Here is a 55068-nt window from a genome sequence, read left to right on the forward strand (position 1 = left end):
CAGACGCCACCAGGCAACAGCCCGACGCAGCCACTACCAACGACGGTCCACCGACGAACCCGCTGGATAGATCACGAAACCGCACTGGAGTACTAGGCTCGGGGGCTACTGCACGAAACGATCAGGAGGTACCGAGGTGACCGAGCTCAAGCGGCGTCCGCTCCCCCACGACTTCCATCCGCCCGTCGCGTCGTTCACGGTGACGAGCGAGGACGTCGAGGAGGGCGCGACGCTCAAGGACGCTCAGGTCCACGCGGCCGGCAACACCTCGCCGCAGCTGCGGTGGGAGGGCTTTCCGCCCGAGACCAAGAGCTTCGCCGTGACCTGCTACGACCCCGACGCTCCGACGGGCAGCGGCTTCTGGCACTGGGTGCTGTTCGACATCCCGGCGTCGGTGACCGAGCTGCCGGTGGGTGCCGGCGGCGGCAAGTTCGAAGGCCTGCCGGAGGGCGCGGTCCACGCTCGTAACGACTACGGCGGCAAGGAGTTCGGTGGGGCCGCGCCGCCTCCCGGGGACGGGCCGCACCGGTACGTGTTCACGGTGTACGCCGTGGACCAGGAGAAGCTCGGTCCGGACTCGGACGCGTCGCCTGCGGCCGTGGGCTTCAACCTGCGGTTCCACACGATCGGGCGGGCCCAGCTGATCGGCGAGTACGAGGTGCCCGCCGAAGGCTGAGCGGGTCGCCCGCAATCCCGGTGTTCATGGAACGTTTGCCCGCTCCTGGTCTTGGAATTGATCAGGAGCGGGCACTTTTGTTGCCGGGGGTCGCGGGGGTCGCCCCCCGTGGGAGCAGCAGATATTGCGTTGTCCATCTCGGCGTGCCCGGCCAGAGTTGATCCCAGCCCGCCAGGGGGTGGGCCGGTGCACACGGGAGGTGGGCTGGTATGCGGGACACGCTGGTACTGAACGCGAGCTTCGAGCCGCTGTCGACGGTGACGTTGAACCGAGCCGTCGTTCTGGTGCTTCAGGACAAGGCCGTCGTCGAGCAGGCCCACCCCGAGCTGCGGATGCGGGGAGCCGCGGTCGACATACCGGCGCCTCGGGTGATCAGACTCTGCCAGTACGTACGGGTGCCGTTCCGAAGACAAGCGCCGTGGTCGAGGCGGGGTGTGCTGGTCAGGGACCGGCACCGGTGCGCGTACTGCGGGAGGCGGGCGACGACCGTGGACCACGTGGTGCCGCGGTCGCAGGGTGGGCAGGACACGTGGCTGAACACGGTGGCCTCGTGCGCGCAGGACAATCACCGCAAGGCGAACCGGACTCCGGAGGAGGCGGGGATGCCGCTGCTGCGGCGACCGTTCGAGCCGACTCCGGCTGATGCGATGTTGCTGACGCTGGCGCAGGAGGACTTTGCGGCGCTGCCGGATTGGCTGGTGCTGGACGCGGCGTGAGCAGGCGCCGTGGGCCTTGGGTGGTTCTTCGGCCGCGGGTTCGTCGTGGTTGATCACGCAGTTCCCCGCACCCCTGAAGGACGGTGGGTGCGGGGAACTTGCGTTGCAGGTGCCGTCTAGTCGATGGACGGCTTCTCGCGGCGTTCCTGGGCCGGGACGGTGCCGCCGTTGCCGCCTGAACCGCCGCCGATGCCGCCGAAGTTGCCCATGGCGCCGGAGAGGCCCTTGAGGGCGTCGCCGATCTCGCTGGGGACGATCCAGAGCTTGTTGGCGTCGCCCTCGGCGATCTTGGGGAGCATCTGGAGGTACTGGTAGGAAAGCAGCTTCTGGTCCGGGTCGCCGGCGTGGATGGCCTCGAAGACCGTGCGGACGGCCTGGGCCTCGCCCTCGGCGCGCAGGGCTGCCGCCTTGGCCTCACCTTCGGCGCGCAGGATCTGGGACTGCTTCTCACCCTCGGCGCGCAGGATCTCGGACTGCCGGACACCTTCGGCCTGGAGGATCGCGGCGCGCTTGTCGCGGTCGGCGCGCATCTGCTTCTCCATCGAGTCCTGGATGGAGGTGGGCGGCTCGATCGCCTTGAGCTCGACGCGGTTGACGCGGATGCCCCACTTGCCGGTCGCCTCGTCGAGGACGCCGCGCAGGGCCGCGTTGATCTCCTCGCGGGAGGTCAGGGTCCGCTCCAGGTCCATGCCACCGATGATGTTGCGGAGCGTGGTGACGGTGAGCTGCTCGATCGCCTGGATGTAGCTGGCGACCTCGTACGTCGCTGCCCGCGCGTCGGTCACCTGGTAGTAGATGACGGTGTCGATGTTGACCACCAGGTTGTCCTGGGTGATCACCGGCTGCGGCGGGAAGGGGACGACCTGCTCGCGCAGGTCGATGCGGTTGCGGATGGTGTCGATGAACGGGACGACGATGTTGAGGCCCGCGTTGAGTGTCCGTGTGTAGCGCCCGAAGCGCTCGACGATGGCCGCGCTGGCCTGTGGGATGACTTGGATCGTCTTGATCAGGGCGATGAAGACCAACACCACCAGAATGATCAGGACGATGATGACCGGTTCCATCGTCGTTCCCCGTGTCCCTTCTCCGCTTCGGCGACTTCGGCAGATCTTATGGTTGTCGAAGATCTTGCTGGTCGAGTCTGACAGACCGTCGTGCGGCTGGCGAGGAGTTCACTCCAGTTACGTCTCGCGAGGTCACATGACGATCGCGGTGGCTCCCTCGATGTCCACGACATCCACTTCCTGGCCCACTTCGTAGGCGTGACCGGTGTCGAGGGCACGGGCCGACCAGACCTCGCCGGCCAGCTTGATCCGGCCGCCGGAGGCGTCGACGCGCTCCAGCACGACGGCTTGTCTGCCTTTCAACGCGTCCACGCCGGAGGCGAATTGGGGTCGCTGGGCGCGATGGCGGTTGGCGATGGGCCGTACGACGGCGATGCCCGCGGTCGAGATGACGGCGAAGACCGCGACCTGTGCGACGGCTCCGCCGCCGAAGACGCCGGTGACCACCGCCGCGGCGATGGCTCCCACCGCCAGCATGCCGAGTTCGGGCATCGCGGTGACCACGAGCGCGATGCCGAGCGCCGCCGCGCCGATCAGCCACCACAGCCATGCGTCGATTTCCACATGGTCATGGTAGGTCCGCGGGCCTGTCGCCGACAGGGCGCCCGTGGTGTGAAATCCCTTTCTCGCTCCGGGATTTGTGGGGCGGCTGTCCGGTTCAGGAGAGCGGGAGGCCCTGCGCGGTCCAGCGCTCGCCCGACTGTTCGACGACGAGCGGGAGGCCGAAGCAGAGGGAGAGGTTGCGGGAGGTGAGCTCCAGCTCCAGCGGTCCGGCGGCGAGGACCTTGCCCTGGCGGATCATGAGGACGTGGGTGAAGCCCGGGGGGATCTCCTCGACGTGGTGGGTGACCATGAGCATCGAGGGGGCGATCGGGTCGAGGGCGAGACGGCCGAGGCGGCGGACGAGGTCCTCGCGGCCGCCGAGGTCGAGACCGGCGGCGGGCTCGTCGAGGAGGAGCAGCTCGGGGTCGGTCATCAGGGCGCGGGCGATCAGGGTCCGCTTGCGCTCGCCCTCGGAGAGCGTGCCGAACCGGCGCTCCAGGTAGTCGCTCATGCCGAGGCGGTCGAGGAAGGCGCGGGCGCGCTGCTCGTCGATGTCCTCGTAGTCCTCGTGCCACGTGGCGGTCATGCCGTACGCGGCGGTCAGGACCGTCTCCAGGACCGTCTGGCGCTTGGGGAGCTTCTCGCTCATGGCGATGCCGGCCATGCCGATGCGGGGGCGCAGCTCGAAGACGTCGGTACCGGGCCGGCCGAGAGTTTCGCCGAGGATGGCGGCCGTGCCCGAGCTGGGGAAGAGGTAGGTGGAAGCGAGGTTGAGGAGGGTGGTCTTGCCGGCGCCGTTGGGGCCGAGGATGACCCAGCGCTCGCCCTCCTTGACCGACCAGGAGACCTGGTCCACCAGAGCCCGGCCCTCACGGACCACGGATACGTCCTGAAGCTCCAGAACATCGCTCATGAGCGCGTTGTCTCCCCTTGCAGTGTGGCCGGTCTCGGCTGTCGCGTAAGCCTGTGGCTCGGTCCGCCGCGCCGGTGGGCGCAGCCCTCCATGAAATCTACGCCACCGGTCGGCCCGGGCATTCCCTCGGTCCGGTCCTTTGAGGGTCCGTAGGGTGGAGGCATGCTCTCGGAACCACGTGCTGGACGTCTCGCAGCTTGGGGAAATGCCCTTTTGGCCGGACATGTCTCGCCGGACGACGCTGTGCTCGCGGTCGTCGGTGAGGACTCGGTGCACCGGGTGGAGGGACTGCCCGGGGAGTCGGCGCCCGTGGGGCTCACTCTCGCCCTCGGGCGGCTGCGGACGCTCGGGGTGAGCGGACTGCGGGTCGCGCTGCCCGCGCCGGGGCATCCACTGGGGCTGAGCGGGCCGCCGGAGTTCAACGCGCGGGCGCTGGACGCCGAGCAGGCGGTGCTCTGTCACGGCGCCGCGCTCGGGTTGGTGCCGGAGGTCCGCGAGGCCGGACCCCGGGGTGATGTGCACGTCGAGGTCATGTGGCAGGTGCTGCCCGTGCGGGAGGCGCCGCCGGCGGATGTGCCGTCGCTGGGTGAGGCGGAGCGGGAGCTGGCGGAGGCCCTGCGGGAGGCCACCGAGCTGCTGACGCGGCTGGACGTGGCCGGGTCGGGGCCGGTGGCGGAGGCGGCGATCGATGCGTACCGGGCGCGGGCCGAGCGGGGGCGGGAGGTGCTGGCGCCGGGGTATCCGCAGCGAGCGGTGCGGGTGCTGGAGCTGGCGCAGCGGGTGGGGACGCTGATCGCCGTGGCGACGGAGAGTGGGCACGGGGGTGCGGTGAGTTCGTCGGAGATCTCTGCGCGGCGGGAGGCGTTGCGGCCGGTGGAGCGGACGGCTCGGCGGGCGCAGGTCGCGGCGTACAACTCCGTTGTGGAGGAGCGGGAGCGGGGGGTGCGGTGACGGTTCTTCGTGTGGTGCTCGGCGTTTGCGCTGGGGCCGGGTGGGTCCGCAGCCCGGCGTAGCGGGGTGCTCGGCGTTTGTGCTGGGGCCAGGGGGTTCTCAGCCCGGCGTAGCGGGGTGCTCGGCGTTTGTGCTGGGGCCGGGTGGGTCCGCAGCCCGGCGTAGCGGGGTGCTCGGCGTTTGCGCTGGGGCCGGGTGGGTCCGCAGCCCGGCGTAGCGGGGTGCTCGGCGTTTGCGCTGGGGCCGGGTGGGTCCGCAGCCCGGCGCAGCGGGGTGCCGCTGCGCCCACGCGTGCCGCCCTCGCGGCACGCATGCCCGCAGCGGGGTATGCCGAACGGCCTCCCGGGCAGGACCGGGAGGCCGGGGTACCTCCGGCTCGGAGACGGAGGTGGGTGTCAGTGGTTGACGGCGAGGTTGCCGAAGGCCGGGTTCAGGATGCCCACGACGTTCACGCTGTTGCCGGACACGTTGACCGGGACGTGCACCGGGGCCTGGACGACGTTGCCCGAGCCGACGCCCGGGGAGCCCACGGCCTGGCCGTCGGCGTGGGCGCTGGTGGCGGAGGCCATGCCCGCGCCGGCGGCCAGGAGGCCACCCGTCACCATCGTCACGGCCGCTGCCTTCTTCAGGTTCTTCACTTCTGAGCCCTCCTTGCGATCGCCGCGGCAGGCGCCGCAGCACGCATGGAGAACGGTGGAGAGCCATCGAGGTTGCGCCATATGAGGGACGTTCCCACGACAGTATGAATCTCGGTCCGGAACGCAACCTTCCGTGTTGCCGTGGGGTGAGCGGGTCAGCCGGTCACGCCATGGCGAACGGCCCACAGGGCGGCCTGTGTCCGGTCGGCCAGGTCGAGTTTCATCAGGATGTTCGAGACGTGGGTCTTGACGGTCTTCTCGGAGAGGACGAGCGCGCGGGCGATCTCCCGGTTGGAGCGGCCGTCCGCGATGAGGCCGAGCACCTCGCGCTCGCGCTCGGTGAGCGAACCTGCCCTTCCCGTACCCGAGTTGGACTCCTCCTGGGCCAGCAGGGCGCCGGCGACCTCCGGCTGGAGGAGGATGTGCCCCGCGTGGACCGAGCGGATCGCCCCGGCGAGGGCGTCGGGGTCGACGTCCTTGTAGACGTACCCGGCGGCGCCGGCGCGCAGGGCGGGGACCACCGTCCGCTGCTCGGTGAAGCTGGTGACGACGAGCACGCGCGCTGGGTTGTCCAGCTCGCGCAGTCGGCGCAGGGCGTCGACTCCGTCCATGCCCGGCATCTTGACGTCCATGAGGATGACGTCGGGCCTCAACTCCTCGGCGCGGTCGACTCCTTCGGCGCCGTCCGCCGCCTCCCCGACGACCTCGATGTCGTCCTGCACTTCGAGGAAGGTGCGCAGGCCCCGGCGGACGACCTGGTGGTCGTCGACGAGCAGCACCTTGATCGCGTCAGCCACCGGGGACCTCCATCTCGATCACGGTGCCCTTGCCGGGCACCGATTCCACGGTCAGCGAGCCGCCGGCGCCGCTCGCCCGGTCCCGCATCGAGACCAGTCCGAGGTGGCGTCCCGCGTGCCGGACCGCCCTCGTGTCGAAACCGCTGCCGTCGTCCGTGACCCTGAGGACGGCTCCGCCGCCGCGGCGGTCCAGGGTCACGTCGACGTGGTCGGCGCCGGAGTGGCGCAGGGCGTTGTGCAGGGCCTCCTGGGCGACCCGCAGGAGGGCCTCCTCCTGGGAGGCGGGCAGGGCCTTCACGCCGTGACCGGCGAAGGTGACGCGGGCGCTGTGGGCCCGGTCGAGGACCTGGATCTGCGTCCGGAGGGTCGCGACGAGGCCGTCCTCGTCGAGCGCGGCGGGACGCAACTCGACGACCGCCGCGCGCAGTTCGTCGGCGGCCTCGGCGGCGAGGACGGCCACCTGCTGCAGTTCGCCCTTCGCGCGTGAGGGGTCGCGGTCCACCAGACGGGCCGCGGCCTGGGCGGTCAGGCGCAGGGAGAACAGCTTCTGGCTGACCGCATCGTGCAGTTCGTGGGCGAGGCGGGAGCGCTCCTCGGCGATGGTCAGTTCGCGGCTGCGCTCGTAGAGGCGGGCGTTGGTGAGGGCGATCGCGGCGTGCTGGGCGAGGATGCCGAGCAGTTCCTCGTCGTCCTGCGTGAAGCCGCAGCCGCCGTCCGGCTCGGGGCAGGGGGCGTGTCCCGCCTCGGGACGCGACTTGTTGGCGAGGAACAGGGCCCCGATGACCTCGTCGCCGTCGCGGATCGGCAGGCCGAGGAAGTCGACCAGGTCGGGGTGCGCCTTCGGCCAGCCCTCGAAGCGGGGGTCCTTGCGGACGTCCGCGAGGCGCTCGGCCCTGGCCTCGTGCAGCATCGCGGCGAGGATGCCGTGCTGGCGCGGGAGGGGGCCGATGGCCTTCCACTGCTCCTCGCTCACGCCGTCGACCACGAACTGGGCGAAGCCGCCGTGGTCGTCCGGGACGCCGAGCGCGGCGTACTCGGCGTCGAGCAGCTCGCGGGCCGAGGCGACGATCGTCTTGAGGACGTCGCGCACCTCGAGATGCCTGCTCATGGCCAGCAACGCGGAGCTCACCGCGGCGAGGCCGGACCGGGGACCGTGACTCATGTCCTCACGGTACCGGCGGGCTGTGACAGGGCGGATCGGACCGCCGGCGGCCGGGTGCCCGGTCGGTGGGCCTAGGTCCCGGGGCCGAGGCGGCCGGGCGGCGGGTCCTACGGCCGGGGCCGCCGGGCCCATGGCGTAGGGCGAAGGGACCCGGTGGATCGCGGCCCGCGCCCGAGGCGGCCCGGGTGGCCCCGTTCCTAGGTTGAGGGCACGCGATCACGACGAGGGAGCTGATCATGCCGGTTGCGATCATCACCGGGGCATCGAAGGGGCTGGGGCGGGCGCTTGCCCTGGCCCTGGCCGGGCGGGGCTGGGACCTGGTGCTCGACGCCAGGGGCGCAAAGGCGCTGGCGGAGACGGCGGAGGGCGTGTCCGCGCAGGGCACGCGGGTGTCAGCCCTGCCCGGGGACGTCACGGACGCCGGGCACCGGGCGGAGCTGGTGGCGGCGGCCTGGCGGCTGGGCGGCGTCGACCTGCTGGTGCACAGCGCGAGTGCACTGGGTGCCGAGCCGCTGGTCAGGCTGGAGGAGCTGCCTCTGGACGGGCTGCGCAGGGCGCTGGAGGTGAACCTGGTGGCGGGGCTGGGTCTGGTCCAGGAGGCGCTTCCGCTGCTGCGGGCCTCGCGGGCGGGCGCCGTCGTCGCGGTGAGCTCGGACGCGGCCGCCGAGGCGTACGAGACCTGGGGCGGATACGGGGCGTCCAAGGCGGCCCTGGACCATCTGGTGGCCGTGCTCGCCGTGGAGGAGCCGGGGCTGCGGGTCTGGGCGGTCGATCCCGGGGACATGGCCACGGATTTGTACGCGGCGGCCGTACCGGAGGACCGGGAGCCGCGGCCGGAGCCGGCGGCTGTCGTGCCGGGGTTCCTGCGGCTGCTGGACGAGCGTCCGGCGAGCGGGCGGTACGGGGCACCGGCGCTGCTGGACGGAGCCCGATGACACTGGCCGTGCGGGTGCCGGAGGAGCTGTCGGCCCGGGTACCCGTCGAGCAGCGGGGGCCGGGGCTGGAGCGGGACGCCGTACGGATGCTGGTGTCGCGGGGTGCCGAGGTGGCGCACCACACGTTCCGGGAGCTGCCGCTGCTGCTGCGGGCCGGGGACCTGCTCGTGGTCAACACCTCGGCCACGCTGGCGGCGGCCGTGGACGGACGGACCGGGCACGCGCGCGTGGTGGTGCACTTCTCGACGCGCGGGGACGACGGCCGCTGGGCGGTGGAGCTGCGGGAGCCCGACGGGCGGGGCACCACGCGCACGCGAGCGGGTGGGCCCGCGGGGAGGGAGGTGTGCCTGCCGGGAGGCGTGGGGCTGGTTCTGGAGGAGCCGCTGAGCGGGCGGGGCGAGCGGCTGTGGTGGGCGCGGGTGTCCGGGGCGGGCGTGCCGGGGCTGCTGCGGGAGTACGGGCGGCCCATTCGCTACGCCTATACGGAGCGGGACCAGCCGCTGTCCGCCTATCAGACGGTGTTCGCGCTGCCGTCGGCGGACGGGACGGGCAGTGCGGAGATGCCGAGCGCGGCGCGGCCCTTCACGGCGCGGCTGGTGGCGGAGCTGGTGAGCCGGGGGGTGCTGTTCGCGCCGGTCACGCTGCACACGGGGGTGGCCTCGGCGGAGGCGCACGAGCCGCCGTATCCGGAGCGTTTCGCGGTGCCGGAGGCGTCGGCGCGGCTGATCGAGGCCGCGAGGGCCGGTGGGGGCAGGGTGGTGGCGGTGGGGACGACGGCGGTGCGGGCCGTGGAGTCGGCGGTGGCTGCCGACGGGGCCGTACGCGCGCGTGCGGGGTGGACGGACCTCGTCGTCACGCCGGAGCGCGGGGTGCGGGTGGTGGACGGGCTGCTGACCGGGCTGCACGAGCCGGAGGCCTCGCATCTGCTGATGCTGGAGGCGGTCGCGGGGCGGGTGGCGGTCGAGCGGGGGTACGAGGCCGCGCTGCAAGGGCGCTATCTGTGGCACGAGTTCGGGGACGTGCACCTCGTCCTGCGCTGAGTACGCCCCTGGAAGGGCCTCACACAGAGCATCGCTTGTGCAACTGCACGTGAGACTGATCTAGGGGCGGTGTGAGCCCCCGCATAGGACCCACGTCACGTACGAAGGGACGTAGGAGACAAAGCCGCCCCTATTGAGCGGCGCGGATAGTCCAATCTGCCCCGATTTACCCAACCCTGATCCACTATCTCCCTTCGTACGTCACACCTTTGCCACGCCATTTTGCGGCCGCTAAGAATTGGCGACGTCGCTCAGCGCCGTGGGTTCACCTCCGCGGCGTTTGTGTCGGAAACACACCGAGTCCAACGCCGGACGCCGAGCGACTCCCGCGCTATTCGAAGAGGTCCACGCAGCATGCCCAAGAACATCTTCAGCCGTGTTCAGAGTCGAAGCCTGACCCGTCACCACAAGATCGCCATGGCCGGTGTCGCCACCCTCGGCGCCGTCGCCATCGGAGTCTCCGCGGTGCCGAGCGGCGCCTCGACCAAGACCACGACCGAGGCCGCTCAGCCGGCTGCGGTGGCGTACAGCAACCAGCAGATCAAGGACGTCAAGGCGAGCGTCACCGACCAGATGGCCGGCGCCAGCCTGAAGGCCGAGCAGATCGCGGCGAAGAAGAAGGCCGAAGCCGCGGCCGCCGCCAAGAAGGACGCCGCGGCCGCCGCCAAGAAGGACGCCGCGGCCGCCGCCAAGAAGAAGGCCGCCGCCGAGGCGGCGAAGAAGAAGGCCGAGGCCGCGCGCCAGGCCAAGGAGGCCGCGAGCCGCGCCGCCAAGCGCGCCGAGGCCAAGAAGGTCGTCAGCTACCCCAACAACCTCGACGGCTGGATCCGCGAGTCGCTCGCCATCCTGAAGAAGCACGACATCCCGGCATCCTACGACGGCATCCACCGCAACATCATGCGAGAGTCCTCGGGTAACCCGAAGGCGATCAACAACTGGGACATCAACGCCATCAACGGCATCCCGTCGAAGGGCCTGCTCCAGGTCATCCCGCCGACCTTCAAGCACTGGCACGTCCCCGGTACCTCCTGGGACATCTACGACCCGGTGGCCAACATCACCGCCGCCTGCAACTACGCGGCCGACAAGTACGGCTCCATGGACAACGTCGACAGCGCGTACTGAGGTCGGCGCGGACCTCTGAGACAGCTGTAGGTACGCCGAAGGGCGGCACCCTCTGACGGGTGCCGCCCTTCGGGCGTCGTGTCGCGGCGCGGTGACTACTTCCGCATGACCTCGGGCTCGTGGCGACGCAGGAAGCGGGCCACGAAGAAGCCGCAGATCACGCCGAGGACGAGGAGCGCGCCCATGTCCATCGCCCAGGCCCCGACCGTGTGCTCCCACAGCGGGTCGGTGTCGCCGGCGGTCTCCGGCGGGGCGATCTTGTTGAAGTCCAGCGTGGCGCCGGAGGCGGCGACCGCCCAGCGCGACGGCATCAGGAACGAGAACTGGTTGACGCCGATCGAACCGTGCAGCGTGAACAGGCAGCCGGTGAAGACGACCTGGATGATGGCGAACATCACCAGCAGCGGCATGGTCTTCTCGGCGGTCTTCACCAGCGAGGAGATGATCAGGCCGAACATCATCGAGGTGAAGCCCAGGGCCATGATCGGCACGGACAGCTCGACGAGCGTGGCGCCGCCGAAGACCAGGCCCTCCTCGGGGATCTCCCGGCTGGAGAAGCCGATGACGCCGACCAGCAGGCCCTGGAGCACGGTGATCATGCCGAGCACGAACACCTTGGACATCAGGTACGCCGAGCGCGAGAGGCCGGTGGCACGCTCCCGCTCGTAGATGACGCGTTCCTTGATCAGCTCTCGGACCGAGTTGGCCGCGCCCGCGAAACAGGCGCCGACCGCGAGGATCAGCAGGACCGTGGTGGCTGTGCCGTTCGGGATGATGCGGCCGGTCTGCGGGTTCGCCGGGTTGGGCAACAGGCCCTTGTCGGCGTCGATGAGCAGGCTGACCGCGCCGAGCACCGCCGGCAGGATCACCATCAGGGCCAGGAAGCCCTTGTCCGAGGCGATCACCGAGACGTATCGCCGGACAAGGGTGACGAACTGGGACATCCAGCCTTGCGGCTTCGGCGGCTTCATCGCCTGCATCTGCGGGACCTGTACGGACTGCGGCGCAACGGCGTCGATGTCCGCGGCGTACATCTGGTAGTGCTGCGAGCCCTTCCAGCGGCCCGCCCAGTCGTAGTCGCGGTAGTTCTCGAAGGCGGAGAAGACATCGGCCCAGGTGTCGTAGCCGAAGAAGTTCAGCGCCTCCTCGGGCGGGCCGAAGTAGGCGACCGAGCCGCCCGGCGCCATCACCAGCAGCTTGTCGCAGATCGCCAGTTCGGCCACCGAGTGGGTGACGACCAGGACCGTACGGCCGTCGTCGGCCAGGCCCCGCAGCAGCTGCATGACGTCGCGGTCCATGCCCGGGTCGAGGCCGGAGGTCGGCTCGTCCAGGAAGATCAGCGACGGCTTGGTGAGCAGCTCCAGGGCCACCGAGACGCGCTTGCGCTGGCCGCCGGACAGGGACGTGACCTTCTTGTCCTTGTGGATGTCGAGCTTGAGCTCGCGCAGCACCTCGTCGATGCGGGCCTCGCGCTCGGCGCCGGTGGTGTCGGCGGGGAAGCGCAGCTTGGCCGCGTACTTGAGGGCCTTCTTGACGGTCAGCTCCTTGTGCAGGATGTCGTCCTGCGGGACCAGACCGATGCGCTGGCGCAGCTCGGCGAACTGCTTGTAGAGGTTCCGGTTGTCGTAGAGCACCTCGCCCTGGTTGGCGGGGCGGTAACCCGTGAGCGCCTTGAGCAGGGTCGACTTGCCGGAGCCGGACGGACCGATGACCGCGATCAGCGACTTCTCCGGGACGCCGAAGGAGACATCCTTGAGGATCTGCTTGCCGCCGTCGACCGTGACGGTCAGATGGCGGGCGGAGAAGGACACCTCACCGGTGTCGACGAACTCCTCGAGCCGGTCGCCGACGATGCGGAACGTCGAGTGGCCGACGCCGACGACGTCGGTCGGCCCGAGCATCTGCGTGCCGCCCTTGGTGATGGGCTGGCCGTTGACGTATGTGCCGTTGTGCGAGCCGAGGTCGCGGATCTCCATGCGGCCGTCGGGCGTGGCGTGGAACTCGGCGTGGTGCCGGGAGACCTGGAGGTCCGAGACGACCAGGTCGTTCTCCAGGGCACGGCCGATGCGCATCACACGGCCGAGGGAGAACTGGTGGAACGTGGTCGGGCTGCGGTCGCCGTGGACCGGCGGCGCCCCCGCGACACCGCCGGGGCCCTGCTGCTGCGGGATGTGCGCCGCGGCCTGCCGCGGCTGCTGCCGGCCGGCCTGAGGGGCCTGCTGCTGCGGCTGCTGGTGCGGCGGCGGCTGGGCCGGAGCCTGCTGGCCCCAGCCGGGGTTCGCGCCCTGCGCGGCGTACGGCTGCTGCTGGGGCTGGGCCTGCGGCGTGGCGACGGAGGCCGCGGCGCCGGACAGGTTCAGGCGCGGGCCGTCGGTCGCGTTGCCCAGGTTGACGGCCGAACCGGGGCCGAGCTCCATCTGATGGATGCGTTGCCCCTGCACGAACGTGCCGTTGGTGCTGCCGTGGTCCTCGATGACCCAACTGCGGCCGTTGAAGCTGACCGTGGCGTGACGCCAGGAGACCCTGGCGTCGTCGAAGACGACGTCCCCCTGCGGATCACGTCCGAGGGTGTAAGCCCTGGACGGATCGAGCGTCCAGGTACGTCCGTTTGATTCCAGTACGAGTTCCGGCACTCCATGCCCCACTGAGTTGTCCCCCGAGTTACCCCCGACATGGGGAGTCTAGGGATGTCGAACATCGGGGGGAACTATTTCAGGAGCGGCCCCCTGACCGAAAGTCGGGCCTTGTGAAGACGGCGTTCGGACGCATCGGCCGTTTCCGTTGACGGGGTTGAAACCGGGCCGGAGAGTGGTATTTCGACGCGAGGGGGACATGCGTGGTGTTCCCGTCGCGCAGCGGATCGGGGGGTCTGCCATGAGTGCTGCCGCAGGGGTCGAGACGGCGAGGGACGACGCGCGCGTGCCGTGGGGGGACGTGCTGATGTCCGCCGTGGCCGCCGTGAGCTGGGCGTTGATCGGGATGGCGGGGACGGCGGCGCTGGGCCTGCGGCTGCTGGAGGCGGACACGGCGGGCTCGTTGGGGCCGATGACCGCGGCGGTGGTGGCTCTCGGGGCGGGTGGTTCGGTCACGCCGTCCGGTGATGTGTCGGCGTTCGGCCTCACGGGCGCGGAGGCGGACACGGCCATCGAGATCACGCCACTGGGGGTGAGCCTGGTCGGGGCGGTGCTGCTGGCGTGGTTCTTCCTGCGGTCCCTGCGGGCGGCGGGAGTTGTGATCTCACCGGCCGAACTGCTCGCGCGGGCGGGGTCGGTGGTGGTGTTGTTCGTGGCGATGCTGGGCGGACTGGCCTGGGCGGGGCACGACGTCATCACGATCGACGGGGGCTCGCTGGGGCTCGACGACGTCACCGGCGGGAGCGGGGGCGCCGGCATCCCGGGGCTCGGGGACATCGGGGGGCTGCTGCCGGACCGGCTCGGCGACCTGGTCGACGCGCAGGCCGCGGTCGGCTTCACGGTCGACACGGCACCGACGCTGCTCGGCGGGCTCGGCTGGTCGATCGGCATCCTCGTCATCGCCCTGCTGGCCTCGCGCCGTACGCCGCTGCCGCGGGGCTGGGAGGCCGTGCACCGGGTCGTGCGGCCGGCCGTGTCGGCGGTGGTCACCGTGCTGCTGGTGGCGGTGGTGGCGGGGTGCGCGGCGGCGGCGTACGCGGCGGTCGGCGACGACCATCCCCGGCGCATCGCCGGCGCGGCGCTGCTCGGGGCGCCGAACGGAGTGTGGCTGGGTGCGCCGCTCGGCCTGCTGGTGCCCTGGGACGGGCGGGCGACGGGCGAACTGACCCGTTTCCTGCCGGGCCCGCTGGACGACCTGCTCGGCTCCGGGACCGACCGGCCGGTGACGCTGGGCCGGCTGGCCGAGCTGGACGGGCGGGTGTGGCTGCTGGGGGTGGCGGCGGCGGCGATGATGCTGCTGGCGGGCGTGCTGGCGGGGGTCCGGACGCCGGTCGGGGAGGGTCCCGGCGCCCTGCGCTTCGCGGGCCGGTGTGCGCTGCGGCTGGGGGTGGCGACCGCGCTCACCCTGCCCCTGCTGGCCTGGCTGACGGACGTCTCCGTGACCGCGTCCCTGTCGGTGCTCGGCTTCGACGCCTTCGGCGCGGGCATCGACCTGCACGGCCACCTCGGCATGGCCCTGCTGCTGGGCGCGGCGTGGGGCGCGGGGGCCGGGGCACTGGGAGCGCTGCTCGCGTGGGGGTGCGGGGCGGCGGGTCTCCGGGCTACGGCGTTGGCGCGGGGGGCTGGGTCGTCGGCGGGGGCGGGAGGGCCGTCGGCGGGGGCTGGTGGGACGGGGGGTCTGGTGGGTGCCGGGGGGTCCGGTTTCGGAGGTGGGGGCGGTGGGGCAGGGGGGCTGCCGGGGACTGGGGCGGCGGGGTACGGGATCGGGACTGGTGGGGCAGGGGACCTGCCGGGCGCCGGGTCGGCGGGGTACGGGGCCGGCGCCGGGCAGGCGGGGTACGGCGGGGGCAGCGGGCAGGGGGCTGGGCCTTGGCCGGAGGCCGGTGCGGGGCGGGCCGGGGGCGGTGCCGAGGCCGGCGCCGGGCAGGCGGAGCCTTGGGGCGGCCGGGGGCCGGGGCAGGCGGGGTACGGCGGGGGCAGCGGGCAGAGGGCTGAGGGCTGGCCGGAGGCCGGTGCGGGGCGGGCCGGGGGCGGTGCCGAGGCCGGCGCCGGGCAGGCGGAGCCTTGGGGCGGCCGGGGGCCGGGGCGGGCGGGGTACGGCGGGGGCAGCGGGCAGGGGGCTGGGCCTTGGCCGGAGGCCGGTGCGGGGCGGGCCGGGGGCGGTGCCGAGGCCGGGCAAGCCGTGACCTGGGGCGGCCCGGGCCCGGTGGGTCGCAGTCAGGACGGCGGGCGCGCCGGGGCAAGGCCCGGGGACGGCATCGCCCGGTCAGGAGCGGGCACCGGCCCCGCGGGTGACGCGGGGGCCGGGACGCCCCGGGCCCGAGACGAGGGACAAAACGGCTGGGCGTCACCGGGCGAGGAGGCCGGGCCCTACGCGCCGGGTACGCCGTACCGGCCGCCCGACCCGGGTACCAACCCCTACCTCCGGGTGCCGGACGAGCCGCGAGAGCCGGAGGACGCACGGCCTGCACGGGCCGAACCGCCCTCCGATGCCGCACCCGAACCGCCCTCCGATGCCGCACCCGAACGGCCCTCCGGACCCGCGCCCGGGCCCGACACCGGCACCGGCACCGGCACACCGGCGGACGACGACCAGCCTCCCGCCCCCGGCGACGTCTACGGCGCCCCCACCGTCGTACGCCCGGTCGGGCCGCCGCCGCGTGGCCCCCGGCAGGCGCCCGGGCCGAGGAACGGGCACGGGCCGCCGCCTCCACCGCCTCCTCCCCCGCCGCCACCACGGAAGCCGCCCGGGGGGAAATGATCAGCGAGGGCGCAAGACGGCCGGAGGTACGTGACGGGGTACCCGTGCGTAAGGTTCGCGCCATCGGCGCGACATGCAGTGTTCGCTGTCCGCCAGACGGACCTCGGGGGCGGTATGCCCCGCCCGCCGGATACGGTGGAACCACCATGAGCGCTTCGCAGACCTCGTCTTCCGACATTCCTGCCGACGTCCCCACCCTCCTTGTGAAGATCTTCGGCAAGGACAGGCCGGGCATCACCGCCGGGCTCTTCGACACCCTCGCCGCCTACTCCGTCGACGTCGTCGACATCGAGCAGGTCGTCACCCGTGGCCGGATGGTGCTGTGCGCGCTCGTGACCGAGCCGCCTCCCGGGCTGGAGGGGGATCTGCGGGCGACGGTCCACAGCTGGGCCGAGTCGATGAAGATGCAGGCGGAGATCATCTCCGGCCTCGGCGACAACCGCCCGCGCGGGCTGGGCCGCTCCCTGGTCACCGTGCTCGGGCACCCGCTCACCGCCGAGGCGACGGCCGCGATCGCCGCCCGGATCACGAAGACCGGCGGCAACATCGACCGTATCTTCCGGCTCGCCAAGTACCCGGTGACCGCCGTGGAGTTCGCCGTCTCCGGCGTGGAGACCGAACCGCTGCGCACCGCCCTGGTGACGGACGCGGCGCGGCTCGGCATCGACGTGGCGGTCGTCGCCGCCGGCCTCTACCGGCGCGCGCAGCGCCTGGTCGTCATGGACGTCGACTCGACGCTGATCCAGGACGAGGTCATCGAGCTGTTCGCAGCTCACGCCGGCTGCGAGGACAAGGTCGCCGAGGTGACGGCGGCCGCGATGCGCGGGGAGCTGGACTTCGAGCAGTCCCTGCACGCCCGCGTGGCACTGCTGGAGGGGCTGGACGCCTCGGTCGTGGACAAGGTGCGCAGCGAGGTGCGGCTGACGCCGGGCGCCCGCACCCTGATCCGTACGCTGAAGCGGCTCGGTTACCAGGTCGGTGTCGTCTCGGGCGGGTTCACCCAGGTGACGGACGATCTGAAGGAGCGGCTGGGGCTGGACTTCGCCCATGCCAACACCCTGGAGATCGTCGACGGCAGGCTGACCGGCAAGGTCACCGGCGAGATCGTCGACCGTGCGGGCAAGGCCCGGCTGCTGCGCCGGTTCGCCGCGGAGGCGGGTGTGCCGCTGTCGCAGACCGTGGCGATCGGTGACGGTGCCAACGATCTGGACATGCTGAACGCCGCCGGTCTCGGTGTCGCCTTCAACGCCAAGCCGGTGGTGCGCGAGGCCGCACACGCCGCGGTGAACTTCCCCTTCCTCGACACGGTCCTGTACCTGCTGGGCGTCACGCGCGAAGAGGTCGAGGCGGCGGACACCCTCGGCATCGACTGAACCGGGATCGGTCGGGAAGGGCCCGGCGCCGCACCGGCGCCGGGCCCTGTTCACGCGGAGACCGTCACTCGGCCGGGGCCCAGTAGTCCCGCAGCGCGGCGGCACCCGGCTCCAGACTCTTCCACGTGCTGCCGAACGACAGCACGGCGAAGGCGGCGGCCGGGAAGCCGCGGCGGGTCATCCGCTCGCGGGCCTCGTCCTCGCCCGAGCCCGCCAGTACCTCGGCGAGGCCCTGGATGCCCGGGTTGTGCCCGACCATGAGGACGTTCCGCACGTCGTCGGGGGTCTCGTTGAGCAGGGCGATCAGCTCGCCCGGCGAGGCCTCGTAGACCCGCTCCTCATAGACGGTTTTCGGCCGCTGCGGGAACTCCTGGACGGCGAGCTTCCAGGTCTCCCGGGTCCGGACCGCGGTGGAGCACAGGGCCAGGTCGAAGGCGATGCCGGTGTCGGCCAGCCTGCGCCCGGCCTCCGCCGCTTCCGTTCGCCCCCGGTCGGCGAGCGGACGCTCGTGATCCGTGACCTGTGGCCAGTCGGCTTTCGCATGGCGGAAGAGGACAATCGTGCGGGATTCTGCGACGCTCATGAGATCCAGCTTCGCATGAAACACGCCACGGGGCGCAGGGAGTTGACCACGGTGTTCGGCCGTGATCAGCGGGCCATCAGCTGTTGCACGTGCTCGAAGAGCCGGGTGATCGCCGGGTCGCCGGTGGCCGCGTGGGCGTCGGACGGGTTGAGGATCAGGGCGAGCAGTGCGGTGAAGGCCAGCACGGGCAGGGCGAGAGCCCACCAGGGCAGCCGGCCGGCGGCACCGGCCCGGCTCGCCGGGTGGGGCCTCGTGTGCGTTGGGGCCGGCATGGGTGCCTCCGCTCTTCGAGTGGTCGGTGACCGTCTCGCGGTCACACACTTGAAGCTACGGAATCCTCGGCCGCCAACCCATCCGGTGATCCACCCACTTGACCCTGACCCTCACCCCCTAGGGGACAGGGGTGCTAACCCCACCACGGGCCGCGCGGGCGCGGGTCATGGTGAGGCGATGGTCGCGATGACGGCGATGACGATGAAGATCGCGAAGAAGGCCCCGAAGACGAGCAGCATCTTCTTCTGACCGTGCTGGGGATTCGGGTCGAGCACTGGCATGGGGCCAGTCTCCCACCCCCCGTAGCGGCCGGGCGCCCCGGGGTGAGCACGGCTCCCCGGGGCGGGGCTCAGCTGGCGGCCTCGTCCTCCACCGTGCGGTCCCGTCCGGCCAGGAAGCCGACGAGCATCTGCGGGATCATCAGGGCGCTCATCAGCGCGATCGGCAGGCCCCAGCCGCCGCTGTGCTGGTAGAGGATGCCCACCAGCAGCGGTCCGGGGATGGAGATCAGATAGCCGGTGCTCTGCGCGAACGCCGACAGCTGGGCCACGCCGGGGCCGGTCCTGGCCCGCATGCCGACCATGGTCAGGGCGAGCGGGAAGGCGCAGTTGGCGACGCCGAGCAGCACGGCCCAGGCCCAGGCGCCGGCGGCGGGTGCGAGGTACAGCCCGGCGTAGCCGACGAGGCCGCAGACGCCCAGGGCGAGCACGATCGGGCCCTGGTGGGGCAGCCGGGTGGCCAGGCGGGGTATGACGAAGGCCAGGGGCACGCCCATCACCATGGTGACCGCCAGCAGCAGGCCCGCGGTGCCGGCGGGGACACCGGCGTCCCGGAAGATCTGCGCCATCCAGCCCATCGTGATGTAGGCGGCGGTGGCCTGGAGGCCGAAGAAGACGGCCAGGGCCCAGGCGGTGCGGCTGCGGGCCATGCGCAGCCGGGGAGCCTTCACGCGCGCGTGCTCCGCGCGGGCAAAGGCCTGCGTCGGTGCCGCCCCGCCCCGGTCCCGGGCGGACGTGTCACCGGCAGACACGTCACCGCCGGTCGCCGCCTGCGCGGCCTTCTCCGCCCCGGGGGGCGTGAGGCGTCCCCGGACGAAGGGCAGCCACGGCAGCACGGCCGCCACGGCGAGCCCCGCCCACAGGGCCAGGCCCGTCTGCCAGTTGCCGCCGAGGGTGTCGGTCAGGGGGACCGTCACCGCGGCCGCGAGCGCCGTACCGAGGGCGAGGGCCATGGAGTACAGGCCGGTCATGGACCCCACGCGGTCGGGGAACCAGTGCTTGACGATGACCGGCATCAGGACGTTGCTGACCGCGATGCCCATGAGGGCCAGGGCGCTGCCCGCGAGGAAGCCGGCCGTGCCGCCCGCGTACGGCCGGATCAGCAGGCCGGTGGCGATGGCGACCATGCCGGCGCACACCACCGCGCCGGCGCCGAACCGGCGGGCGAGCCGCGGGGCCATGACGCCGAAGACGGCGAAGCACAGCGGCGGCACGGAGGTGAGCAGCCCGGCCACGCTGCCGCTCATGCCCAGCCCGTCGCGGACCTCCTCCAGGAGGGCGCCGAGGCTGGTGATGGCGGGGCGGAGGTTCAGCGCGGACAGCACGATGCCGAGGACGAGCAGTCGCATCGTCCACGCGCGCGCGGACGCGCCGCCGGTTTTCCCGGCGTCGTGCGCGGCCGAGCTGCGTACGGTCGGGGGCGTCATCGTCCGGGTTTCCTCACTAGGCATGAGACCCATCATAGAATCATGGGATGATTGACTGTCCACTCCCCGGCTGCCCCAGGGCGCCCCGGTCGTGCGAAGGTGTGCCATGCCCCTGAGCCATCCCCGCCGTTCGGCCCTGTCCGAGCAGGTCATCGCCGCGCTGCGGGCCCAGATCACCTCCGGCGAGTGGCCGGTCGGCTCCCGGATCCCGACCGAGCCGGAACTGGTCGAGCAGCTGGGCGTCGCCCGCAACACGGTCCGTGAGGCCGTCCGTGCCCTGTCGCACAACGGCCTGCTGGACATCCGCCAGGGTTCCGGCACGTACGTCGTGGCGACGAGCGAGCTGGCGGGTGTGATGCAGCGGCGGTTCGCCGAGGCCGACCCCCGGCACATCGCCGAGCTGCGCTCCACGCTGGAGTCGGCCGCCGCCCGGCTGGCCGCCGAGCGGCGCACGGAGAAGGACCTCAGGCAGCTCGACGCGCTGTTGCTGCGGCGCGAGGAGGCCTGGGAGTCGGGCGACAAGGAGGCGTTCGTGACCGCGGACGCGACCTTCCACCTGGCCGTGGTGTCCGCGTCCCACAACGACGTGATGACGGCCATGTACGCGGACCTGGGCGAGGTGCTGCGGGACTGGCTGCGTGAGGACGTGGGCGAGAAGCTGACGCCGGAGACACACATGGACCACGGGCGGCTGCTGGAGGCCATCCGCGCGGGCGAGGCGGACACGGCGGCGGCGGAGGCGGCCCGTTACCCGTTCCTGTGCCGGCTGGACGGCGTCACCTCCTCCACCGGTGACTGACACCGCCCGCCGGGCTCAGCTCAGTTCACCCGCCGGTGACTGATCCACACGTCGCCGACCTCTTTCCAGCACCGCCCCGTCAGCCGCACGGTCTGCGCGGGCCCGGCCTCCACCGGTGAACTGTCGGTGTCGATGTCCCACCAGCGGGCGCACTCGACGTGCAGGCTCACGCGGTCGGGCTCCGGGTAGGGGTTGTGGCAGTACGCGGTCACCCTGGAGCCGGTCACGCGGATCCGGCACGCGGCGCCGAAGGGGTCGGCGGGCTCCCGCTCGTCGGCGGGCACGCGCGCGTGGGGCACCGCCTCGTACGCCAGGGTCAGCACGAGCGCGACGGCGAGGGACACTGAGGCCGTTCGGCGGGAGAAGCGCACAAGGGGACCTCCTCGGCCGTGCTGGGGAGGGGAGGGACTCGGGTGGTGAACGCGTACTCCAGAGTGCCCAGTTGCGGGCCTCCCCCGCCCGGCCGGCCGAGCCGAACGGGTGACGCCCCGCTCCCCGCGCGCGGCGGGAAACGGAGCGTCGAGGACCTACCGGAGATCAGGCTCCGATGGCGTGCAGCCCGCCGTCCACGTGGACGATCTCGCCCGTGGTCTTGGGGAACCAGTCGCTGAGCAGGGCGACGACACCGCGGCCGGCCGGCTCGGGGTCCTTCAGGTCCCACTCCAGCGGGGAGCGGTCGTCCCACACGGAGGCCAGTTCGCTGAAACCCGGGATGGACTTGGCGGCCATGGAGCCGAGCGGACCGGCCGAGACCAGGTTGCAGCGGATGTTCTGCTTGCCCAGGTCGCGCGCCATGTAGCGGCTGGTGGCCTCCAGGGCGGCCTTGGCCGGGCCCATCCAGTCGTACTGCGGCCAGGCGAACTGCGCGTCGAACGTCAGACCGACGACGGAGCCGCCGTTCTGCATCAGCGGCAGACAGGCCATGGTGAGCGACTTCAGGGAGTACGCCGAGACGTGCATGGCCGTGGCGACCGACTCGAACGGCGTGTTGAGGAAGTTGCCGCCGAGGGCGTCCTGCGGGGCGAAGCCGATGGAGTGCACGACGCCGTCGAGGCCGCCGAGCTCCTCGCCGACGATGTCGGCGAGCCGCCCGAGGTGCTCGTCGTTGGTCACGTCGAGCTCGATGACCTTGGTGGGCTTGGGGAGCTTCTTGGCGATGCGCTCGGTCAGCGTGGGCCGCGGGAACGCCGTGAGGATGATCTCGGCGCCCTGCTCCTGGGCCAGCTTGGCGGTGTGGAAGGCGATGGAGGACTCCGTCAGCACACCCGTGATCAGGATGCGCTTGCCCTCGAGAATTCCGCTCATGGTGATCAGTGACCCATTCCCAGTCCGCCGTCAACGGGGATGACGGCTCCAGTGATGTACGAGGCGTCGTCCGAGGCGAGGAACCGCACCGTCGCGGCGATCTCCTCCGGCTGCGCGTACCGGCCGAGCGGGACCTGCTTCACGATGTTCTCGCGCTGCTCGTCGGTGAGCGCCTTGGTCATGTCCGTGTCGACGAAGCCGGGCGCGACGACGTTGAAGGTGAGGTTGCGCGAGCCCAGCTCACGGGCGAGGGAGCGCGCGAAGCCGACCAGGGCGGCCTTGGAGGCGGCGTAGTTCGACTGGCCGGGGCCGCCGTACAGACCGACGACCGACGAGATGAGCACCACGCGGCCCTTCTTGGCGCGCAGCATGCCGCGGTTGGCGCGCTTGACGACGCGGAAGGTGCCGGTGAGGTTGGTGTCGATGACCGAGGTGAAGTCCTCCTCGGTCATGCGCATCAGGAGCTGGTCCTTGGTGATGCCGGCGTTGGCGATGAGGACCTCGACGGGGCCGTGGGCTTCCTCGATCTCCTTGTAGGCCTGCTCCACCTGCTCGGCGTCGGTGATGTCGCACTTGACGGCCAGGCAGCCCAATTCCGTCAGGGCGGCCGGCGGCTCACCCGAGCGGTACGTGATGGCGACCTTGTCGCCGGCATCGGCGAAAGCGCGGGCGATGGCGAGGCCGATGCCCCGGTTGCCTCCGGTGACGAGAACCGAGCGGCTCAACGGATCACCCTTTCGATAGCGGTCTGATACCCGCCCGGCCGCCTGGACGACAGGCGGTGATGACAGGCGGCTTCTTCGAAAACCTATCGGTCCGGGCACGCCCGCGGACAATCGGGCACCGACAGTGGCGTACGGGACTCACTGTCGGGTTTCTACAGTCGACCGGCAGATCATTCCGCCGTTCCGGGCGCGTACACGGGCAGCCCCTCGGCGTGCGCTGTCTCGAACAGCCTGCGGTCGTACGTCACCACTGCCGTCACGTCGTCCCGCAGTGCCAGTGCGCTGGCCACATGGATCGCGTCGAGCGTTGTCAGGCGACCGACCAGGAGAGCCGCGGCGTCGCGCACCTCACGGGTGAGGAGGATCTCGGTGATCCGGGCGTCCAGGTCCTCCATCGCCTTGGGGAAGTGCCCCATGAGGTCCAGCGTGCGTACGGTCTCCACGAAGCCGAGCGTGCTGGTGGCGAGCGGCTCCGTGGCCCGCTCCCGAAGGAAGGCGTCCAGCGCCTCCCAGTGGCTGCGCCGGGTCATCCAGGTGACCAGCGCGGAGGTGTCCATGTAGATCAACGGTCGTCCTCTTCGCGCTCGGCCAGCAGGAGCGCCACGGGGTCGACGTCTTCCGGCACCTCGTAGTGGGGCATGCTGTGCCGCTCGGCGGCGGTGACCGGCTTCAGCTTGATCTTCCCTTGCGCCACCAGGTGCGCGTACCGCTCCATGGGGCTGCCGGCCGGTGACAGTATCGCGATCACGTTGCCGTGCCGGGTGACCTCGATCGACTCGCCCTTCTCGACGCGGGCGAAGACCGCGCTGGGGTTGTACGAGAACTCACGGACGGAGATGGTGCTCATCTCGCGCTCCCCTCACAGCAGGCAGGTTGTGCGTACATATCTCTGAGAGTACCTACACCTGGCCGGCCGTGGTCGCTTTCACGCGATGCCCCTGCCGCGTGCGGTGTCGACCGACTCGGCGAGAGCGTCGATGTCCGCGGCCAGGTCCCGCCAGGGACGGGAGAGGCCGACGACGTGCCGATAGATCCTCAGCCCTCCCTCCCCCACCGGCACCTCCACGACTCCGGGCCTGCCGGAGGCGTAGACGAGGTGTCCCTCGGTGAGACCGAGGCGTACGCAGTAGGCGGTCATCTGATAGAGGTCGTCCCGCTGCGGCTCGGTCCTGAACTTGGCGTCGAGGGCCACGGCCCGGCGCAGCGCCCCGTCCCGCGGCGACGGCAGGTAGTGCACCAGGTCCGGCTTGAGGACATGCCTGCCGGCGGTGTCGAGGGAGAAGTTCCGGTCCTGCGGCTCGGGTCTGCCGCCGGCGCGGTGGCGCAGCGCCTCCCCGACCGCTCGGGCCAGACTTTTTCAGGGGAGTCCGAAGAGCGAGACGTGGTTCACTGCCTCCGATGGTCACCGCAGGCAAGCGCCCGAAGGGATCTCTCCGACCGTGCCCCATGACATCGATCAGGCCTTCACGGCCCTCCCCCTACGCCCCCTCGCCGACGCGGCCCTCGCACGCGCGCGTGCGCTCGGCGCCGAGCACGCGGACTTCCGGTTCGAGCGGGTGCGGGGCGCCTCCTGGCGGTTCCGGGACGCCAAGCCCGCCGGGTCGTCGGACACCACCGACCTCGGGTACGCGGTGCGGGTGGTGCACGGCGGTACGTGGGGCTTCGCCTCCGGCGTCGACCTCACCCTGGACGCCGCCGCCAGGGTCGCCGGGCAGGCGGTGGCGATGGCCAGGCTGTCCGCCCAGGTGATCAAGGCGGCCGGCTCGGACGAGCGTGTGGAGCTGGCCGACGAACCCGTGCACGCCGAGAAGACGTGGATCTCGTCGTACGAGACCGACCCCTTCTCCGTGCCCGACGAGGAGAAGGCCGGGCTGATCGCGGAGTGGAGTGCCCGGCTGCTGGCGGCCGACGGCGTCGACCACGTCGACTCCTCACTGCTCACGGTCCACGAGAACAAGTTCTACGCCGACACCGCGGGGACGGTGACCACACAGCAGCGGGTGCGGCTGCACCCCGTGTTCAACGCCGTGTCGGTGGACGAGTCGAGCGGCGAGTTCGACTCCATGCGCACGCTCGCGCCGCCGGTGGGACGCGGCTGGGAGTACCTGACGGGCACCGGCTGGGACTGGGAGAGCGAGCTCGAGCAGATTCCGGAGCTGCTCGCCGAGAAGATGCGCGCGCCGAGCGTGCAGCCGGGCCTGTACGACCTGGTCGTCGACCCGTCCAACCTGTGGCTGACCATCCACGAGTCCATCGGGCACGCCACCGAACTCGACCGGGCACTCGGCTACGAGGCGGCCTACGCGGGCACCTCCTTCGCCACGTTCGACCAGCTGGGCAAGCTGCGCTACGGCTCGGAGCTGATGAACGTCACCGGCGACCGCACCGCCGAGCACGGCCTGGCCACCATCGGCTACGCCGACGAGGGCGTCCAGGGCCAGTCCTGGGACCTGGTCAAGGACGGCACGCTCGTCGGCTACCAGCTGGACCGCCGGATCGCGAAGCTGACCGGCTTCGAGCGGTCCAACGGCTGCGCCTACGCCGACTCCCCCGGGCACGTGCCGGTGCAGCGCATGGCCAACGTGTCGTTGCGGCCGGACCCGGCCGGGATGTCGACCGAGGACCTGATCGGGGGCGTGGAGCGCGGCATCTACGTCGTCGGCGACCGGTCCTGGTCGATCGACATGCAGCGCTACAACTTCCAGTTCACCGGTCAGCGCTTCTACCGCATCGAGAACGGGCGGCTCGCCGGGCAGCTGCGCGATGTCGCGTACCAGGCGACGACCACCGACTTCTGGGGCTCGATGTCCGCGGTGGGCGGGCCGCAGACCTATGTGCTCGGCGGCGCCTTCAACTGCGGCAAGGCCCAGCCGGGGCAGGTCGCGGCCGTCTCCCACGGCTGCCCGTCGGCCCTGTTCAAGGGCGTCAACATCCTCAACACGACCCAGGAGGCCGGTCGATGAGCGCGCGTTCCAGCAAGCCGCACGAGGTCGTCGAGCGCGCCCTCGAACTGTCCCGGGCGGACGGCTGTGTCGTCATCGCCGACGAGCAGTCCACCGCGAACCTGCGCTGGGCGGGCAACGCGCTGACCACGAACGGCGTCACCCGCGGGCGCACGCTCACCGTCGTCGCCACGGTCGACGGCAAGGAGGGCACGGCCTCCGGGGTCGTGTCGCGGTCCGCCGTGACCCCCGACGAGCTGGAGCCCCTGGTACGGGCCGCCGAGGCCGCCGCGCGCGGCGCCGGACCCGCCGAGGACGCCCAGCCGCTGGTCACGGGCGTGGCGCAGGCGCCGGAGTTCACGGAGGCGCCCGTCGAGACCTCCTCCGCCGTGTTCGCCGACTTCGCTCCCGCCCTGGGCGAGGCCTTCGCACGCGCGCGTGCGGGCGGCCGAGAGCTGTACGGCTTCGCCAACCACGAGCTGGTGTCCTCGTACGTCGGCACGTCCACGGGGCTGCGGCTGCGGCACGACCAGCCGAACGGGACGCTGGAGCTGAACGCCAAGTCACCGGACCGGACCCGGTCCGCGTGGGCCGGGCGCTCCACGCGGGACTTCAAGGACGTCGACCCGGCGGCCCTCGACGCGGAGCTGGCCGTGCGGCTCGGGTGGGCCGAGCGGCGGGTGGAGCTGCCGGCGGGGCGGTACGAGACGCTGCTGCCGCCGACGGCCGTGGCGGACCTGCTGATCTACCTGATGTGGTCGGCGTCGGGCCGGGACGCGGTCGAGGGCCGCACGGTGTTCTCCAAGCCGGGCGCGGGCACGCGGGTCGGCGAGAAGCTGACCGACCTGCCGCTGACCCTGCGCAGCGACCCGAACGAGCCGGGCCTGGAGTCGGCGCCCTTCGTGATCGCGCACTCCTCCGGGGGCGATCAGTCGGTGTTCGACAACGGACTGCCGCTGGCTGCCACCGAGTGGATCCGCGAGGGCGAGCTGCGGCATCTGACGACCAGCAGGCACAGCGCGGGCCTGACCGGTCTGCCCGTGGCGCCGGGGATCGACAACATCGTCCTGGACGGGGGCGAGGACCGGTCCCTGGAGGAGATGGTCGCGAACACGGACCATCGCGGGCCCTGCCTGCTGCTGACCTGCCTGTGGTACATCCGCGAGGTCGACCCGGCGTCGCTGCTGCTCACCGGTCTGACCCGGGACGGCGTCTACCTGGTCGAGAACGGCGAGGTGACGGGCGAGGTGAACAACTTCCGGTTCAACGAGTCGCCGGTCGGGGTGCTGGGCCGGGCCACGGAGGCGGGGCGGACCGAGAAGACGCTGCCGAGGGAGTGGAGCGACTGGTTCACCAGGGCCGCGATGCCCGCCCTGCGGGTGCCGGACTTCAATATGAGCTCTGTCAGCCAGGGCGTATAACCTCGTACCTGATTACGAGCCCACTCAAGGAGATACGAGAACCGTGACGGACATCGTCGACGAGCTGAAGTGGCGCGGGCTGTTCGCCCTGTCCACTGACGAGGACGCTTTGCGCAAGGCGCTCGCGGACGGTCCCGTCACGTTCTATTGCGGTTTCGACCCGACGGCACCGTCGCTGCACGTGGGGCACCTGGTGCAGGTGCTCACCGTGCGCCGGCTCCAGCAGGCCGGTCACCGGCCGCTGGCGCTGGTCGGCGGTGCCACGGGCCTGATCGGCGACCCGCGCCCGACCGCGGAGCGCACGCTGAACGACCCGGAGACGGTCACCGGCTGGGTCGCCAGGCTGCGCGCCCAGATCGAGCCGTTCCTGGACTTCGAGGGCGAGAACGCGGCCGTCATGGTCAACAACCTCGACTGGACGGAGAACCTCTCCGCGATCGAGTTCCTCCGTGACATCGGCAAGCACTTCCGGGTCAACAAGATGCTGACGAAGGACTCCGTGGCCCGGCGCCTGGAGTCCTCCGAGGGCATCAGCTACACGGAGTTCAGCTACCAGCTGCTGCAGGGCATGGACTTCCTCCAGCTGTACCGGCGCTACGGCTGCACGCTGCAGCAGGGCGGCAGCGACCAGTGGGGCAACCTCACCGCGGGCCTGGACCTGATCCACCGCCTGGAGCCGGACGCGACCGCGCACGCGCTGGCGACGCCGCTGATGACCAAGGCGGACGGCACCAAGTTCGGCAAGACCGAGGGCGGCGCCGTCTGGCTCGACCCGGAGATGACGACGCCGTACGCGTTCTACCAGTTCTGGCTGAACGTGGACGACCGGGACATCTCCCGGTACATGCGCATCCTGTCCTTCCGCTCCCGTGAGGATCTGGAGGAGCTGGAGCGGCAGACCGAGGAGCGTCCGCAGGCCCGGGCGGCGCAGCGCGCGCTGGCCGAGGAGCTGACGACGCTGGTGCACGGTGCCGGTCAGACGGCCGCCGTGATCGCCGCGTCCAGGGCCCTCTTCGGCCAGGGCGAGCTGGCGGAGCTGGACGAGCGGACGCTGGCCGCGGCCCTGTCGGAGGTGCCGCACATCCAGGTCGCCGAGCTCCGTCCGGCCGTGGACCTCTTCGCCGAGGTCGGCCTGGTGGCCAGCAAGTCGGCCGCGCGCCGCACGGTCAAGGAGGGCGGTGCCTACGTGAACAACGTCAAGGTGTCCGGCGAGGACGCCGTCCCCGCCAAGGAGGACCTGCTGCACGGCCGCTGGCTGGTGCTGCGCCGGGGCAAGAAGAACCTGGCCGCGGTCGAGGTCACGGGCGGCTGAGCGCGCGTGGAGGGGGGCGGTTTCCGGTGCCGGAGGCCGCCCCCTTCGCCGTGCGCCCCGTCAGGCCTTTGCCTTGCCTTTGTCTCCCCTGGTCGCTGTCCAGGCCCGGTCGCCGAGCCCGACGAGGATGATGGCCATCACCAGCTGGAAGATGTGCCGCCACCAGTCGATTCCCGACGTGGCGTCGACGCCGGCCGCCCGCGCGATGGCGTTGCCGGCGATGCCGCCGATCATGCCGAGGATGACGGTCAGCCACAGGGGAAGATGCTGCTTGCCCGGGATGATCGCCTTGGCGAGCAGGCCGAGCACCAGTCCTACGATGATCGCCCACAACCAGCCCATCGTTGCCTCCTCGTACGGCTTGACGCGAGCACTACGGCCAGTGTCGGCCCAGGCGTCGTACGCCGCATGCCGACGCGGGCCGTACGTGGGACGGCGCGGGCCGTACGCCCGGCATGGTGCGCCACCCGGTCTCGTAGCCGACCCGGCCGCGGCGTAACGTGGGAGCTGTCCTGGCCAGCTTTCCCCGACCGGCCGAGGGCGGCCACGGGGCGGGGAGAGTCCGATACGGGCGGATGGTGGAATGCGATGCGGAAGCAGCATGGCGGCGGCAACGTCCAGGTTTTCCGGATCACCGGCGCCCGGACGGGGCTCCAGGAGGACGTACGCGGGCGGCAGCGCCGGTACGTGATCTCGATGACGGTCCGCACGATCTCCGTGATCCTCGCGGCCACGTTGTGGAACGTCGAACGGCATGTCGCCATCGTGGCGTTGGTGCTCGGGCTGGTGCTGCCCTACATCGCGGTGGTGATCGCGAACGCGGGGCGCGAGAACGCGCCGTCTCTGCCGTCGACGTACGTGGTGTCGCAGCCGCGTCCGATGATCGCGCCGTCGGGTCCCGGGGAGGAGCGGGCGGAATCCGTCGCGGAAGACGCCGTGTCCGGGCCGGTGCCGGGAACGGGGAGCGAATCGCACGAGCGGTAGGGTCACCCGCGGGGAGATCACGAGGGCTCGGGAAGGGAAGTCATCTTCCCGCCAAGCTCAAGAAAAGCTCAGATCAATCATGTTGTTCCAGTGCCGGGCCCGGGGTTACCCGTGACATACTTCGTACGCGCTCCGCATCCCCCGTCGGAGCGACGGACCGACGCCGGGCAGCTCCCCCCGTGGCTGCTCGGCGTCGCCTTTTGTGCCGTGATGATGTGCAGCCGTGATGATGTGCAGTGGTGAGACGAAGCTGTGAGTGACGAGACGCCCATCTGTTCCGCGAAGGGCTGCCGCGCCGCGGCCGTATGGGTGCTGGCGTGGAACAACCCGAAGATCCACACGCCGGAGCGGCGCAAGACGTGGCTGGCCTGTGAGGAGCATCGCGAGCACCTGTCGCAGTTCCTCGGGGTGCGGGGCTTCCTGAAGGACGTGGTCCTGCTGAAGGAGTGGGAGTCCGAGGACTCCCCGTCCCCGTCCCGGGACTCCTGACGGCCGGTCTCAGCCTCCGATGGCCGACATCGGCCGGTCGGGCTGCACGAACGTCGGGTCGTCCAGGCCCGCTCCCGCCTTCTTGCCCCACATGGCCAGGCGCCAGATGCGGGCGATCTCCTCGTCCGGGGCGCCCGAGCGCAGTGCGGCGCGCAGGTCCGTCTCCTCCTGGGCGAACAGGCAGGTGCGGACCTGGCCGTCGGCGGTGAGGCGGGTGCGGTCGCAGGCCGCGCAGAACGGGCGGGTCACGGAGGCGATCACGCCGACGACATGCGGGCCGCCGTCGACGAGCCAGCGCTCCGCCGGTGCCGAGCCGCGCTTCTCCTCGCCCTCGGCGGTCAGTTCGAAGCGGGTGCGCAGGGAGGTCAGGATGTCCCCGGCCGTGATCATGCCGTCGCGCTTCCAGCCGTGCTGGGCGTCCAGGGGCATCTGCTCGATGAAGCGCAGCTCGTAGTCGTGCTCCACGGCCCAGGCCAGCAGGTCGGGGGCCTCGTCGTCGTTGAGCCCCGGCATCAGGACCGAGTTGACCTTGACCGGGGTCAGGCCCGCGTCGCGGGCGGCGTACAGGCCCTCGATGACGTCCTTGTGGCGGTCGCGGCGGGTGAGGGTCTTGAAGACGTCCGGGCGGAGGGTGTCCAGGGAGACGTTGACCCGGTCCAGGCCCGCCTCCTTCAGGGCCGCCGCCGTGCGCTTGAGGCCGATGCCGTTGGTCGTCAACGACATCTGGGGGCGGGGCTCCAGCGCCGCGACGCGCTCGACGATGCCGACCAGGCCCGGGCGCAGCAGCGGCTCGCCGCCGGTGAAGCGGACCTCCTCGATCCCTAGGGACGTGACCGCTATGTCGATCAGGCGGACGATCTCGTCGTCGTTGAGCAGGTCCGGCTTGGCCAGCCACTGCAGGCCCTCCTCGGGCATGCAGTACGTACAGCGCAGATTGCACCGGTCGGTCAGCGAGACCCTCAGATCGGTGGCCACCCGGCCGTAGGTGTCGATGAGCACGTGGGCCCCCTCCCTCGTCGCGGATCACGCGTGCGGCACTGCTTGTCCGACACCAGCGAGCCTACGTGACCCCACCGACAACACCACAGATCCGATCCCACGACGTGGAACGCGGCCGGGCCGCAGGGACCTGGAGGTTCCTACGACACGGCCGCGGGAGGGGTCGTGCTCAGTGGGCTCCGGTGCCGGTCAGGGACCGGACCTCCAGCTCCGCGTACTTCTTGGCGTCGGGCTCCTCCTTGGACAGGATCGTGCCGAGCCAGCCCATGAGGAAGCCGAAGGGGATGGAGATGATGCCCGGGTTCTTCAGCGGGAACCAGGCGAAGTCGACCTCGGGGAACATCGCCTTGGGGTCGCCGGAGACGACGGGCGAGAACAGCACCAGGCCGACGGCGACGATCAGACCTCCGTAGATCGACCACAGCGCGCCCTGGGTGGTGAAGCGCTTCCAGAACAGGCTGTAGAGGATCGTGGGGAGGTTGGCGGAGGCGGCGACCGCGAAGGCGAGGGCGACCAGGCCGGCCACGTTCAGGTCGCGGGCGAGGGCACCGAGGCCGATGGAGACGATGCCGATGAACAGGGTCGCCCAGCGGGCCGCACGGACCTCCTCGGCGCCGGAGGCCTTCCCCTTGCGGATGACGTTGGCGTAGATGTCGTGCGCGAAGGACGACGACGAGGCGAGGGTGAGGCCGGCGACGACGGCGAGGATCGTCGCGAAGGCCACCGCCGAGATCGTGGCGAGCAGGATCGCGCCCCAGGTCGAGTCGACACCGCCCAGATGCAGGGCGAGCAGGGGTGCGGCCGTGTTGCCGGACGGGTTGGACGCGATGATCTCGTCCTGGGAGATGAGCGCGGCGGCGCCGAAGCCGAGGGCGATGGTCATCAGGTAGAAGCCGCCGATGATGCCGATGGCCCAGTTCACTGACTTACGGGCGGCCTTGGCGTCGGGCACCGTGTAGAAGCGGATCAGGATGTGCGGCAGGCCGGCGGTGCCGAGGACCAGGGCGATGCCGAGGGAGATGAAGTCCAGCTTGGAGGTGCCGGTCGCGCCGTACTGCAGGCCGGGCTCCAGGAAGGCGGCGCCCTTGCCGCTGTTCTCGGCGGCCTGGCCGAGCAGGTCGGAGATGTTGAAGTTGAACTTCAGCAGCACCAGGAAGGTGATCAGGATGGTGCCGCCGATGAGCAGCACGGCCTTGACCATCTGCACCCAGGTGGTGCCCTTCATACCGCCGATGGAGACGTAGACGATCATCAGGACGCCGACGAGGGCGACGATGAGGATCTTGCCGGCGTCGGAGGTGATGCCGAGCAGCAGCGAGACGAGGACGCCCGCTCCGGCCATCTGGGCCAGCAGGTAGAAGATCGACACCACGATGGTGGAGGTGCCGGCGGCGGTGCGGACCGGGCGCTGGCGCATGCGGTACGCGAGGACGTCGCCCATGGTGTAGCGGCCGGAGTTGCGCAGCGGCTCGGCCACCAGGAGCAGGGCGACGAGCCAGGCGACCAGGAAGCCGATGGAGTAGAGGAAGCCGTCGTAGCCGAAGAGGGCGATGGCGCCCGCGATGCCGAGGAACGACGCGGCGGACATGTAGTCGCCGGAGACGGCGAGGCCGTTCTGGAAGGCGCTGAACTGGCGGCCGCCGGCGTAGAAGTCGGCGGCGTCCTTGGTCTGGCGGCCCGCCCAGATGGTGATGCCGAGGGTGGCGACGACGAACAGCGCGAACAGGGTGATGATCAGCGGGCGGTGCTCGCTGGCCTCGTTCGCGGCGAGGAGGGTGTGCTGTACGGGGCTCATGCGCCGCTCTCCATCCGGGTCTTGATGGCCTCGGCCTTGGGGTCGAGCTTCGCGGCGGCGTGCCGCGAGTACCACCAGGCGATGAGGAACGTGGTGACGAACTGGGCGACGCCGAGGACGAAGGCGACGTTGATGTTGCCGAAGAGCTTGGTGCCCATGAAGCCGCCCGCGTAGTTCGAGAGCAGGACGTACAGCAGGTACCAGGCGATGAAGCCGACGGTCAGCGGGAAGGCGAAGGAGCGGTAGGAGCGGCGCAGTTCACCGAACTCCGCGCTCTCCTGCACCTCGGCGAACTCTTCGGGTGAGGGGAGCTTGTGTTGCTCCTTCGACGGGGGCGGTGCGTCGGTGGCCACGGAGTCTCCTCGCAGGGACGGAAGCGGTTGTGAACGGGGGCGAGGCGAACGTCCTCGCGCTCCTTGTTCAACGTCACGGCGGCACACGGGAACCGGTTCAAACACCCGGCGTTCTTTCCGAAGTCGTTTCGGCAAAGCGTTGCTGGCCAGCGAGAGGCCGGGATAGCTTCGCTCTGCACCACCACGTCATGTACCTGCCCGAGCACCACCTGTGCCTCGGGCCGGTTTCGTTTCCGGAGGATGTGGAGACCCCATGTCTCACTTGCGTTCCAGACGCCGGCTCGCTCTCGCCGTGCCCGTCGTGCTGTCCCTGACGGCCTCGCTGGGCTTCCTGCCGGCCGCCGCGTCGGCGGCCCCGCAGGCGGAGTCGGCCACCCGGACGGCGGACGCGCCGAACCTGGCGTACGTCGTCAACACCAAGGCGGACCGCCACACGATCGCCTCGGTGAAGAAGGCGATCGCGAAGGCCGACGGCGCGGTCGTGACCGCGTACGAGCGGATCGGCGTCATCGTCGTCCACTCCTCGAACCCCGACTTCGCCGAGACCATCCGCACGGTGCGCGGCGTGCAGTCGGCCGGCGCCACGCGGACGACGCCGCTGACGGCCGCGGGGACCGAGGAGGAGGGCGCGGTCGAGTACCTGACGGGCGCCCAGGCGAAGCGCACCGAGGCCGCATCGGCGAAGACGCCCGAGAGCGAGCCCCTCGAGGCCGACCAGTGGGACCTGCGCGCGATCGGCGCCGACAAGGCCGCCCGGATCAACCCGGGCAGCCGCAAGGTGACCGTCGCCGTCATCGACACCGGCGTGGACGACACCCACCCCGACATCGCCCCGAACTTCTCCGCGTCCCAGTCCGCCAACTGCGCCGGCGGCAAGCCCGACACCAGTGAGGGCGCCTGGCGTCCGTACACCCCCGAGGACTACCACGGCACGCACGTCGCGGGTGAGATAGCCGCCGCCCGCAACGGCGTGGGCGTCGCGGGCGTCGCTCCCGGTGTGAAGGTGTCCAGCATCAACGTGACCGACCGGGCGAACGGCCTCTTCTACCCGGAGAGCGTCGTGTGCGCGTTCGTGTTCGCCGCCGACCACGGCGTCGAGATCACGAACAACAGCTACTACGTCGACCCGTGGCTGTACAACTGCATGGACGACCCGGACCAGCGGGCCATCGTCGACGCGGTCAACCGGGCGCAGCTGTACGCCCAGAAGAAGGGCACGCTCAACGTCGCCGCCGCGGGCAACTCCAACCACGACCTGGACTCGGACGCGATCGTCGACGACTCCAGCCCCGACGACTCCACCCCGGTCGAGCGCACCATCGACCCGCACGAGTGCTTCGACGTGCCGAACCAGCTGCCGGGTGTCGTCACGGTGAGCTCGACGGGTGTCGACAACGTCAAGTCGTACTTCTCGACGTACGGCAAGGGTGTCGTCGACGTGGCGGCGCCGGGTGGTGACCGCCGCTACCAGATACCGGACACGCCCTCGAAGGACGGCCGCATCCTGTCCACCCTGCCGGGCGGCACTTGGGGCTTCCTGCAGGGCACCTCGATGGCCTCGCCGCACGCCTCCGGTGTCGCCGCGCTGCTGAAGTCCAAGCACCCCTGGGCGTCTCCGGCCCAGCTCCAGGCGCTGCTGAAGGCGCAGGCCGACGAGACCGCCTGCCCCGCCTCCTACGACCAGGACGGCGACGGCACCCAGGACGCGGTCTGCAAGGGCGGCAAGCACCTCAACGGCTTCTACGGGCACGGGATCGTCAACGCGCTGCGCGCGGTCAAGTGACCCGACCGCTCACCGGGACCCCTCGCAAGATCAGCTCGTACCGTGAACGAACTGGAGACACCATGACTGCGCCGTACGCGCGCTACCGTCGCGCCGCCGCGATCCCGGCCGGGATGGCCATGGCCACGGCCCTCGCGTTCCTGCCGAACACCGCGGCCACGGCCGCCGAGGACGCCCCCGCTCCCGCGGCGTCGGCCCGGGCCGACGCGACCCCGCTCAGCTATGTCGTCAACGTCAGGCCGGGGCACGGCACTTCGGCGTACGTGAAGAAGGCCGTCGCCAAGGCCGGCGGCACGATCGTGACGTCGTACGACCAGATCGGCGTCATCGTCGTCCACTCCTCGAACCCCGACTTCGCCAAGACCATCCGCACGGTGCGCGGCGTGCAGTCGGCGGGCGCCACCCGCACCGCGCCGCTCCCGTCGGCGTCGACCGGTGACCTGGGCGCGCCGAAGGTGCTGAGCGCGGCCGAGGTCGCCGCGGCAGACGCCCCCGCCGGGCAGGACCCGCTGCAGCCCCAGCAGTGGGACCTGCCGGCCATCAAGGCGGACAAGGCGCACGAGAAGACGCTGGGCAGCAAGAAGGTCACGGTCGCCGTGATCGACACCGGTGTCGACGACACCCACCCCGACATCGCGCCCAACTTCGACCGCAAGGCGTCGGTCAACTGCGTGTCGGGCAAGCCGGACACGGCCGACGGGGCCTGGCGGCCGAGCGCCGAGGAGAGCCCGCACGGCACGCACGTCGCCGGTGAGATCGCCGCCGCCAAGAACGGCGTCGGCATGACCGGTGTCGCGCCCGGGGTGAAGGTCTCGGGCATCAAGGTGTCCACCACGGCCGGCTTCTTCTACACCGAGGCCGTGGTCTGCGGCTTCGTGTGGGCGGCCGAGCACGGGGTCGACGTGACGAACAACAGCTATTACACGGACCCCTGGTACTTCAACTGCAAGAACGACCCGGACCAGAAGGCGCTCGTGGAGGCCGTCGGCCGGGCCTCGCGGTACGCGGAGAAGAAGGGCGCGGTCAACGTCGCCGCGGCGGGCAACGAGAACTACGACCTCGCCTCCGACGAGATCACCGACCCGTCGTCCCCGAACGACACGACGCCGGGCGACCGGGTCGTCGACCCCTCGAAGTGCCTCGACATCCCGACGCAGCTGCCGGGTGTCGTCACGGTCGCCTCGACGGGTGCGAAGGGCATCAAGTCGTCCTTCTCCAACCACGGGCTTGGCGTCATCGACATAGCCGCCCCGGGCGGTGACTCGACCGCCTACCAGAAGCCGGACGCGCCGGCCACGAGCGGCCTCATCCTGGGCACGCTGCCGGGCGGCAAGTGGGGCTACATGGCCGGTACGTCGATGGCGTCCCCGCACGTCGCGGGCGTCGCCGCGCTCATCAAGTCGACGCACCCGTACGCCTCTCCGGCGCTGGTGAAGGCCCTGCTGTACGCGGAGGCCGACGCCACGCCGTGCACGGACCCGTACGACATCAACGGCGACGGCAAGATCGACGCGGTGTGCGAGGGTTCGAAGAACCGCAACGGTTTCTACGGCCGGGGCATCGCGGACGCGCTGGACGCGGTGACCAAGTAGAGCTCGTGTGAAGGAGATCCGGGCCGGGCGGGGGTATCCGTCCGGCCCGTTTCATGTCTGCGGCAGGCTTCCTTGTCACGGACGTGTACGAGGATCCGGCGGCCGCGTCCCGGAGTGACTGAGTACGGCCGACTTGCCCGGCCGTGTGGAGGTTGGTGAAGATCCTGGGGTGACTTCGCCAAGACCGATACCCGGCGTGACCGATTCGCGCGGCCCGCTGCGGCCCACCGGCGCGGCCCGGGCCGTAGCCGTCCTGGTGCTGGTGGCACTGGCCGCGTCGATCCCGCTGCTCGGCCCGTCCGCCGCGCTGCACGGCACCGGTGAGGCCGAAGTGCCCGGCGCCGGCGGCATGGCCCTGCTGCGCACGGTGCTGTTCGCGGCACTGTGCATACCCGTCGGTGAACTCTTCGTGAACCGGCTGGCGCGTTCGCTGCCCGGCACGCAGGCCGGACCCCCGGCTCTGCCCCGCAGCTGGTCCCCCTTCGCGGCCGCCGCCGGTTTCTTCGCCGCCCTCGGGCTCGCCACGCTCGTGGCCACCGGCAACCTCGTGCCGGGCGAGGTGGCGGACATCGACGTCGGCGGACTCCACGCGTCCCGGGACGGCAAGCTGGCCCTGCTGGAGGTCAACGCGTTCCTCGTGGCGGGGCTGTGCGCCGTGTCACGCCGTCCGGTCACACAGGTGTGGCCGCTGGCCGCCGTGATCGTCGCCGAGGCCCTGCGCGCCCACCCCACGACCGAGCACAGCCCGCTGACCGGCTCCGCGCTGACGCTCGTCCATCTGACCTGCGCGGCACTGTGGGTGGGGGGACTCCTGCACGCGTTGCGCGTGCTGCGGCTCCGGTCCGGCCGTGACGGCACGGCGGCCGGTGCGGCCCTGCTGGGTCGCTACGCGCGCGTGGCGGTGGTGCTGCTGGCCGCCATCACCGCCACGGGCGTGTGCAGTTCACTGCGCCGGATGCCGCCGGAGACGGTCCTGGAGCAGCTGACGGGGACGGCGTACGGGCGCGCCCTGCTCGCCAAGGTGCTCCTCGTGGTGGTCGTCGCCGCCCTCGCCGTGTGGGCCCGGCGGCGACTGCGCCGGGCGGCCGACCCGCTGACCGCCTGCGCGCCCGCCCGGGCCGAGGTCGCCGCCCTGGGGCTGGCGGTCGCGGCGTCCGGACTGCTGACGGTGCTTCCGGTGCCCATCCGCTGGTGACGCCGGTGCGTCGGCCGGTCTCAGGCGGCGCGCATCTCTCCGTACGTCGCGGCCGGTGCCCTGCGCGCGTCGAGCGCCCCGACGGTGCCGCCGGCCAGCAGGGCCTGCGCGGCGATGTAGGTGAGCATGACCCAGAAGTCCGGGCCGGGCGGCTGCGGCCACTGGGCGACACCGGTCGCGATGAGGGTGTCGGACAGCAGGAACAACGCCCCGCCGCACCCGGCGAAGAGCCCGAGCCGGATGGCGGACCGGTACGCCATGGCGGTGAGCAGGACGCTGTACCCGGCGACGGGCACGCGCAGGTCGGCGGGCAGGTCCGGCCACAGCAGCGCGACGGTCGCACCGAGGGCGGTGGCGTAGCCGAGGGCCAGGACGCCGCTCCGCGCGCGTGGGACCGCGTTCCGGCTGCCGTACCTCGCGAACAGCACGAGGTAGCAGACGTGCCCCGTCGCGAAGGAGGCCATGCCCGCGAGGAAGGCCGGCTCGGCGTCCGACAGCAGCAGGACGTCCCCGCCCCAGCCGAACAGCAGGGCGGCCAGCAGCGGCCGGGGCGCCTCGCGCAGGGCGGCCCACAGCGCCAGGAGCGGCATCAGCAGGGGCTTGGCGACGGTGTGCCCGGCGTCGAACCCGGCCGCGAGGCAGGCGAGGTCGACGGTGGCGGCGAGGCCGAAGGCGGCCAGGAGGAGGCGCTGGGGATTCACGCCGACGCGCTCTTGGCGACCGGGGCGGTCTCGGCGACAGGGCCGGGCGCGGCGGCCGGCGAGCGAGCCGGTACGGCGGCGGGTGACGGAGCCGGTACGGCGGCAGGTGACGGAGCCGGTACGGCGGCAGATGACGGAGCCGGTACGGCCGCAGATGACGGAGCCGGTACGGCCGCAGATGACGGAGCCGGTACGGCCGCAAGCGGCGAAGCCGGTACGGCCGCAGATGACGGAGCCGGTACGGCCGCAAGCGGCGAAGCCGGTACGACAGCCGTCCCCGGACCCCACCCCGGCCCGCGGAACTCGCGTCCCGCCCGCTCACGCCAATCCCGCGCCGCCCTCAGGTCCTTGGCGATGGACACGTACTCATGGGTGGCGACCTTGAGCAGGTTGTACGTGTCGATGCTCTTGGTCAGTCCGTACCGGGGCCGTTCGGTCTCCGCGACGAACGACCCGAACAGCCGGTCCCAGACGATGAGGATGCCGCCGAAGTTGCGGTCCAGGTAGCCGCCCTGGGAGGCGTGGTGGACGCGGTGATGGGAGGGGGTGTTGAAGACGAACTCGAACCAGCGGGGCATCCTGTCGATGCGCTCGGTGTGGATCCAGAACTGGTAGACGAGGCTCGCGGAGGAGCAGAACGCCAGCGCGGCGGGGTGGACGCCGGCGGCGACGAGAGGGACGTAGAACGGCCATACGGTCAGGGACGTCCAGGGCTGGCGCAGGGCGGTGGTGAGGTTGAACCTCCGGCTGGAGTGGTGGACGACGTGGCTGGCCCACAGGATGCGGACGACGTGGTGGCCGCGGTGGGACCAGTAGTAGAACAGACGTACGCCCCGTGAACGGACAGACCGGACAACGCGCCTGAGGGGGCGTGGGAAGACCACGGCGAACGCACCTGGCGGACGGGGCTGTCAGTCGCGGCCCGTATCCTCAGGAACCATGCTGGAAGACCTCACGACCGCAGTGTTCTCCGCCACGCCGTGGCCGGCCGCGTATCCCAAGGGGTACGCGGTCGTTGACGTGGAGACCACGGGCCTGGCCCGGGACGACCGCATCATCTCCGCGGGTGTCTACCGGCTGGACGAGCGCGGCGAGGTCGAGGACCACTGGTACACGACCGTCAACCCCGAGCGCGACCCGGGACCGGTGTGGATCCACGGGCTGACGAGCGAGGCGCTCGAGGGGGCGCCCCTCTTCCCGGACATCGCCGAGGAGTTCACCGCCCGGCTGGCGGGCCGGGTCCTCGTCGCGCACAACGCCGTCTTCGACTGGCAGATGATCGCCCGGGAGTACGCACGCGCCGAGCGCGAGGCGCCCGTGCGGCAGCGACTGTGCACCATCGCGCTCGCCAAGGAGCTCGGACTGCCGCTGCCCAACCACAAGCTGGAGTCCCTCGCCGCGCACTTCGGCGTCGTCCAGCAGCGGGCGCACCACGCTCTGGACGACGCGCGCGTACTGGCGGAGGCGTTCCGTCCGAGCCTGCGGGCCGCGGCGGCGAAGAACGTCCGGCTGCCGCTGCACGAGTGCCGGCCGCTGACCGAATGGACGGACCGTCCCTCCGCGCCCCGCATCGGGCAGCAGGCGGGCCCCGGAGGCTACGGCGGCCACCGGCCGAGCAGCTGGCGCCCGTCCCGCAAGCGCCCCGCCTGCCCCTACCCCAACCCCGGGCGGTACGCGCCGGGCGGGCGGCTCAAGCAGGGCATGCGGGTCGCCTTCTCCGGCGACACCTCCACCGAGCGGGACCTGCTGGAGGACCGCGCGACCGAGGCCGGGCTGCACGTGGCCACGAGCCTGTCCCGGCTGACCAGCCTGCTCGTCACGAACGACCCGGACTCGGGCACCTCCAAGGTCGTCAAGGCCCGGCAGTTCGGCACGCCGGTCGTGGACGAGGCGGCGTTCGGGCAACTCCTCGCGGATGTGCAGCCGGCGTCGGAGGGGTGACCGTACGGACGGGTGATTGCCGGGCGACTCGCCCGGCGCCCGCTCGCCCGCGCGCGGACGACGGCTCACCCTGTGGCGCATGGCGACCTGTGAGGTATGTGGCAATCAGTACGGAATGACCTTCGAGGTGCACGCGCAGGGCGCGGTGCACGTCTTCGACTGCTTCTCCTGCGCGATCCACCGCATGGCCCCCATCTGCGAGCACTGCCGGGTGCAGATCATCGGCCAGGGCGTCGAGGTCGAGGGCCACTGGTACTGCGGCGCCCACTGCGCCCGCGCGGAGGGAAAGGTAGGAATTGTCGACAAGGTGTGAACCCGTACCCGCCTGAATGCACCCCACGACCGAGTTGTACGGTCGTGGGGTGTACCGCTTCCTGATGTCCCGGCAGTGGGTGATCCTCACGCTGATCGCCCTGCTCCTCATCCCCACGATGATCAGGCTGGGCATCTGGCAGATGCATCGCTACGAGGAGCGCACCGCCCGGAACCAGCTGGTCACCGACGCGCTGGCGGCCGAGCCGGTGCCCGTGGAGAAGCTGACGGCGCCCGGGCACACCGTGACCAGCGCCGAGCGGTACCGCACGGTGACGGCGAAGGGCCGCTTCGACACCGAGGACGAGGTCGTCGTCCGGCGCCGCACCAACTCCGACGACGAGGTCGGCTACCACGTGCTGACCCCGTTCGTCCTGGACGACGGCAAGGTGCTGCTGGTCAACCGGGGCTGGATCCCCTCCGACGGTCCGAGCCAGACGACGTTCCCGAAGGTCCCGGCGCCGCCGGCCGGCGAGGTCACCGTCAAGGGGCGGCTGATGCCCGACGAGACGACCGCGGCGAGCGGCATCAAGAACCTCCAGGGCCTGCCGGACCGGCAGATCATGCTGATCAACAGCGAGCAGCAGGCCCGGCGCCTGGTCGCCCGGGTGCTCGGCGGCTACATCGCCCAGACGTCCCCCGAGCCCAAGGGCGACACCCCCGAGCTGATGGGCAACCCGGGCAAGGAGGACGCGGCGCTGAACTACGCGTACGCCATCCAGTGGTGGCTGTTCGCCGCGGCCGTCCCGGTCGGCTGGACGGTCCTGGCCCGCCGCGAGGCCCGGGAGCGGGCCCGGAAGGCGGCCGAGGCGGCCGACACGACGGAGGCCGAGCCGGCGGCGGTCTAGACACCGGGGCCGGATCGGCCCGGGGGCATGAGCCGACACCCCGCTCTGTCGGTCACTCCCCCGGCCCCCGCCCTGATTGCCACGCCGAGTTGCCGGGAACCCGCACTCCGTGCACCCCAGCATCGAGGACTACGCGCTCATCGGCGACGAGCAGACCGCGGCCCTGGTCGGTACGGACGGATCCGTCGACTGGCTGTGTCTGCCCCGCTTCGACTCGGCCGCCTGCTTCGCCAGAATGCTCGGCGACGAGGACAACGGCTACTGGCGCATCGCCCCCGTGGGCGCGGACCGCTGCACCCGGCGCTCCTACCGCCGCGACACCCTCGTCCTGGACACCGAGTGGGAGACGGAGCAGGGGTCCGTCCGGGTCACCGACCTGATGCCCCAACGCGACCGCGCGCCCGACCTCGTACGCGTCGTCGAGGGTCTCGACGGCGAGGTGACGCTGCACAGCGTCCTCAAGCTCCGCTTCGACTACGGCTCGATCATCCCCTGGGTGCGCCGGGCCGACGGCCACCGCGTCGCGGTCGCCGGCCCGGACTCGACCTGGCTGCGCAGCGAGCCGGAGGTGACCAGCTGGGGCGAGGACTACGGCACGCACGCGGAGTTCACCGTCAAGAAGGGCGAGAAGGTCGCGTTCGTCCTCACCTGGCACCCCTCCCACGAGCCGCGCCCGCCTCTCGTCGACCCCTACGACGCGCTGCGCCACAGCGTGGAGGACTGGCGGGCCTGGGTCTCCCACTGCCGCTACGACGGCCCTTACCGGGACGCCGTCATCCGCTCCCTGATCACCCTCAAGGCACTCACCTACGCCCCGACGGGCGGCATCGTCGCCGCCCCCACCACCTCACTGCCCGAGGAACCGGGCGGGGTGCGCAACTGGGACTACCGCTACTGCTGGCTGCGCGACTCCACCCTCACCCTGAACGCGCTGCTCGCCGCGGGTTACCAGCAGGAGGCGGAGGCCTGGCGCAACTGGCTGCTGCGCGCGGTCGCCGGCGACCCGGCGGACCTGCAGATCATGTACGGCGTGGCGGGCGAGCGACGGCTGCCCGAGTTCGAGCTGCCGTGGCTCTCCGGATTCGCCGGATCCGCCCCCGTCCGCATCGGCAACGACGCCGTGAAACAGCTCCAGCTGGACGTTTACGGCGAGGTCATGGACTCGCTGTCCTACGCCCGCGAGTCGGGCCTGTCCGCCCAGCCCGACGTGTGGGCGCTGCAGACCGCCCTGATGGACTTCCTGCGGACGAACTGGCGGCAGCCGGACGAGGGACTGTGGGAGGTGCGCGGCGGCCGGCGCCCGTTCGTGCACTCCAAGGTGATGGTGTGGGTGGCCGCCGACCGGGCCGTGCGCACCCTGGAGCGTCATCCGGAGCTGGGCGGCGACCTGGACGGCTGGCGCGCGCTGCGCGACGAGGTGCACCAGGAGGTGTGCGAGAAGGGCTACGACGCCGAACGCAACACCTTCACGCAGTCCTACGGCTCCCGCGAACTGGACGCCGCGCTGCTGCTCATCCCGCGCGTGGGATTCCTGCCCCCTGACGATCCGCGGGTGATCGGCACGATCGACGCCGTCCGCGAGGAGCTGGCCCACGACGGCTTCGTGCGCCGCTACAGCACGGACGACGGGGAGGTCGACGGGCTGCCGGGCGGCGAGGGCGCCTTCCTGGTGTGCTCGTTCTGGCTCGCGGACGCCCTGTACATGACGGGTCGCACGAAGGAGGCCCGCGAGCTGTTCGAGCGGCTGGCGGGGCTCGCCAACGACGTCGGGCTGCTGTCCGAGGAGTTCGACCCGGTGACGGGCCGGCACCTCGGCAACTTCCCGCAGGCGTTCAGCCACATCGGGCTGGTGAACACCGCCCTCGCCCTGTTCGGTGAGGACGGGGCAGGATAGGGACCATGGATCTTGGACTGAAGGACCGGGTGTACGTCGTCACCGGGGCCACGCGGGGCCTCGGCAACGCCACCGCGCGTGAGCTCGTCGCGGACGGGGCGAAGGTGATCGTCTCGGGGCGCGACGAGAAGTCCGTCGCCGAAGCGGCGGCCGAACTGGGACCGAACGCGATCGGGGTCGCCGCCGACAACGCCGACCCCGAGGCGGCGGCCCGGCTGATCGCGGCCGCGCGGGAGAACTTCGGCCGCTTCAACGGCGTGCTCGTCAGCGTGGGCGGCCCGCCGGCCGGGTTCGTCGCGGACAACACGGACGAACAGTGGCAGGCGGCGTTCGATTCGGTGTTCCTCGGTGCGGTGCGGCTGGCCCGCGCCGCCGCCGCCGAGATGGAGGCCGGGGGCGTCATCGGGTTCGTGCTGTCCGGGTCGGTCTACGAGCCGATCCCGGGGCTGACCATCTCCAACGGGCTGCGGCCGGGGCTGGCCGGGTTCGCCAAGTCGCTCTCCGACGAGCTGGGGCCGCGCGGCATCCGGGTGGTCGGTGTCCTGCCCGGGCGGATCGACACCGACCGGGTGCGGCAGCTGGACGCGCTGTCGGCGGACCCCGAGGCGACCCGGGCGGCGTCCGAGTCGCGGATTCCGCTGCGGCGGTACGGGGCTCCGGAGGAGTTCGGGCGGGTGGCGGCGTTCCTGATGTCGCCGGCGGCTTCCTACCTGACCGGGGTCATGGTGCCGGTCGACGGTGGAGCGCGGCACGGGTTCTGACGGGCCCCGGCCGGTTACGCGCCCTCAACTCACCCGCTCGGCGCCGTGCTTGACGCCCTTGAGCCTCACCTCCGCCGGAAGCGAGGCGAGGCCCGCCGACGTCTTGGCATGGGTGAGGGGGCCGGTCGTGAAGTCGGTCAGGGCCGTCCCCGGGTCCACGTGCGGCTCCAGCGCGAGGCGTACGTGGGCCTCGGGGGTGCTGCGCCCGCCCTTCAGATGAGCTTGGGCTCCGTCCACGCCGTCGATGTGGTCCGCCTCCTGGGCGAGGACGTCCTCCAGGGCCCGGCCGCGCAGCAGCGCGCCCTCGCCGTCGCCGGTGTCGACGAGGACCTCGGCGAGGCGGCGCCGACGCAGGACGGCGACGAGCCACCACAGGGCGAGCAGCAACAGGACCGCGAGGACGGCGATGACGACCGGCCACCACCAGCCGTCGTCGCGCCAGCGGGTGCGCTCGGCGTCGCTCAGCAGCACGTCGTGCTCGCTGTCGTGGATCCACCACGAGGGTGCCGAGACGCCGAGGCCGACGGCCAGGACGGAGCCGCCCAGCACCAGCAGGATCAGTCCCACCAGGCCGAGGAACACGCGGTTGACGGTCCTGAGCACCGCTTTCACCCCTTCCGGCCGGGCCGCAGGACCCGCACCGACAGCGAGGGCGGCCGGGACAGCCCCAGTCCGCGGACCGCGTCGGCGAGCACGGCATCCAGATCGGTTCGTACGTCGTCCAGTTCCCGGAAGTGCGACACGGCACGGACGCCCGCCCGCCTCCGGCGCACCCGCACCCGTGCCGACTGCACGCCGGCCACCTCCATGGCCCGGTCCCGCAGCGCGGTGGCGGCGGCGTCCCGGTGCAGTCCGGCGCGTACGTCGGTGTGCAGGCGCCGCATCGGGAGCACGTCCCGCAGGCCGGGTGTGACGGCCAGGATCAGCAGCCAGAGACCGAGGACGGCGGCGACCCCGGCGCCGACGAGCACCCAGGTGTCGTCCAGGGGCCGTTCGGCGAGCTGGCCGGCCAGTTCCCGGCGCCAGGCCATGCCAGGGCGGCCGGCGCGTACGGAGACGATGTCGTAGAGGAACAGCCCGGTGAGGCCGAGGAGCAGCAGGGCGACGATGCCGGCGGGGACGCGCCGCGCCGACCAGAAGCGGCTCTCGCGTCCGCCCTTGCCCTCGAGTTCGGGCGGTGGCCCGGAGGCGGCCGAAGACTCGGACCCGCCAGGTCCGTCGCCGTTCTCCGTCTCCCGCTTGTCGAGGACGGGCAGGCGCTGTGTGCTGTCCTCGGGGGGTTCAGTGCCCTGGGGTCCGCTCATTGCGTCCTCCCCTGTACCGCGCCGAACGCCGTGTCCAGGTGCAGCCGCTCCACCTGGACGACGACCTCCGGCACCTGCATGCCCGCCAAGCTGCTCACCCTCTCGACGACTTGGTGACGCACCTTGCGGCAGCGGGCGCCGATGTCGCAGGGGTAGCCCAGTTCGAGCTGGATCCGGACGTGGGCGACCTCGTGGTGGACGGCGACGGACGCGGAGGGCCTGCCGGCGGCGGGAGGCAGCGCACCGACGGCCTCGCGCGCCGCCTGCGAGGCGATCTTCGCGACGACCCGGTCGGCGATCCGCGTCGCGCCGCGCTCGCCCGGCGGGACGACGGTCAGGGGTCTGTCGAGCTCACCGGCCCCCGCGCTCATGGGCGTCACCGCCGCCGTTCACGTTCGCGCGGACGGAAGAAGTCGCCGAACTCCAGGTCCCCGTCCAGGAACCGGCCGACGACGAAGCCGACGGCGCCCAGCGCCGCCACCAGCAGGAAGGCGCCGAATCCGCCGAAATATCCGGCGAAGGCCAGCGCCATGCCGGCGATCATGCCGACCACGGCCATGCTCATGCGCTCCTCAGCTCCTCAGCCGCTGTGTCATTGTCCGATGGCCCGTGCCTCACTGGATTCTGCGCTCCGGTTCCTCTTCCTCCTCGTCCGGCAGCTTCACGTCGCTCACCGCGATGTTGACCTCGACGACCTCCAGCCCGGTCATCCGCTCAACGGCGGTGATGACGTTCTCCCTTACGTCGCGGGCCACATCGGCGATCGACACGCCGTACTCGACCACGATCTCCAGGTCGAGGGCCGCCTGTACTTCGCCGACCTCGGCCTTCACACCGCGGCTCACTCCCGACTTCTGGCCGCCGGGCACGCGGTCGCGCACTGCTCCGAACGTGCGGGACAGGCCGCTGCCCATGGCGTGCACACCGTCGACGTCGCGTGCGGCGAGGCCGGCGATCTTCTCCACGACACCGTCCGCGATGGTCGTCCGCCCGCGGGAACCGGCGTCTCCACCGCTGTGCTTGGCCAACGGACTTCTGCGTACCGCCGCTGTCTCGCTCTCCCCGCCCCGGTTCTCGGTCATGTCAGTCATCACCGTACGTCCTTTTCGTCGTCCTTCGACCACGGTAAGCATGGTTGCGTGGAAGCGCGCCTCTGATGCGGCAGGCTGGAGGAATGACGGCCGACCGATGGACACAGGCAGTGAGACATCAGCTGGGAATCGGCAGGCTTCTGCCGTTGGGTGACGCGCGGGACGGCGCGTGGATCACGGAGCGGGCCGCCGAGGCGGTACTGCGGAGCGCGGTATCGGACGCGCCGGGCGTGCGCCTCGACGCGCTCCGTATCGCGGTCGCCGATCCGGCGGGCACCGCGGAGCCGGCCGTACCGGCTCCGCCGAGCGCTCTGCCGCCCGGCCCGCTGCGCGTGACGGCGGGGTTCGCCGCCACGGCCTCACAGCCCCTGCCGACGACGGCGTCCCTGCTGCGGGCGACGCTGGCGACCGCCGCGACCCAGCGGCTCGGCCTGACGGTGGCGGAGGTGGATCTGCGGGTGACGGGACTGCTGGACGAGGAGGGGCCCGGGGAAGCCGGGATCGCCGCGCGCCTTCCCGAACCGCCGAGTGCCGCACCGGCCGGGGGCGGCGACGAGGGCCGTGTGGCCGCCGCCGCGCTGGGGGTCGAGGGCGTGCTCCGTCTGACCGGCACGCTGGGCCACCCCGTGCACATCGAGGAACTCCCCCGCGAGGGCGCCGCGCTGCCGCACCGCCACATCCGGCTGGAGCTGGCGGTGGGCACGGACCGGCGGGCCCGGGACGTGGCCCGCGAGGTCCGAACGGCGGTCAGGAGGGTGCTGCCGGATCACCCGACGGTGGCGGTCGTGGTGAGCGCGATCGGGTGACCGCGCTCCCGGCCGGAGTGGCGGTCCTCAGTCCCCGACGCCGGCGAGGTCGCGCAGGCGACGGGCCTGGGACTGGCGCTCGGCCGTGCGCTGCTCCTCGTACGCGCGGTCCTGGGCGCCGCGCAGCAGCGCCTTGGTCTCGATGACCGCGTCGCGGGGCGCTGCGAGCACGGCCGACGCGAGGTCGCGCACGGCGTCGTCGAGCTGCCCGGCGGGCACGGCGAGATTCGCCAGACCGGTGTTCACGGCCTCCTCGGCCGCGACGAAGCGCCCGGTCACGCAGATCTCCAGCGCGCGGGCGTATCCGACGAGCCCCACCAGCGGATGCGTACCCGTCAGGTCGGGCACGAGTCCGAGGCTGGTCTCGCGCATGGCGAACTGCACGTCGTCGGCGACGACGCGCAGGTCGCAGGCGAGGGCGAGCTGGAAGCCCGCCCCGATGGCATGCCCCTGGACGGCGGCGACGGAGACGATGTCACTGCGCCGCCACCAGGTGAACGCCTCCTGGTATTCGGCGATGGTCGCGTCCAACTCGGCGTCGGCGCCGCGCGCGAGGTCGACGAACGACGGTTCGCCGTCGAAGCCCTCGGGCGTGAACGCCTGCCGGTCGAGCCCGGCCGAGAAGGACTTGCCCTCGGCCCGCAGCACCACGACACGGACGGTGCCCGGCAGCTGCCGCCCGGCCTCGGTCAGCGCCCGCCACAGAGCGGGGCTCTGCGCGTTGCGCTTGGTCGGGTTGGTCAGCGTCACCGTGGCGATCGCGTCGTCGACGGTGAGCCGTACGCCGTCCTTGTCGAGTACGGGAACGAGGTCCTGGTCGGACGAAGCCATGGGACGCCTCCGATGTGTGCGGTCGTCTGACGTGCCCCGCGACGGCTTCACCGCCGCAGCAGGCCACGCTTAAGTGACTGCACAGTAACCACCCGGCCGATCAGTCGACCGACCGGGTGGCCACCATCGAAGCCGAGGGGCCACCCGGGGTCAGGCCGTGGCCTTCTTGCCCCGGGTCGCCCCGCCACGCCCTCGCAGCGTGACGCCCGACTCACTGAGCATGCGGTGCACAAAGCCATACGAGCGGCCGGTCTCCTCGGCCAACGCCCGGATGCTCGCACCGGCGTCGTACTTCTTCTTCAGGTCTGCCGCGAGCTTGTCGCGCGCGGCGCCGGTCACCCGGCTGCCCTTCTTCAGAGTCTCGGCCACCCGTGCCTCCTCATGGGAAGTGCGCTCTGGTCTCCTCATGATCACCCCTCCAGGCCTTCATGGCCACCCATTCGGCAAGGTCCGTGAGACAAGGTTGTGACGACGGGAGCGCGTCCCCACATGCGGAATGCCGAATTCCGAAGAGCGGTATCCGCACGACCGAACGGATCGTTCCGGAAAAGGCCAGGTCAGAAAGGCGAAGCGGCCGAGCCCGGAAGAATCGGGGGCTCGGCCGCGAAATCGATGTAGGACACACCTCGATACGAGGAGATCTCACACAGATGATGGATCACCGCTAGGCCGAATGATCCATACGCCGTTGATCACGCATTCGATCAAGCGAACGCGACAGGCGGTCAAGCGAGGGCGACGAGATCCGCGTAGTCGGCACCCCACAGGTCCTCGACGCCGTCGGGCAGCAGGATGATCCGCTCCGGCTGGAGCGCCTCGACCGCGCCCTCGTCGTGCGTGACGAGGACGACCGCGCCCTTGTAGGTGCGCAGCGCGCCGAGGATCTCCTCGCGGCTGGCGGGGTCGAGGTTGTTCGTCGGCTCGTCGAGGAGCAGCACGTTCGCCGAGGACACCACGAGGGTGGCGAGGGCGAGACGGGTCTTCTCGCCACCGGACAGGACCCCGGCCGGCTTGTCGACGTCGTCGCCGGAGAACAGGAACGAGCCGAGCGTCTTACGGACGTCCACCAGGTCCAGGTCGGGGGCGGCCGAGCGCATGTTCTCCAGGACCGTGCGGTCCGGGTCGAGGGTCTCGTGCTCCTGCGCGTAGTAGCCGAGCTTGAGGCCGTGCCCCTCGATGACCTCGCCGGTGTCGGGCTTCTCGGCCCCGCCGAGCAGGCGCAGCAGGGTCGTCTTGCCGGCGCCGTTGAGGCCGAGGATGACGACGCGGGAGCCCTTGTCGATGGCCAGGTCGACGTCGGTGAAGATCTCCAGCGAGCCGTAGGACTTCGACAGCCCCTCGGCCATGAGCGGGGTCTTGCCGCACGGGGAGGGCTCGGGGAAGCGCAGCTTGGCGACCTTGTCGGACTTGCGCTCGGCCTCCAGGCCGGCCAGCAGCTTGTCCGCCCGGCGGGCCATGTTCTGCGCGGCGACGGTCTTGGTGGCCTTGGCCCGCATCTTGTCGGCCTGCGAGTGCAGCGCGGAGGCCTTCTTCTCGGCGTTCTGCCGCTCGCGCTTGCGGCGCTTCTCGTCGGCCTCGCGCTGCTGCTGGTAGAGCTTCCAGCCCATGTTGTAGATGTCGATCTGGGCGCGGTTGGCGTCCAGGTAGAACACCTTGTTGACGACCGTCTCGACCAGGTCGACGTCGTGGGAGATCACGATGAAGCCGCCGCGGTAGGTCTTCAGGTAGTCGCGCAGCCAGACGATCGAGTCGGCGTCGAGGTGGTTGGTGGGCTCGTCGAGCAGCAGGGTGTCCGCGTCGGAGAAGAGGATCCGGGCCAGCTCGATACGGCGGCGCTGTCCGCCGGAGAGCGTGTGCAGGGGCTGGCCGAGCACACGGTCGGGCAGGTTGAGCGCGGCGGCGATGGTGGCGGCCTCGGCCTCGGCGGCGTACCCGCCCTTGGTGAGGAACTCCGTCTCCTGGCGCTCGTACTGCTTGAGCGCCTTCTCGCGGGTGCTGCCCTTGCCGTTGGCGATGCGCTGTTCGTTGTCTCGCATCTTGCGGATCAGCACGTCCAGGCCGCGCGCGGACAGGATGCGGTCGCGGGCGAGGATGTCCAGGTCGCCGGTGCGGGGGTCCTGCGGGAGGTAGCCGACCTCGCCGGAGCGGGTGATGGCACCGCCGGCGGGCATGCCCTCGCCCGCCAGGCACTTGGTGAGGGTGGTCTTCCCCGCGCCGTTGCGGCCGACGAGGCCGATGCGGTCGCCCTTGGCGATGCGGAACGAGGCGTTTTCGATGAGGACGCGGGCACCGGCGCGCAGCTCGATACCGGAGGCGGAGATCACGGACAGACTCCAGGGCGGATACGGGGGCGGGATGGACGGCTGAGGACGTTCCCGCCGTCTAATGCGCGAGGAGAATGGCCATGGGGACAGTCTAACGGGGACGTGCAACCACTTTTTCTGTGTGCGGGTGTTCGATCACCGGTGGCCGGGCGAGGGCCGTTGTCGGTGGCCGATGGAACACTGAAGGGGACAGCCCCGCGAGACACGAGCACGAGGAAGTGATCGCCATGGCAGGCACGTCCGGCGGGCGTCCGAGCATCTACCCGACGCTGCTGTACGCGGACGCGAAAGCCGCGATCCGGCAGCTCACGGAGGCCTTCGGCTTCACGGAGCTGTCGGTGTACGAGGGCGAGGACGGCTCGGTGATGCACGCCGAGCTGGCCCAGGGCAACGGCGCTGTGATGGTCGGCACCAAGGGCCGGGGCGGCCTGTTCGACGCGGCCATGAAGGACGCGGGCACCACGGGGGTGTACGTGGTGGTGGACGACGTGGACGGCCACCACCGCCACGCCGTCGACCACGGCGTGGAGGTGCTGATGCCCCCGACGGACCAGGACTACGGCTCGCGGGACTACATGGCCCGGGACCTCGAGGGCAACGTGTGGAGCTTCGGGACGTACGCACCCGGGACAACGGCGGGCTGACGTCCCTCGGGTCGGGCCGCGACCCTAGTGCCGCGGCAGGCAACGTTTGCCCGTCAAGGAGCGGCGTCCGGTGCGTGCTCTCGGCGTGCCGGGTGCATGCCCTCGTACTGGATGTACTTGGGTTTGTGCCCGGTGCGGCGAGAGTGCGTGCCGGGCGTCGCGACGGGGCGAACGTTGCCTGCCGCGGCACTAGCTGCCGCCGGTGTGCACCTGGAAGGCGGCCCGGCGCACCGCCTTGGCCAGGGCCGGGTCGGGGTGTGCGGCGGCGAGGGCGACCAGGACCTGCACCGTGCGCGGGTGCCCGACGGCGCGTACCTCCTCCAGGAGCATCGGGACGGTCGGCTGCACCGCGGACTCCAGGTGGCGCACCAGCAGCGGCGCCTCACCGTGGTCGGCGACGGCGGCCGCGGTGTCCACCCACAGCCAGGTCGCCTCCTCGCGGGTGAGGACCTCGTGGGCGTCCTCGGGGTCGGCGCCGTCGTGCTCGGCCAGCCACAGCAGCCCGTAGGGCCTGAGCGTGGGCTCCTCCAGCACGCCGCGGACGTCCGGCTCCGCGGGCGCGCCGACCACGCGCAGCGCCTCGAAGGCGAGGCCGCGCAGCAGGGCGTCCTCACCGCGCGCGGCGCCGAGGAGCTCGGTGACGGCGCTGCCGACGGGGCGGGCGGCGAGCCAGGCGCGGTACTCGGCGCGGGCCGCGTTCGGGCGGAGCTGGGCGCAGCCGCGGAGCATGTCCTCGGCGGCCTGCTCGATGTTCCCGGCGGGGCTCTGCGCGGCGACGCAGATCTGCTCCAGTTTGACCCAGACGGCCCAGCTGCCGAGGGGGGTGAGGGTGGCCTGGCCGTCGCCGTAGGTGAGGGCGCCGACGGAGGCGAGGGCGCGCAGGGCCCAGTCGAGCAGCGGGGCGAGCGGGGCGTCGGGGTGCTCCGGTTCGGCCGGCGGCTCGGGCTGGGGGCCGTAGGGGATCTCGCAGCGGGCGGTGCGCAGCTCGGTGACGCGCTGCTCGAGGAGGTCGAGGAGCTGCTCCACGGGGACGGGCCCGGCGGACAGCTGGAGGAAGGAGAGCGCCTGCGGCATGGCGGAGACGACCTCGGCGACGGCGGCGGGCTCGTGCTCCGCGGGCTCCGGGTGGGCGAGCGACCAGGCGTCGAAGAGGGCGACCCAGCCGCGCAGCACGGCACTGTCGTCGCGGTTCCAGGCGCGCAGCCGCCAGCCGGGGCGGGCGCTGTCGCCGTGCACCTCGATGAGACCGGCGAGGCGGGCGGTGTCCCAGTCGGCTCTGACCTGAGCCGGGGTCAGACCCAGGTCGCGGGCCGCCCGTTCGGCGGTCGCCTCGGAGAGGGTGGCCTTGCCGTCGTCGGTTCCGCTGTCCCGGCCGGGGCCGAGCGCGGCGTCGGCCCAGCGGGCGACGCGGGCCGCGTCGGCCAGACCTGAGCGTGCCATTCTGGCCAGCTCCGCCGGTGCCGGGGTGCCCTCCGGAGGGCGCGGTGCGGGGCGGCGCGAGCGCCGCTGGTTCATCGCTTGGGGGGCGGCGGCCAGGGGTCGCGGGCGGACGAGTCGAAGCCTGGAGTCGCGCGGGATACGGGACGTCACGGGGGCAGTCTTCCGGTTGACGGTCCGAAAACCCAAACGGAATGTCACGGCGGGCGACGGGGATGGCCAACGCACCTGTTCGCAGGAATGGTCGAGGGCCGGGAACAGGCCAGTGGTACGACGCTAAACGGAATCGTCGCGACCGGTCGGCGCCGAGCGGCACGGGACGTGGTTGCGACAGGGCGAAGGGGGCGTGGACGGGGGGTGTGTGAGCGAGCGGCAGGGAGGCCGCGTCGACGGGGGGGTGAGGGACCGGCGGGGGAACCGCGTCGACGGGGGCGTGAGGGACCGGCGGGGGAACCGCGTCGACGGGGGCGTGAGGGACCGGCGGGGGAACCGCGTCGACGGGGGCGTGACGGAGCGGCAACAGGGCCGCATCGTCGGGTTCGTGTGAGTGGGGTCACATGAGGGGGGTCATGAAGCGGCGGAGCGCCTCCTCGTAGGCCTCCGGGTCGGCGTTCCACATGGCCCCGTGGGGCGCGTGGGCGACGGCGCGCAGGGCGACCATGTCGGGACGGGCCTCGGCGAGCCGGCGCGAGAGCTGCCAGGGGGCGACGGTGTCGTCCGGTCCGTGGAAGACGAGCGCCGGGACGCGCAGGCCGTCGGCCGGGGCCGGGCCCGTGGCGCGGTCGCCGGTCAGGCCGGTGCGGCCCTGGGCGGCGCGGACCGCCAGGGGCAGCAGCGCGCCCGGGGTGCGGCGGGCCGAGGCGAGGGCGCGCAGGGTGGTCTCCCAGCTGAGCACCGGGGAGTCCAGGACGAGCCCGCAGACGCGGTCGCGCAGTCCCGAGTGGGCGGCGGCGCGCAGGGCCATGGTGGCGCCGGTGGACCAGCCGTGCAGGACGACCTGGCGGGCTCCGTAGCGCACGGCGTAGCGGATGGCGGCGTCGAGATCGCGCCACTCGGTCTCGCCGAGGTGGTTCAGTCCGTCGGGCGGGCGGGGTGCGCCCAGGTCGCCGCGGTAGGCGAGGGCGAGCACCGGGACGCGACTGCGATGCAGGAACCCCATGACGTTCATGGCGAGTTCGCGGGTGGTGCCCAGGCCGTGCACGGCGATCACCCAGGTGTCCCGCTTGCCCGGCACGAACCACGCGGGCAGGGCGCCGAGCTCGCCGGGGACGTCGACGTCGGCGTGTTCGAGGCCGAGGGCGGCGCTCGGGTTGCCGACGTACACGTTCGGGGTGAGCCACACCTTGTCGCCGGACGTCAGTGTGCCGTGCGTGACGCTCTCCAGGCGGCGCACGACGGTGTCGGCGGAGTGCGGGGCGCCGGTCAGGACGGGACCGACGACCGCGTGGGAGCCGTCGCCGGAGAGGCCGTAGCGGCCGGGGCGCAGGGCGGCGAGGTCTCTGGTGAGGCCGATCTGCCCGGCGGCGGTGCCGTGCACGGTGAGCCGCGGCTCGGTGGGCAGGGGCCTGCCGGGGGGCGCCTTGAGCGCGGCGTCGCTGGCGAGCCGGCCGGCGGCCACCGCGGCGGCACCGGCCCCGATCACGGCGGTGACGGCAGCGGCCGTCGCTCTGGCAGTGCGCACGGCTCCAGTGTCCTGGCGGATGCCGTGGGCGACCAGTGGGAGGCAGCGGCGGGGTGACGTCCCTGGCGGCCGTGGGGGCGGCTTCAGCCCCGCTGGCCGTAGCCGCGCAGGCGTTCCTCCACCTCCGCCAGCTGTTCCCGGGACAGCAGGCTCGGGGTCAGGCCGGGCACCGAGGAGGCGGTGAGCCACAGGCGGCACATCCACTCCAGCTGGGCGGTGCGGTCGTAGGCCTGGGCGAGGGTGGCGCCGTGGGCGATGGTGCCGTGGTTCCGGAGGAGGCAGCCGGAGCGGTCGGCGAGGGCGCGGAGCATGTTCTCGGCCAACTCGTCGGTGCCGTAGGTGGCATAGGGGGCGACCCGGACGGGGCCGCCGAGCGCGGCGGCCATGTAGTGGATCAGCGGGAGCTCGCTCACGAGCGTCGAGACGGCCGTCGCGTGGACGGCGTGGGTGTGGACGACGGCCAGGGCGCCGGTGGTGCGGTAGACCGCGAGGTGCATGGGCAGCTCGCTGGTCGGGACGAGCGAGCCGAGGACCTGTCGGCCGTCGAGGTCCACGCCGGTCACGTCGTCCGGCGCCAGCCGGTCGTAGGGGACGCCCGACGGCGTGACGAGGACGGTGTCCCCGACGCGCACCGAGACGTTGCCGGACGTGCCGACGACGAGTCCGTCCGAGACGGTCCGGCGGGCCGTCGTGACGAGGTCCTCCCAGGCGCGTGCCTCCTCGGGGCGCGCACTCCTGCGCCGCGCCTGTCCCGCACCCCGTTCGCTCTCCCGCGCGTCTCCCGTGTCCCGCTCGTCGCCTCGCTGCTCAGCCATGCCGCGATCCTGCCAGGAAAGGGGTCAAGGCACCGCCGGGCGGGGGCACTTCAGGCCTTGAAACCGCACGATCGCGCCGTATACGACGGGAAGCGC

58 protein-coding genes are annotated in these 55068 nt (G+C 71.8%); 24 read left to right on the forward strand and 34 right to left on the reverse strand.

Annotated features, from left to right (window positions below; translation table 11 throughout):
* Nucleotides 1-136: 136 nt before the first annotated feature.
* Both HDC93_RS11080 and HDC93_RS11085 read left to right on the forward strand, forming a co-directional pair.
* Nucleotides 137-676, forward strand: a complete 540-nt coding sequence (locus HDC93_RS11080; protein ID WP_185009687.1) for a YbhB/YbcL family Raf kinase inhibitor-like protein — start codon at nt 137-139, stop codon at nt 674-676.
* Nucleotides 677-885: 209 nt separating this feature from the next.
* Nucleotides 886-1392: an HNH endonuclease gene (locus HDC93_RS11085; RefSeq protein WP_031110170.1), complete on the forward strand. Its 507-nt coding sequence runs from the start codon at nt 886-888 to the stop codon at nt 1390-1392.
* Nucleotides 1393-1508: 116 nt separating this feature from the next.
* Here HDC93_RS11085 and HDC93_RS11090 read toward each other — a convergent pair whose 3' ends face one another.
* From HDC93_RS11090 to HDC93_RS11100, 3 genes are all read right to left on the reverse strand, one after another.
* Nucleotides 1509-2456 carry an SPFH domain-containing protein gene (locus HDC93_RS11090; protein ID WP_097215808.1) on the reverse strand — a complete coding sequence of 316 codons (948 nt, stop codon included), beginning with the start codon at nt 2454-2456 and terminating at the stop codon, nt 1509-1511.
* Between the two features lie 132 nt (nt 2457-2588).
* Nucleotides 2589-3020, reverse strand: a complete 432-nt coding sequence (locus tag HDC93_RS11095) for an NfeD family protein (RefSeq protein WP_031110172.1) — start codon at nt 3018-3020, stop codon at nt 2589-2591.
* Nucleotides 3021-3114: 94 nt separating this feature from the next.
* Nucleotides 3115-3912: an ABC transporter ATP-binding protein gene (locus HDC93_RS11100; RefSeq protein WP_185009689.1), complete on the reverse strand. Its 798-nt coding sequence runs from the start codon at nt 3910-3912 to the stop codon at nt 3115-3117.
* A 162-nt stretch (nt 3913-4074) separates the two neighbouring features.
* On the opposite strand from HDC93_RS11100, the gene HDC93_RS11105 reads away from it, so the two are divergent.
* Nucleotides 4075-4863 carry a hypothetical protein gene (locus HDC93_RS11105; RefSeq protein WP_185009691.1) on the forward strand — a complete coding sequence of 263 codons (789 nt, stop codon included), beginning with the start codon at nt 4075-4077 and terminating at the stop codon, nt 4861-4863.
* Between the two features lie 395 nt (nt 4864-5258).
* On the opposite strand, the gene HDC93_RS11110 is transcribed toward HDC93_RS11105, so the two are convergent.
* The 3 genes from HDC93_RS11110 to HDC93_RS11120 form a co-directional block, all read right to left on the reverse strand.
* Entirely contained in the window at nt 5259-5501 is a 243-nt protein-coding gene (locus HDC93_RS11110) for a chaplin (RefSeq protein ID WP_030852293.1), read from the reverse strand.
* Between the two features lie 155 nt (nt 5502-5656).
* Nucleotides 5657-6298 carry a response regulator transcription factor gene (locus HDC93_RS11115; protein ID WP_031111056.1) on the reverse strand — a complete coding sequence of 214 codons (642 nt, stop codon included), beginning with the start codon at nt 6296-6298 and terminating at the stop codon, nt 5657-5659.
* The gene (locus tag HDC93_RS11120; protein WP_185009694.1) at nt 6291-7460 is read right to left on the reverse strand and encodes a GAF domain-containing sensor histidine kinase; all 1170 of its coding nucleotides are present in this window, start codon (nt 7458-7460) and stop codon (nt 6291-6293) included. The genes HDC93_RS11115 and HDC93_RS11120 overlap by 8 nt, the downstream gene beginning before the upstream one ends.
* Before the next feature lie 236 nt (nt 7461-7696).
* Here HDC93_RS11120 and HDC93_RS11125 point away from each other — a divergent pair, with 236 nt between their 5' ends.
* The 3 genes from HDC93_RS11125 (at nt 7697) to HDC93_RS11135 (ending at nt 10560) form a co-directional block, all read left to right on the forward strand.
* On the forward strand, nt 7697-8395 hold the full coding sequence (locus HDC93_RS11125; protein ID WP_185009696.1) for an SDR family oxidoreductase: 699 nt from the start codon (nt 7697-7699) through the stop codon (nt 8393-8395).
* Nucleotides 8392-9435 carry an S-adenosylmethionine:tRNA ribosyltransferase-isomerase gene (locus HDC93_RS11130; RefSeq protein WP_185009698.1) on the forward strand — a complete coding sequence of 348 codons (1044 nt, stop codon included), beginning with the start codon at nt 8392-8394 and terminating at the stop codon, nt 9433-9435. The genes HDC93_RS11125 and HDC93_RS11130 overlap by 4 nt, the downstream gene beginning before the upstream one ends.
* 354 nt (nt 9436-9789) lie before the next feature.
* Nucleotides 9790-10560: a transglycosylase SLT domain-containing protein gene (locus tag HDC93_RS11135; RefSeq protein ID WP_185009700.1), complete on the forward strand. Its 771-nt coding sequence runs from the start codon at nt 9790-9792 to the stop codon at nt 10558-10560.
* A 95-nt stretch (nt 10561-10655) separates the two neighbouring features.
* On the opposite strand, the gene HDC93_RS11140 is transcribed toward HDC93_RS11135, so the two are convergent.
* A complete protein-coding gene (locus HDC93_RS11140) occupies nt 10656-13193 on the reverse strand; it encodes an FHA domain-containing protein (RefSeq protein ID WP_185009702.1) in 2538 nt (845 codons plus the stop codon).
* A gap of 241 nt (nt 13194-13434) precedes the next feature.
* Here HDC93_RS11140 and HDC93_RS11145 point away from each other — a divergent pair, with 241 nt between their 5' ends.
* Together HDC93_RS11145 and serB are read left to right on the forward strand one after the other, a co-directional pair.
* Nucleotides 13435-15954 (forward strand): streptophobe family protein, encoded by a 2520-nt coding sequence (locus tag HDC93_RS11145; protein WP_221516553.1) that lies wholly within the window; start codon nt 13435-13437, stop codon nt 15952-15954.
* A gap of 146 nt (nt 15955-16100) precedes the next feature.
* Nucleotides 16101-17327, forward strand: coding sequence for a phosphoserine phosphatase SerB (gene serB, locus HDC93_RS11150; protein ID WP_185009706.1), 1227 nt, complete (start codon nt 16101-16103; stop codon nt 17325-17327).
* Nucleotides 17328-17391: 64 nt separating this feature from the next.
* On the opposite strand, the gene HDC93_RS11155 is transcribed toward serB, so the two are convergent.
* The 4 genes from HDC93_RS11155 to HDC93_RS11165 all read right to left on the reverse strand — a co-directional run bounded on the left by HDC93_RS11155 (nt 17392) and on the right by HDC93_RS11165 (nt 19924).
* Nucleotides 17392-17910: a histidine phosphatase family protein gene (locus HDC93_RS11155; RefSeq protein WP_185009708.1), complete on the reverse strand. Its 519-nt coding sequence runs from the start codon at nt 17908-17910 to the stop codon at nt 17392-17394.
* Between the two features lie 65 nt (nt 17911-17975).
* Nucleotides 17976-18182, reverse strand: a complete 207-nt coding sequence (locus HDC93_RS11160) for a hypothetical protein (RefSeq protein WP_185009710.1) — start codon at nt 18180-18182, stop codon at nt 17976-17978.
* A gap of 165 nt (nt 18183-18347) precedes the next feature.
* The gene (locus HDC93_RS38285; protein ID WP_097215821.1) at nt 18348-18464 is read right to left on the reverse strand and encodes an SGM_5486 family transporter-associated protein; all 117 of its coding nucleotides are present in this window, start codon (nt 18462-18464) and stop codon (nt 18348-18350) included.
* 68 nt (nt 18465-18532) lie between these two features.
* Nucleotides 18533-19924 (reverse strand): CynX/NimT family MFS transporter, encoded by a 1392-nt coding sequence (locus HDC93_RS11165; RefSeq protein WP_185009712.1) that lies wholly within the window; start codon nt 19922-19924, stop codon nt 18533-18535.
* Nucleotides 19925-19994: 70 nt separating this feature from the next.
* Between HDC93_RS11165 and HDC93_RS11170 the strand changes: the two genes are divergently transcribed.
* Nucleotides 19995-20687, forward strand: coding sequence for a FadR/GntR family transcriptional regulator (locus HDC93_RS11170; RefSeq protein WP_185009714.1), 693 nt, complete (start codon nt 19995-19997; stop codon nt 20685-20687).
* 20 nt (nt 20688-20707) lie between these two features.
* Here the strand turns inward: HDC93_RS11170 and HDC93_RS11175 are convergent, their stop codons facing one another.
* From HDC93_RS11175 to HDC93_RS11200, 6 genes are all read right to left on the reverse strand, one after another.
* The gene (locus HDC93_RS11175; protein ID WP_185009717.1) at nt 20708-21058 is read right to left on the reverse strand and encodes a hypothetical protein; all 351 of its coding nucleotides are present in this window, start codon (nt 21056-21058) and stop codon (nt 20708-20710) included.
* A 166-nt stretch (nt 21059-21224) separates the two neighbouring features.
* Nucleotides 21225-21992, reverse strand: a complete 768-nt coding sequence (gene fabI / locus HDC93_RS11180) for an enoyl-ACP reductase FabI (protein ID WP_031104170.1) — start codon at nt 21990-21992, stop codon at nt 21225-21227.
* Nucleotides 21993-21997: 5 nt separating this feature from the next.
* Nucleotides 21998-22717, reverse strand: coding sequence for a 3-oxoacyl-[acyl-carrier-protein] reductase (gene fabG, locus HDC93_RS11185; RefSeq protein WP_185009719.1), 720 nt, complete (start codon nt 22715-22717; stop codon nt 21998-22000).
* A gap of 170 nt (nt 22718-22887) precedes the next feature.
* A complete protein-coding gene (locus HDC93_RS11190) occupies nt 22888-23274 on the reverse strand; it encodes a type II toxin-antitoxin system VapC family toxin (RefSeq protein ID WP_260419529.1) in 387 nt (128 codons plus the stop codon).
* Nucleotides 23275-23279: 5 nt separating this feature from the next.
* Nucleotides 23280-23564 (reverse strand): type II toxin-antitoxin system Phd/YefM family antitoxin, encoded by a 285-nt coding sequence (locus tag HDC93_RS11195; RefSeq protein WP_185009723.1) that lies wholly within the window; start codon nt 23562-23564, stop codon nt 23280-23282.
* Nucleotides 23565-23642: 78 nt separating this feature from the next.
* Complete coding sequence (locus HDC93_RS11200; RefSeq protein WP_185009725.1) at nt 23643-23954, reverse strand: hypothetical protein; 312 nt, start codon at nt 23952-23954, stop codon at nt 23643-23645.
* 202 nt (nt 23955-24156) lie between these two features.
* Here HDC93_RS11200 and HDC93_RS11205 point away from each other — a divergent pair, with 202 nt between their 5' ends.
* From HDC93_RS11205 to tyrS, 3 genes are read left to right on the forward strand one after another with little or no spacing between them, the layout of a single operon-like run.
* Nucleotides 24157-25680, forward strand: coding sequence for a TldD/PmbA family protein (locus HDC93_RS11205; protein ID WP_185009728.1), 1524 nt, complete (start codon nt 24157-24159; stop codon nt 25678-25680).
* Nucleotides 25677-27080: a metallopeptidase TldD-related protein gene (locus HDC93_RS11210; RefSeq protein WP_185009730.1), complete on the forward strand. Its 1404-nt coding sequence runs from the start codon at nt 25677-25679 to the stop codon at nt 27078-27080. The genes HDC93_RS11205 and HDC93_RS11210 overlap by 4 nt, the downstream gene beginning before the upstream one ends.
* A gap of 43 nt (nt 27081-27123) precedes the next feature.
* Complete coding sequence (tyrS, locus tag HDC93_RS11215; RefSeq protein WP_185009732.1) at nt 27124-28392, forward strand: tyrosine--tRNA ligase; 1269 nt, start codon at nt 27124-27126, stop codon at nt 28390-28392.
* A gap of 60 nt (nt 28393-28452) precedes the next feature.
* Here tyrS and HDC93_RS11220 read toward each other — a convergent pair whose 3' ends face one another.
* Nucleotides 28453-28734, reverse strand: coding sequence for a GlsB/YeaQ/YmgE family stress response membrane protein (locus HDC93_RS11220; RefSeq protein WP_185009734.1), 282 nt, complete (start codon nt 28732-28734; stop codon nt 28453-28455).
* Nucleotides 28735-28980: 246 nt separating this feature from the next.
* Here HDC93_RS11220 and HDC93_RS11225 point away from each other — a divergent pair, with 246 nt between their 5' ends.
* Nucleotides 28981-29376, forward strand: coding sequence for a DUF3099 domain-containing protein (locus tag HDC93_RS11225; protein WP_185009736.1), 396 nt, complete (start codon nt 28981-28983; stop codon nt 29374-29376).
* Nucleotides 29377-29628: 252 nt separating this feature from the next.
* Nucleotides 29629-29865 (forward strand): hypothetical protein, encoded by a 237-nt coding sequence (locus HDC93_RS11230; protein ID WP_185009738.1) that lies wholly within the window; start codon nt 29629-29631, stop codon nt 29863-29865.
* A gap of 9 nt (nt 29866-29874) precedes the next feature.
* Here HDC93_RS11230 and moaA read toward each other — a convergent pair whose 3' ends face one another.
* The 3 genes from moaA to HDC93_RS11245 all read right to left on the reverse strand — a co-directional run bounded on the left by moaA (nt 29875) and on the right by HDC93_RS11245 (nt 33012).
* Nucleotides 29875-30864, reverse strand: coding sequence for a GTP 3',8-cyclase MoaA (gene moaA, locus HDC93_RS11235; RefSeq protein WP_185009740.1), 990 nt, complete (start codon nt 30862-30864; stop codon nt 29875-29877).
* A 169-nt stretch (nt 30865-31033) separates the two neighbouring features.
* Nucleotides 31034-32659, reverse strand: a complete 1626-nt coding sequence (locus HDC93_RS11240; RefSeq protein ID WP_185009743.1) for a cation acetate symporter — start codon at nt 32657-32659, stop codon at nt 31034-31036.
* The gene (locus HDC93_RS11245; protein ID WP_031104157.1) at nt 32656-33012 is read right to left on the reverse strand and encodes a DUF485 domain-containing protein; all 357 of its coding nucleotides are present in this window, start codon (nt 33010-33012) and stop codon (nt 32656-32658) included. Before HDC93_RS11245 ends, HDC93_RS11240 begins: the two co-directional genes overlap by 4 nt.
* A 253-nt stretch (nt 33013-33265) precedes the next feature.
* Here HDC93_RS11245 and HDC93_RS11250 point away from each other — a divergent pair, with 253 nt between their 5' ends.
* The 3 genes from HDC93_RS11250 to HDC93_RS11260 all read left to right on the forward strand — a co-directional run bounded on the left by HDC93_RS11250 (nt 33266) and on the right by HDC93_RS11260 (nt 37582).
* Nucleotides 33266-34795 carry a S8 family serine peptidase gene (locus HDC93_RS11250; protein ID WP_185009745.1) on the forward strand — a complete coding sequence of 510 codons (1530 nt, stop codon included), beginning with the start codon at nt 33266-33268 and terminating at the stop codon, nt 34793-34795.
* 62 nt (nt 34796-34857) lie between these two features.
* On the forward strand, nt 34858-36387 hold the full coding sequence (locus HDC93_RS11255; RefSeq protein ID WP_185009747.1) for a S8 family serine peptidase: 1530 nt from the start codon (nt 34858-34860) through the stop codon (nt 36385-36387).
* A 196-nt stretch (nt 36388-36583) separates the two neighbouring features.
* The gene (locus HDC93_RS11260) at nt 36584-37582 is read left to right on the forward strand and encodes a CopD family protein (RefSeq protein ID WP_311774534.1); all 999 of its coding nucleotides are present in this window, start codon (nt 36584-36586) and stop codon (nt 37580-37582) included.
* A gap of 20 nt (nt 37583-37602) precedes the next feature.
* Here the strand turns inward: HDC93_RS11260 and HDC93_RS11265 are convergent, their stop codons facing one another.
* A complete protein-coding gene (locus tag HDC93_RS11265; RefSeq protein WP_185009751.1) occupies nt 37603-38283 on the reverse strand; it encodes a lysoplasmalogenase in 681 nt (226 codons plus the stop codon).
* Nucleotides 38280-39107: a sterol desaturase family protein gene (locus HDC93_RS11270; protein ID WP_260419540.1), complete on the reverse strand. Its 828-nt coding sequence runs from the start codon at nt 39105-39107 to the stop codon at nt 38280-38282. The genes HDC93_RS11265 and HDC93_RS11270 overlap by 4 nt, the downstream gene beginning before the upstream one ends.
* A gap of 115 nt (nt 39108-39222) precedes the next feature.
* Here HDC93_RS11270 and HDC93_RS11275 point away from each other — a divergent pair, with 115 nt between their 5' ends.
* The 5 genes from HDC93_RS11275 (at nt 39223) to HDC93_RS11295 (ending at nt 44039) form a co-directional block, all read left to right on the forward strand.
* Nucleotides 39223-40224: a DEDDh family exonuclease gene (locus HDC93_RS11275; RefSeq protein WP_185009753.1), complete on the forward strand. Its 1002-nt coding sequence runs from the start codon at nt 39223-39225 to the stop codon at nt 40222-40224.
* A 79-nt stretch (nt 40225-40303) separates the two neighbouring features.
* Complete coding sequence (locus HDC93_RS11280) at nt 40304-40537, forward strand: hypothetical protein (RefSeq protein WP_078625432.1); 234 nt, start codon at nt 40304-40306, stop codon at nt 40535-40537.
* 49 nt (nt 40538-40586) lie between these two features.
* Entirely contained in the window at nt 40587-41384 is a 798-nt protein-coding gene (locus HDC93_RS11285; RefSeq protein WP_311774535.1) for an SURF1 family protein, read from the forward strand.
* Nucleotides 41385-41493: 109 nt separating this feature from the next.
* A complete protein-coding gene (locus tag HDC93_RS11290) occupies nt 41494-43278 on the forward strand; it encodes a glycoside hydrolase family 15 protein (protein ID WP_185009757.1) in 1785 nt (594 codons plus the stop codon).
* A 5-nt stretch (nt 43279-43283) separates the two neighbouring features.
* Complete coding sequence (locus HDC93_RS11295) at nt 43284-44039, forward strand: SDR family oxidoreductase (protein ID WP_185009759.1); 756 nt, start codon at nt 43284-43286, stop codon at nt 44037-44039.
* A 24-nt stretch (nt 44040-44063) separates the two neighbouring features.
* Here the strand turns inward: HDC93_RS11295 and amaP are convergent, their stop codons facing one another.
* The 5 genes from amaP to HDC93_RS11320 are packed head-to-tail and all read right to left on the reverse strand — an operon-like array spanning nt 44064 to nt 46434.
* Nucleotides 44064-44651, reverse strand: coding sequence for an alkaline shock response membrane anchor protein AmaP (amaP, locus tag HDC93_RS11300; RefSeq protein ID WP_185009762.1), 588 nt, complete (start codon nt 44649-44651; stop codon nt 44064-44066).
* Nucleotides 44648-45343, reverse strand: a complete 696-nt coding sequence (locus tag HDC93_RS11305; protein WP_185009764.1) for a DUF6286 domain-containing protein — start codon at nt 45341-45343, stop codon at nt 44648-44650. Before HDC93_RS11305 ends, amaP begins: the two co-directional genes overlap by 4 nt.
* Entirely contained in the window at nt 45340-45714 is a 375-nt protein-coding gene (locus HDC93_RS11310) for an Asp23/Gls24 family envelope stress response protein (protein ID WP_185009766.1), read from the reverse strand. The genes HDC93_RS11305 and HDC93_RS11310 overlap by 4 nt, the downstream gene beginning before the upstream one ends.
* Before the next feature lie 5 nt (nt 45715-45719).
* Nucleotides 45720-45908 carry a hypothetical protein gene (locus HDC93_RS11315; protein WP_031142734.1) on the reverse strand — a complete coding sequence of 63 codons (189 nt, stop codon included), beginning with the start codon at nt 45906-45908 and terminating at the stop codon, nt 45720-45722.
* A gap of 49 nt (nt 45909-45957) precedes the next feature.
* The gene (locus tag HDC93_RS11320; RefSeq protein WP_185009768.1) at nt 45958-46434 is read right to left on the reverse strand and encodes an Asp23/Gls24 family envelope stress response protein; all 477 of its coding nucleotides are present in this window, start codon (nt 46432-46434) and stop codon (nt 45958-45960) included.
* Nucleotides 46435-46517: 83 nt separating this feature from the next.
* Here HDC93_RS11320 and HDC93_RS11325 point away from each other — a divergent pair, with 83 nt between their 5' ends.
* On the forward strand, nt 46518-47240 hold the full coding sequence (locus HDC93_RS11325; RefSeq protein ID WP_185009770.1) for a nucleopolyhedrovirus P10 family protein: 723 nt from the start codon (nt 46518-46520) through the stop codon (nt 47238-47240).
* A gap of 27 nt (nt 47241-47267) precedes the next feature.
* On the opposite strand, the gene HDC93_RS11330 is transcribed toward HDC93_RS11325, so the two are convergent.
* The 3 genes from HDC93_RS11330 to HDC93_RS11340 form a co-directional block, all read right to left on the reverse strand.
* Nucleotides 47268-48071: an enoyl-CoA hydratase/isomerase family protein gene (locus HDC93_RS11330; protein WP_185009772.1), complete on the reverse strand. Its 804-nt coding sequence runs from the start codon at nt 48069-48071 to the stop codon at nt 47268-47270.
* A gap of 150 nt (nt 48072-48221) precedes the next feature.
* Complete coding sequence (locus HDC93_RS11335) at nt 48222-48440, reverse strand: helix-turn-helix domain-containing protein (protein ID WP_010037790.1); 219 nt, start codon at nt 48438-48440, stop codon at nt 48222-48224.
* A gap of 356 nt (nt 48441-48796) precedes the next feature.
* Nucleotides 48797-50395: an ABC-F family ATP-binding cassette domain-containing protein gene (locus HDC93_RS11340; RefSeq protein ID WP_185009774.1), complete on the reverse strand. Its 1599-nt coding sequence runs from the start codon at nt 50393-50395 to the stop codon at nt 48797-48799.
* Nucleotides 50396-50622: 227 nt separating this feature from the next.
* On the opposite strand from HDC93_RS11340, the gene HDC93_RS11345 reads away from it, so the two are divergent.
* Nucleotides 50623-51039, forward strand: a complete 417-nt coding sequence (locus HDC93_RS11345) for a VOC family protein (protein WP_185009776.1) — start codon at nt 50623-50625, stop codon at nt 51037-51039.
* Between the two features lie 189 nt (nt 51040-51228).
* Here the strand turns inward: HDC93_RS11345 and HDC93_RS11350 are convergent, their stop codons facing one another.
* From HDC93_RS11350 to HDC93_RS11360, 3 genes are all read right to left on the reverse strand, one after another.
* Nucleotides 51229-52629 carry a hypothetical protein gene (locus tag HDC93_RS11350; protein WP_185009778.1) on the reverse strand — a complete coding sequence of 467 codons (1401 nt, stop codon included), beginning with the start codon at nt 52627-52629 and terminating at the stop codon, nt 51229-51231.
* A gap of 400 nt (nt 52630-53029) precedes the next feature.
* Nucleotides 53030-54157 (reverse strand): S9 family peptidase, encoded by a 1128-nt coding sequence (locus tag HDC93_RS11355; protein WP_185009780.1) that lies wholly within the window; start codon nt 54155-54157, stop codon nt 53030-53032.
* 83 nt (nt 54158-54240) lie between these two features.
* Entirely contained in the window at nt 54241-54972 is a 732-nt protein-coding gene (locus HDC93_RS11360; protein WP_185009782.1) for a class II aldolase/adducin family protein, read from the reverse strand.
* Nucleotides 54973-55068: the final 96 nt, after the last annotated feature.

It is taken from the genome of Streptomyces sp. AK010 (assembly GCF_014207295.1).
GTDB classification, from domain to species: Bacteria; Actinomycetota; Actinomycetes; order Streptomycetales; family Streptomycetaceae; genus Streptomyces; species Streptomyces massasporeus.

Coding starts and splice junctions, on each gene's coding strand:
- HDC93_RS11160 (WP_185009710.1), bottom strand. CDS start 18,182: ATGCCGGCCCCAACGCACACGAGGCCCCACCCGGCGAGCCGGGCCGGT.
- fabI (WP_031104170.1), bottom strand. CDS start 21,992: ATGAGCGGAATTCTCGAGGGCAAGCGCATCCTGATCACGGGTGTGCTG.
- HDC93_RS11165 (WP_185009712.1), bottom strand. CDS start 19,924: ATGATGGGTCTCATGCCTAGTGAGGAAACCCGGACGATGACGCCCCCG.
- HDC93_RS11195 (WP_185009723.1), bottom strand. CDS start 23,564: ATGAGCACCATCTCCGTCCGTGAGTTCTCGTACAACCCCAGCGCGGTC.
- HDC93_RS11225 (WP_185009736.1), top strand. CDS start 28,981: ATGCGGAAGCAGCATGGCGGCGGCAACGTCCAGGTTTTCCGGATCACC.
- HDC93_RS11360 (WP_185009782.1), bottom strand. CDS start 54,972: ATGGCTGAGCAGCGAGGCGACGAGCGGGACACGGGAGACGCGCGGGAG.
- HDC93_RS11250 (WP_185009745.1), top strand. CDS start 33,266: ATGTCTCACTTGCGTTCCAGACGCCGGCTCGCTCTCGCCGTGCCCGTC.
- HDC93_RS11190 (WP_260419529.1), bottom strand. CDS start 23,274: ATGGACACCTCCGCGCTGGTCACCTGGATGACCCGGCGCAGCCACTGG.
- HDC93_RS11240 (WP_185009743.1), bottom strand. CDS start 32,659: ATGAGCCCCGTACAGCACACCCTCCTCGCCGCGAACGAGGCCAGCGAG.
- HDC93_RS11305 (WP_185009764.1), bottom strand. CDS start 45,343: ATGAGCGGACCCCAGGGCACTGAACCCCCCGAGGACAGCACACAGCGC.
- HDC93_RS11170 (WP_185009714.1), top strand. CDS start 19,995: ATGCCCCTGAGCCATCCCCGCCGTTCGGCCCTGTCCGAGCAGGTCATC.
- HDC93_RS11130 (WP_185009698.1), top strand. CDS start 8,392: ATGACACTGGCCGTGCGGGTGCCGGAGGAGCTGTCGGCCCGGGTACCC.
- HDC93_RS11155 (WP_185009708.1), bottom strand. CDS start 17,910: ATGAGCGTCGCAGAATCCCGCACGATTGTCCTCTTCCGCCATGCGAAA.
- HDC93_RS11325 (WP_185009770.1), top strand. CDS start 46,518: ATGACGGCCGACCGATGGACACAGGCAGTGAGACATCAGCTGGGAATC.
- HDC93_RS11120 (WP_185009694.1), bottom strand. CDS start 7,460: ATGAGTCACGGTCCCCGGTCCGGCCTCGCCGCGGTGAGCTCCGCGTTG.
- HDC93_RS11330 (WP_185009772.1), bottom strand. CDS start 48,071: ATGGCTTCGTCCGACCAGGACCTCGTTCCCGTACTCGACAAGGACGGC.
- HDC93_RS11345 (WP_185009776.1), top strand. CDS start 50,623: ATGGCAGGCACGTCCGGCGGGCGTCCGAGCATCTACCCGACGCTGCTG.
- HDC93_RS11295 (WP_185009759.1), top strand. CDS start 43,284: ATGGATCTTGGACTGAAGGACCGGGTGTACGTCGTCACCGGGGCCACG.
- HDC93_RS38285 (WP_097215821.1), bottom strand. CDS start 18,464: ATGCCAGTGCTCGACCCGAATCCCCAGCACGGTCAGAAGAAGATGCTG.
- HDC93_RS11085 (WP_031110170.1), top strand. CDS start 886: ATGCGGGACACGCTGGTACTGAACGCGAGCTTCGAGCCGCTGTCGACG.
- serB (WP_185009706.1), top strand. CDS start 16,101: ATGAGCGCTTCGCAGACCTCGTCTTCCGACATTCCTGCCGACGTCCCC.
- HDC93_RS11255 (WP_185009747.1), top strand. CDS start 34,858: ATGACTGCGCCGTACGCGCGCTACCGTCGCGCCGCCGCGATCCCGGCC.
- HDC93_RS11090 (WP_097215808.1), bottom strand. CDS start 2,456: ATGGAACCGGTCATCATCGTCCTGATCATTCTGGTGGTGTTGGTCTTC.
- HDC93_RS11105 (WP_185009691.1), top strand. CDS start 4,075: ATGCTCTCGGAACCACGTGCTGGACGTCTCGCAGCTTGGGGAAATGCC.
- HDC93_RS11320 (WP_185009768.1), bottom strand. CDS start 46,434: ATGACTGACATGACCGAGAACCGGGGCGGGGAGAGCGAGACAGCGGCG.
- HDC93_RS11275 (WP_185009753.1), top strand. CDS start 39,223: ATGCTGGAAGACCTCACGACCGCAGTGTTCTCCGCCACGCCGTGGCCG.
- HDC93_RS11220 (WP_185009734.1), bottom strand. CDS start 28,734: ATGGGCTGGTTGTGGGCGATCATCGTAGGACTGGTGCTCGGCCTGCTC.
- HDC93_RS11210 (WP_185009730.1), top strand. CDS start 25,677: ATGAGCGCGCGTTCCAGCAAGCCGCACGAGGTCGTCGAGCGCGCCCTC.
- HDC93_RS11280 (WP_078625432.1), top strand. CDS start 40,304: ATGGCGACCTGTGAGGTATGTGGCAATCAGTACGGAATGACCTTCGAG.
- HDC93_RS11125 (WP_185009696.1), top strand. CDS start 7,697: ATGCCGGTTGCGATCATCACCGGGGCATCGAAGGGGCTGGGGCGGGCG.
- HDC93_RS11310 (WP_185009766.1), bottom strand. CDS start 45,714: ATGAGCGCGGGGGCCGGTGAGCTCGACAGACCCCTGACCGTCGTCCCG.
- HDC93_RS11145 (WP_221516553.1), top strand. CDS start 13,435: ATGAGTGCTGCCGCAGGGGTCGAGACGGCGAGGGACGACGCGCGCGTG.
- HDC93_RS11100 (WP_185009689.1), bottom strand. CDS start 3,912: ATGAGCGATGTTCTGGAGCTTCAGGACGTATCCGTGGTCCGTGAGGGC.
- HDC93_RS11315 (WP_031142734.1), bottom strand. CDS start 45,908: ATGAGCATGGCCGTGGTCGGCATGATCGCCGGCATGGCGCTGGCCTTC.
- HDC93_RS11135 (WP_185009700.1), top strand. CDS start 9,790: ATGCCCAAGAACATCTTCAGCCGTGTTCAGAGTCGAAGCCTGACCCGT.